Genomic DNA, 53,143 nt, shown 5'->3' with positions numbered 1-53,143 from the left:
GTGGCCGAAGTTGTTCGAATGTATATCTTTGTTGCTCAGGAGGCCAAAATGAACGATCTAACACTGCATCCAGGTGGTCGTGATCCGATACCAAAATTTCAGTTTTGCTATACAATAGTGCTGCAAGCAGTGGACGCTGAGTATGATGTTCGTGGCTATTTACTGAGTCAACTGGTCAAGCTTTGCCTTAAGAATCGCGCTGTGGTACCGCCAGAACAGCGGTCGTATTACGAGTGCTATGTTTCTCAGCGCGCTTTGGCTTACTTGGAACGCTGTACTGCCCAGCTACTGTTCGGTCCAGGAGGGCGATTTTCTCCGCACGAATATCGTTACGTGGTTAGGAAAAAAATTTAGCCGATATTAGTGTGGTGAACGCAGCGTGACATCTTAATGAGCGTAAGCACCAGTGTTGGCATACGTTGACTATAGAGGTGGTCAATTGAGATGCCGCTTTCAGTGCTAAACAACAGTCCGCAGAAAATTTATCGAGATAGGCCTTCACCGATTGTCTCAGTTAACTGGAGAACGAATCTGGTAAAATTCTGTAGTAAAGGGGCCTCACTCGGCGCAGTCATACCACGTGTAAGCGTTTGCAGCGTTGATGAGATTGTCTGGGGTTGAAAGGCCCTGGTGTAATCCGCCAGATCGTAGCGAGCACCAAATTTCACTGGAACCTGCCTCAAGTGGACAGAACGGCACCTTATGCTGACCAATCGATTGAAAAGAAAAATCAGGTGTGGCTCAATGATATCATCCATTTCCATCAAGAGTCTTTACTTTGAGCAAAACACTTCCCTCCGCTGAAGAACTCGAAACCGCATACATAGAGTTTGCATGCTTTTCACTTCAGCTGTTTAAAGAAGCAGCCAATGATCCCAAAAAATTTAAATTCGCTGCGGTTAATTCCCAAATAGCCCTAGAGCTTTTCTTCAAATATTATTTTACGAGCTCGGGCAAAGTGAAGGATATCACGAAGATCAAGAATGGCGTTGCTGCGAACGACTACGTTGATTTTGCACAAATCCTCAATCATTACTTCAATACACATCGTCTGAATCTGGGTGGGAAGACTGAGTTTAAAAATTTGATCCACTGTAGGAATGCATTGGTGCATCGAGGGCAGCTAACTTTGCCGGATGCGGAGCTGGCGAAAATTGTGGTTCGCTCTTTTTTCTTTATGCATGCCATTTCGCGGTTCCATTTCGGCAAAGAGCTATTCAGTCAATTGAAAATGCCTTCGGGACTAGCGCGAATGAAGGCATGGCGCGAGGGTGTGCATGAGTTTGTTCAAGACCTAATTTGTACTGCTGATACTCCCTTATTTACTTGCATACATTGCCAAGCTGATTCCATGGTCAGTGGCGAGGCATTTCAAATAGATGACTGCTTTGATGAGGCCCTTATTTGCTTGACTTGCTTTGGACAAGTGAACATTGAATTTCAAACTAATTTGTTGGATTGTTATAGGTGTGGTGATAGAGCCTATTTGATTGATATTTTAAATCCGCAGGAGTGTCAGACTTATGTGGGGAAGTGCTTGGAGTGCGGTGTCAATACCCGCATGTTTAAATGCAGCTACTGCGAAGAATTTTTCCATCCGAGTGAAACGCCTCCGGTGGAAAGAGATCAGCATATCTACTGTAGTCACGACTGTAGTCATTACTACGAGTGACGCTCTTGGCGTTTTGGGCGGGTTGATTAGGCTATGTACGAAATCCTGAGAAGCCCTACAATCGCTCTCGAATGCTGAGAATTTTGTAGAATCCCCAGCCATCGACGGAAGAACTCTGTGATGGCAAAGCGTTAAGAGTTTTCGGATGAGGCCTGAGCAGAGGTTGATGATCTATTTACCAAAACTCCAGGCCTTCTAAAGCGGGACGCTGTGCTCTGGGGGCTTCGTGACGAGATAAGCGCTGCAAATGGTTGTTTGCTAGCAGATACGACGCCGAAACACGATGCCGCTACTGCGAGCAAGACCGAAAGCAATCCGTCATTCCGCTGGCCACGATGCAGCGCTAACCCAAGCCAGGCTTAATCGGACTGTGCGATCGGTCCAAGTACCGGCAGCGCAACACTACCAAGCACATATTTGGCAGGCTGGAAGAGAACCACCGGATCGTGACGCGCTTCGACAATCTAGCGAGAATTATGTATATACTCCATATTCGATTCGGATCAAGAGTTCATTGACTGCTGAGAATCCGGTTTGCTCGGCTAGTAGAGAGTAAGGTGGATTATGGCCAAGAGCGATCGCAGGCTTGATAAGCCATGACTTCGCAATCTCTGTGCTGCCAAGTACATGGTGAGCCTTGGTTACAATATAGTGTAGTCTTGCCAGGTAACTGTAGTGATCTGCACTCCAACATTCAGTTGGTGTTGAAGTGCAGGGTACAAAGCTTATGTAGGTCATTTACAATCTCCGTGAGTGCACAAGGATAACGTCTGCTGCATCTGATTGCGTCGGAGAAGATAGCGAGCTCAATAGATTGATAGGATTTCAGTTCTGAAGCCGGATGTGAGATCGATTTGATGGCATCGATGATTATCTATTTCGGAATTGAGAGTTAGGTTTCTACGTTCAGCCTTGGCTGTATGGATAATGTCCTCATCACTGACGGCGTGTTCTTCAATGGACTGAGATAGATCAATCAGCATAGTTGGTTCAACTATGTCTGTATTGATAGTAGGAATCAGATCTACTACTGCGTAGTCATCTGGTAGGTCTGAAGCGATCCGATGTGAGAAGCGAAGCAGTGATGGTTCAGCTAGGACATAAAGCCACGCATGGTCATCGAAGGTCCCAGTGCGCCGAAGTACACGGCCAAGCACTTGCCTATAATGGAGTTCAGTTCTGATTCTGCTCAGGTAGCAACAGACTCGGAGTCTCGGGATGTCAGTGCCTTCACTGATCATACCAACCGCGACGATCCAGCGACCTGCGCCGTTTCGAAATGTATCAATAATTGATTGTGCATCTGTAGTGCGATTGGTAACTACCCGGCATTCCTCATTCATGTTTCTGAGTGCCGCGGCCACTTGATAAGCATGATGAACGTTTGATGCAATGACAAGGCCGCCAGCACTTGGATCGCTTGATAGAAGGCTATTCAACCGATGACATCCTAAAGATAAAATTTCTTTTACTACATCATTATGGGAAATCAGATCTTCGAAAGTAACAGGTGAGTCACTCAACAGCTCTGCGATGCTGGAGTAATCGGATATCGACGGAGTGCTTTCGCTGACAGTCTCTACCCGAATACTATTAACTTCCACGAGCGCTATGCGTGGGGTGCGGCATACTCCATCATTAATGGATTCTCGTAATCCATACCGGTAGTCACAAATTAGATATCCATGGGGGGTTGAGTAACGAGCCAGAGCGATAGCTTGCTCATCTGAACGCCAGGGTGTGCCTGAATGCGCAAGTGTGTAAGTTGCCCGATCCTGAATACGTTGAAGCACGGTGTGCCCCCACGAATTTCCAAGAGTGTGCTCATTTCCTGAGCAATGGTGGATCTCGTCAAAAACGGCAAAAACCCGATAATCATCTAAGAGTTGCCAGAACGAATCACTCTGGAACTCCATGGCTTGATACGTAATTGCTTCACCTATGGCTCCTAGACGTCCGTCAAATGGTTTACCCAAGACCTTGGAGAACGTTTTGGCTAACCCATTAACGATTTGGCAGGATGGGCCAAAGCAGAGCACGAAATCTATTGCATTTTGTGAGAACAATTGTTTTGCAGTTTCTGCTGCCATACGGCTTTTGCCAGCCCCTGGAGTTGCTTGACAGAAAAAGTGTGGCGACGCTCTATAAGTGAGAAGGGCAGCGTCAATGCACAGACGTTGCCATGTACGAAGCTTTGTCATTCTTTCACCAACAACTTAAGCGTCTTTTCTACTGCTCTTAAATGGCCTAGTAGGCGTGACGATCTATCTCTGGCTGCAACGTAGTCGTCCTCGACCTGGGCCTTGAGTTGAGGCATTTCGGCTATTAGCTGCTTGAAGCGCTCCGCTTCTCCAACTGAGGAGAGCATGTCAAGACGTATTTCTTTCGCTAGTGCCTGAAGACGCAACACTGGCTTTGAGATTGAGGTAGTGGAGTCAGCGGAAAGCTCTGGCGTCTGCTCGGTAGTGGAAAGCTCTGTACGAGATGAGTGCCCATCCACTAGGTCAACGTTCAACGAGTCTGGGATTGCCTCCACGAAATAGAGTTGATCTCGTCGGCGGCGAGCAGGATCTAGGCGGACCCAGCCCACGCGCTTCAATCGTGTGACCTGGTCGTAAACGTATCGCCAAAGCCCGCTCGTAGAAAATCCTACGCAGCCGCTTTTGCTCGCGTATGCATCCCGCAGCTGTCGGATTGTGAAACGTTGCAGATCTCCATCCTGGAGCAGGGCGTAGAGGCACCTGTCTAGCTTAAATGTCGCGGGTTTCATACAAGCACCCAGGATTAGCAGAGTGGCACAAAATGCGGATTATAATCCGTAGCGCGATGATCAGTAAACGACCGATAGTTTCGCCTTGTGTAAGGCGAGGCGGTTATGCGGCAGGAGATAGCACACTCTCTGGGACAAAATATCCGAGAGCAGAGATTGTTGATTGGGTTATCCCAAGACGCTCTAGCACTCGCCTGTGGGATGGACCGCAGCTACGTAGGTAGGATTGAGAGAGGTGAAGTGAATCTGACTGTAGAAAAACTTTACCGTTTGGCAGAAAATCTGAATTGTCGCCCGCAAATCCTTCTGCCTGAGCTTTCTCGAAAGCGTAGTGATCCAGACTCCCTCGTCTAATATCCTCTAAAGCGGGCGGTCTCGACTGCTCGTTGCTTAACTTTAGTATATTGATAACAGCTTTCTTGGCTTCAAGGGAGTTGTGGGTCAGGTATGTTATTGCACACACGAGTCGATTAAGAAAATAAGATGATTTCTCTCGCAATTGATTGGAACGTTATTGTGACGGGGCTGATTGCGCCTAGCTCTGTGCTTCTTGTTAAAACATTGCTTGACTTTAGCTTATCGCATTATTTTGTAAAGTATTTGCACTGATTGCCAGTCCGAGGATTCTTTAGAGATAAGCCGCCAAAGCTAGCGGGGAAATGGGAGCAAGTGTGGGAGGCGCCAGGTAGTCCAAATTTCACAGCGGTCGTAGATCGTCACAGCTATACGTACATAAAACAATTTGGTCGCTATATATATGCAGAATTTGATGCCAAGGGTAAGAATTACTGTGTGTTTGGTGTGATTAAAAATTCGTATATCACAGGTGAGTGGTATGACCGAGAAGATCATCACGCGTATTTTGGGACGTTGCAGTTAAGAATAATAGACGCTAGCAACCTCGAGGGTCTCTATATCGGGCATTCGCATCGTACCAGTTTGGTTGCGAGTGGAGGTTGGGTATGGCGACGAGTAAATAAGTAAATTTTCATGTGGCGTGTAAAACACGACTGCAGAAGAGTTTGCTATTCTATTGCCTTTCCGTTGTTGCTGTAATTGGTCTGGGGTGTGTTAGTAGAAAAGTTTGATGTAGATGAGGTGTAAAGTAATGCCTCAGCTTGTGTTGAGTTGCACTAGGCTGGCGCCAAGTGCAACGAAATTTGCTCGTTTTGATTGTTTCTACAGTAGCGACTCATCTGCGTAATAATGTCCCTCATCAGTCTCTGTCGCTGCCTCAGCAAGCATTATTCTAGTTTTCTTTTTGTGGCTGAGGTTCAAAAAGCTGTTTCGTGGCCAATTATACTTTACATAGGCATCCACGATGCTGAGTCTCAGTCGCAGGCCAAGGTCCCAACCTTTGAAAAATCCGACGCTCGCCAAGTGCGGTAGAAGAAAGTCTACTGTCTTTTGGTTCAGGTCGGAGTTCATTATTTTTGAGTGCAAGGTATCGAAAAAACGTTCGACAACACTCAGTCCCGACTGTTTTCCTGTGTGTAGGGCGAGGGCTGTGAAGAAGGCTGCAAGATGCTCCTCTTTTTTGCTGAGTAGGCTCGGATTTAATTCAGCAATCGCGTTCGCCCATGGATCACACCCGGCCTTCAGTACCTCGGGTGAAAGCCAGCCCAACGCATTGACGCATTCTAGGATTATGTCTGGGGTTGTTGCTGACTTGAGAACATCACAGTCCAGCAAGAGATTACGACGCCTAAGTAGCTCAGTTATCCAAATACTATTGGATGGCAAGCCAAAATCGGACGCTCTGCTAAGGACTGCGGATGCAGTTTCTTGTGGGGTAAGATCAAATAGAATTGTGGCAAGCTCTTTGCTTTCACGAGACAATAGTATTCCCATAATTGCTGCCAAGGAGTCAGGGCTGTTGGTGATGTATGGTAGAGCATAAATTAAGTCGTCATCGCTCAATCGGTAGAGTGTTTGCTCTGTAATTAAGCTCGGTTTGTTTTTACAGAAAAACTTTGTAATGTTGCTAGTCGAGTTTTCAAGAAGCCAAGTTTGAGAAAAAATAGAAATTTTATTAATCAGTAGGTCCTGGATCGCCAAGCCAATTGGAGCGGTCGATGCTATAGCCCGTTCTGCAATTTCAACCAGTTCAACTGAGCTTCTAGGATCAATGTTGGCAATACGAGCTAGGCCATTTACATTTGGCGTGGGTAGAATGTCAGTTGAATCATTCGCTAATATATGAATTACCAGTCCAGGTTGCGCACTTGGAATCAAGTCACCATTTATAAGGTCTTCCTTAAGCCTTTTAGCATCTTCCACTGAAGGGAAGGATTTTTCGAGTATCAGTAAAACTTTGCCAGATACATCTGTTGTTGACTTATGATCAAGTAGGCTCAGCTGGACTAAAGGTCTGAACGATGCTTTCTGCCTTTTTACATCACTTCCATATTTTCGCAGGAATGATCGTAATGGCCCACGGTGGCCATCATATACATCTTGCTGTGCAGCGCATACCCACTCCGGCCTTTCAGGGGCGACATTGGATACTTCTGCTGAAGAGGCCAGTGTGGTGGTAATGTCCATTCGGACAGAGCTGGTGCTCGCAGCGCTTCTAGTGAGAGCTGTTTGGAATTTAAAATTTCGCCGAAGTCGCGGCCACTGCTGGGACCAGACCGCAAATAGTGGTTCAACTAGTTCACCCGGCACGGCAGTTTTTATAATTGCTTCTTTTTGCCCATAGAGCTTAAGAATTAAATCTGAAATTAGTGCCTCGTCAGAATGATAATGCGATGCGCTGTGGTTTGTTGGCGGGATCTCAATCGTATGCTTATATCGCTCCATATCTAGCATGTTCTTTGGACGGCTTGCCATGCTCTGGAGAATAGAGAGATCTTCGAACAGCTCAAGTATTTTAGGGTCAAGCAGTAATGCATGAGTCCAAACGCACCCAGGTCTCGGCATCTCTGGCGCAGGCCAAGTACGTAATAGTGCATATTTCTTTAGAGAAGGAAGAGGTAGTCCAGTCCAATAACCATCCCCATTGCCAAAAATCGAGCCGGGTACTACGTCACTTAGCTCTGTTAGGAGTGGGGCATCAGGTCCTAGGGGTAACGAACTGGCCAGAAGCCTGTGTCCGCCATCATAGCCAAACAAAGCTTGATCTATTTTCATACTGCCGTCGACATCAGCCAAACTAGGGGTCTAGTCAAGTCGTGTTCGTTGGCATCAATGTCTTTGCCAACAATCTGAATTCGTTTGCTAGGTGTAATATCAGCTATTTCTTCAACTGCGTCATCATCATCAAGTTTAACACCCTGTGCAGAGAGTCCATATACCCTATGCTCGAACAACTCAGGATTTGACCTCAGAAACTGATCAACTAATGGCATGTTTACTGCCAGCCATGCATCTGGCGTTAAGTGTTGATCTCTTGCGAGATCCCAAGCCGAAATCATCAAAGCCAAACGCCTGCGGCGGCTTGTAAAAGGTGCCCTGAGGAAATCGCTCAAGAGTTGCACAATTTTTACTTGTGCTGGAGCATATTTAGGTTGCCATTCAGGTGTTTGAATGGGTTGAGCCGCTTCATGCTGAGCGCCATCGGCATGGTCCGCATCCTGTTCGGCTTCTGGGATCCTAGCGTTTAGCTCATTAATAGTCAGGCCATCTTCCTTAAGGTTGGCATTCACGAAGAATAGAACACCATCATCAGCAATAGCTTGCTCAATGAATTCGGGGCGGCACTTGCGCTCTTCTACTTGAAGCTCAAAGGTCTCGCCTGCTAAATCTGGGAACAAAGCAGTCCCACGGGCGCCACTTTCGCGGTCTTTTAAATAAATTACGACATCAGTATTTCCAACCTGCGAAGTGCGAGGCACTTCCTTGAATGTGCGCCATGCAGTGGAAATTAGCCTCAGATAGACCAAGTCTCCTCTGTAGCCATCCATGGTTAGACGGCAGTCCGTTTCTTGAGACTCGATAAGGTGCCATAGAGCTGCAAGAAAGGTAGTCTTACCAGAGGCAGGTAGACCCATGATGACGAAATTGGCGTTCAATTCGAGGTCCTTCTGAGTGCTAATTTGTCGAACTCGCTTACTAGAGCTGGAATTTTCAGACTGCTACCAGGTGCTGCTACTTTAGGCTGTAGCCAAGATCTAAGCAACTCCGCAACGCCATGTGCAGGTCCCATGCGCCGCTTAGGATCCCTTGCAGCCACGTGATACGTAGAAAGGTGGTATCTATTTTCCAATATCTTTAAAATGGCTTCTTCAAAGTTTACGAGCGCTTCAAGAGCTTTGGGGTAAGTTTCTCCTTTCAGTAAGTCGAATTTTGTCGTGACTAGTTGTATTCGGGCTTCTGGTTGGATGCACTCCGATTCTACAAGTGCTCTTGCGATATTTCGGATTGATGCGAAAACCTCAGCTCTTTCACGAGGGTTGCATACGCGCTCGCCGTCAATTATTAGTGCGATGATTTCAGATTTGGTGATTTCTAGCAGGCTCGCGGCTATCTCAGGCTTGTCTCGGATGTCTTTGTAAGTTTCACCAGCTCGCTCGGATATAAGTAGGTCTTGCTTCTTTAAGTTGGATAGTGGGTCCGCAATCTGTAGGTGGAAGAAACGGAGGCCTTCTTGTGCTGAAGTTCTTGGTGTGTCAGGAACTTCAAGTCCTGACTCGGATCTGGATTGGAAACTTTTTTCTTCAAAGCCCATCAAGCTGAGGCTGTGAGAAAACATCAAGTCTGCAAATTGTCCTTTGAGGAACTGTGCATATATTTCTGAAATTAGTGTTGTTTTTCCACCATTCCTCTCACCTATGATTGCAACAATAGATGCTCGCCGCCAGCGCAATAGTGCGTCTGCATCTTCCACAGATAATAGGGTTGCTTGGGGCAGTTCGCGTAAAGCATTAAGGCTTTGCGAAACCTCCTCTGGAGACTGTTCAAATACATCCAGGTCTTCGTCTAATTCATCTATGTCGTCTAATGGCTCAGTCACAGGTGTTGCCCCAGTAGATGTTCGCAATAGAGCTGCTCAGCCAGATCAAGTGGGTCAAGCGTCACCGTGGCATCTAAGCCTGTTTTTTCTTGGAACAAATTACCCCATGCACCTACTCCTAAAGTCCGAGCCAGCTCAAGAGCTGTTGCGATCGGTGCGATGCGGGCTGGCAGTTTAGAGTGATTTATCTCCAGCCGCTGCAAGTCAGCTTTAGAGAAGCTGTCGAGTACTTTGCTGAGTTCAGTGCTCTGGGCGCCCTTTGGACGTTTAGATAGGCTTAGTACACGTTCTAACATTGCCGAAGCAGCAATTGGCCCATAATTAGAGGTTGTTAGTATCCCTAGGTCAATAGAGCCAACGAATGCAGTCTGATGTGGGGTAAAGGTGCTGAAGCTTGCTTTCAGTGATGAGCTATGGCCTCCGAATATCCACCACAACATCTGAGACTCTTCTCTCAGGTACTCGTTTTCTTCTTTCAGTGCTACTAGGGCATTTGTAGCTTGGGTCGACATGTTAGACATTGACTGCTGGCTTTCCGTACGGATTTTTCCGAGGATTGCAATCAAGGTTGCCCAATCGTTTTCAGCTAGGGCTGCGACTTCTTCTTTAAGTTTTATCGTCTGTGTGCTACTGACTTTCGGTGTGAACTTAATGGGCTTCCTATCTTCGACTGAAAGATTTATTCGCTTTTGTTTCGCGAGTTGAAGCAGCCAGGTACAGTCTACTGGAGTGCGCAGCCCCGCTGCGGAGCAAGATATCAAGGCGAGTATGGCTACAGCCTCTTCATTTTCTACTAAATCACTCAGTACTAGAGCAGAGAGTAGAACGGTCTCGTTCTCGTTGTTGATTAGACTGAAGCTTGGGTCATCTTTTTGAAATTCATCTCTGAACCAAGAAAAATCGAAATCATGTATGCCGTAGTATCTTCCAACCAAACCAAAAATTTGATCATTTGTAATATTTTCCACGATCCGCTTGGCTGGCTCTTGGCGAGACGCAATCAGGGTTGGGTTGGGTGCTAGCCCAGCAGAAGCGTAGCGGTCAGCGAACGTCATGCTAGTCATTTGTTTTCCTCTTATTTATCGTTCTGCTTCAAGCACTGCCTGCTTGAGAAGTTCTAGCTGCCCACGCTCGTGAGCTCTTATGATGACTTGTGTGAAGCGCTCGTGGTCTGGAAGGGTCATGTCTTCGGCTTCGAGAAGTTGAAGTCTTCCCGCAATTTCAGATTTTTTGCTGAACGAAAGCCGGAAGAAACGAAGCGCAACATCACGCATGGTCGTGATGGCTGGTTGTTCCTCTTCTGAAGGAGCGGCTCCATCTGTCATTGAGGAGGCCAATGAAGGATGTGAAACAGTTGTTAGTGGCAGCGGCTGTGTTGGTGAGCTCCAGCTTTCTAGGGGGATAGTCAACTCGAAAGTATCTGAATCGCCTCGATCTCTTTTCGCAATGAAGCCTCCTGGCGCTGTCTGCCATACCCTAACATGCGCTTTTATACGGAGTTCGCGAGATGAGTTTTCACCATTAACAGAAACACGGATAAAATTGTATCCAGGCTCCCATGCAGTTTCGCCACGTTCAGGTTGCGTTGCGCTTGCTGTCAGACGTATATGATCTCGGTACAGATCTATTCGATTGGTGTGCACGTGACCGAATATCTGTATAGGCGCCACATCATTTAGGTGGTCTTCCAGTTCGCGGTCTTGTCTAAGCCAAGACAGATGGTGGTGGGCCATCACGAGATTGGTTACACCTGGTTCGCGAGTGATCTGAAAACTAGCACTATCAACGAACATGTCTCTTTGTTTATCCTGGCTGCTGGATACCAAAGCAGTGTTCAATCCCCAAAGTCTTAATGTTGAGCCATCGTTAAGTGTTAAGTCACGACTTGTTCGAGTTCTATCGGGGGGGAGTAGATTGCAAAAAAACTGTCCTGCAAATTGATTGTAGTTGTCCAAGGCACCATACAAGAGCCTGGCTTCATCGCGATTTGCGAGCTGTTTTGAAATTTGCCAAAGCGGATCCGGAGAGTTTTTTATTTGACTGTGAAGAAGCTGGACCAAGTTTTGGTCGGCATGGGTGCGGAGCACATCGTGGTTCCCTGGGACGACAAAGATTGACTTCATATCGCAGCCTGCGACATCGCAAAGCTTAGCAAGCCAATTCGTAGCGTATTCGTACTCCTCAGGTGCGGCGGCGAATGCGATATCTCCAGAAATAATAACAGCGTCAACTGCGCCAAGTTTGACGCGCTGCTGGCCAACATCCCTTAACAATTCGTTGCGTAGGTGGAAATTTGGATCTTGGACTGTATCGATTTCAGATTTCCTGAAATGGATATCGGAAAGATGAAGCAATAGCATATGGCCACTCCTTGGTTTTTCGTATGCTATCGAATCCTTTCTCCGCTGAGAATCCCGAAATTCTGTTTCTTGGGGTTTCGGTGATGCCTCTTACGTAGCGTGTCACCTTGGGGCTTGAAATCTCGGTCAGAATATCTTCATTGCAGGCCGCTTGATCGATCGCGAACGGAGAAGATGTTGACATCTTCGAGCGTCAACAATGACCTTATCGGATAACTTTCCTATGCGCCGACTTTACCCGTGCAGCATGAATTTTCGGAATGATATCTCGCTTAAAGGTCGTTTGTTAGCGGCGGGTTGGGCAGCTACAACTAAAGCCCAAAAGAATCTTTTATTTGAGTCTAAGGAGTGCCCCATGGTTGCTGCATTACTGGATCGTCTTGGCGTCAACCCTGCGCTGTACCAACACGGCAAGCAGCCGGTTCACACACCGATTGATGGCAGCCAGATAGGTTCGGTGCACTGGGAAGGGGCCGCGCAGGTCGAGCAGCACGTCACCCGTGCGGAGCATGCGTTTGAAGCCTGGCGCAAGGTCCCTGCACCGCGCCGGGGTGAACTGGTGCGCCAGTTCGGTGACTTGTTGCGTGAATATAAAGCTGACCTGGGCGAGTTGGTGTCGTGGGAAGCCGGCAAGATCACCCAGGAAGGCCTGGGGGAAGTGCAGGAGATGATCGACATCTGCGATTTCGCCGTCGGCCTGTCGCGCCAGCTCTACGGTTTGACCATTGCCTCGGAGCGCCCTGGCCACCACATGCGTGAAACCTGGCACCCGCTGGGCGTGGTCGGGGTGATCAGCGCTTTCAACTTCCCGGTTGCCGTGTGGGCGTGGAACACCACGCTGGCGCTGGTGTGCGGCAACGCGGTGATCTGGAAACCTTCCGAAAAAACGCCACTCACTGCGCTGGCCTGCCAGGCACTGTTTGATCGCGTGCTCAGTACCTTCAACGACGCGCCTCAGTACCTGAGCCAAGTGATCATTGGCGGCCGTGACGCGGGCGAAGCGCTGGTCGACGACCCGCGTGTGGCGTTGATCAGTGCCACCGGCAGCACCCGCATGGGCCGTGAGGTAGCGCCTAAAGTGGCTGCCCGTTTTGCCCGCAGCATTCTTGAGTTGGGTGGCAACAACGCGATGATCCTCGGCCCAAGCGCCGATCTCGACATGGCGGTGCGCGCCATTTTGTTCAGCGCCGTGGGCACTGCGGGTCAGCGCTGCACCACTTTGCGCCGTTTGATCGCCCATGAATCGGTCAAAGAAGACATCGTTACCCGACTCAAGGCGGCGTATTCCAAAGTGCGCATTGGCCACCCGCTGGAAGGCAACCTGGTCGGCCCGCTGATCGACCGACACAGCTTTGAAAACATGCAAAACGCCCTGGAACAAGCGTTGAGCGAAGGCGGGCGAGTGTTTGGCGGCGAGCGTCAATTGGCCAGCCAGTACCCAGATGCGTACTACGTGGCCCCGGCGATTGTGGAAATGCCCGAGCAAAGCGAGGTGGTGTGCAGCGAGACGTTTGCGCCGATCTTGTACGTGGTCGGGTATAGCGACTTTGCCGAGGCGTTGCGCTTGAACAACGCCGTGCCGCAAGGCTTGTCGTCGTGCATCTTCACCACTGATGTGCGCGAGGCCGAGCAGTTCATGTCGGCCACGGGCAGTGATTGCGGTATTGCCAACGTCAACATTGGCCCGAGTGGTGCAGAGATTGGCGGAGCTTTTGGTGGCGAGAAGGAAACCGGTGGCGGCCGAGAGTCTGGCTCCGATGCATGGCGCGGTTACATGCGGCGCCAGACCAACACCGTGAACTACTCGTTGGAGTTGCCGTTGGCGCAGGGGATTACTTTCGACTGAAGCCTGCCCTCACCCCAACCCTCTCCCGGAGGGAGAGGGGGCCGATTGGGGGATAGTCCAAGTCTTCTGCGTTCTGACAGTGCTATATGGAATCCATAGTCGACGGGGCTTTTAAGGTCGCAGGAATTTTACAGGCGACCCGGTCGATCCCTACTCCCGGAGGGAGAGGGGGCCGATTGGGGGATAGTCGAGGTCTTCTGCGTTCTGACAGTGCTGTTTGGAATCCATAGTCGACCGGGTTTTTAAGGTCGCAGGAGTTTTACAAGCGACCCGGTCGATCCCTACTCCCGGAGGGAGAGGGGGCCGAACGGGGGATAGTCCAAGTCTTCTACGTTCTGACAGTGCTGTTTGGAATCCATAGTCGACGGGGTTTTTAAGGTTGCAGGAGTTTTACAGCCGACTCGGTCGATCCCCTCTCCCTCCGGGAGAGGGCTAGGGTGAGGGGCTTTTGATTCTGGTTAGGTTTCATCTTTGGAGCTTGGCATGCCATTACAAGAACAATGCTTATGGGAAACCCTGACACCTCAACGTCCTCAAGCGCCTGGCTTTAAAGGCGAATTGAACGCCGATGTGTGCGTTATCGGCGCCGGGATCACCGGCCTGTCTGCCGCCATTCATTTGCTCGAACAGGGCAAAAGCGTGTGCGTACTCGAAGCCCATCGCACCGGCCACGGCGGCTCAGGGCGTAACGTCGGTCTGGTCAACGCCGGCATGTGGATTGCGCCAGATGACATCGAAGCCGGCTTTGGCGAAGCCATCGGCAGTCAGCTCAATCGCATGCTCGGCGCCGCACCGTCGCTGGTGTTCAGCCTGATCGACAAGTACCGCATCGACTGCCAGTTACGCCGCGAGGGCACATTGCACATGGCGCACAACGCCCGCGGTGAAGCAGACTTGCGCAGCCGTGAGCAACAATGGAAACGCCGGGGAGCACCCATAGAACTGCTCACCGGCGCCGCCTGTGAAGCCGCCACCGGCACGTCAAAAATTGCTGCCGCCTTGCTCGACCGACGCGCAGGCACGCTTAATCCCATGGCCTACACCTCGGGGCTGGCGAAAACTGCCAGCAATCTCGGAGGATGGCTGTTTGACCATTCACCCGTCACCGGGCTGGAACGGCAGGGCTCACGCTGGTCGGTGCAAACCGCAGGTGGGGCGGTCAACGCCGAGCAGGTGGTACTCGCCTCTAACGCCTACACCGAAGGCGAATGGACTGACTTGCGGCGTAACTTTTTCCCCGGTTACTACTACCAAGTGGCTTCAAAACCCCTGACCGATGACGCCGCCAAACGCATCTTGCCCGGCGGCCAAGGGTCGTGGGACACGCGCCAAGTGCTCAGCAGCATTCGTCGAGACGTCGACGGTCGTTTATTGCTCGGCAGCCTGGGCAATGGCAATCAAAAGCCAGCCTGGTTTCTGAAAGCATGGGCCGATCGCGTGCAACAGCATTACTTCCCGTATTTGAAAGACGTTGAGTGGGAATGCACCTGGACCGGTTGTATCGCGTTCACCCCCGACCACTTGATGCGTTTATTCGAACCCGCGCCCGGTCTGGTGGCGGTCACCGGCTACAACGGCCGGGGCGTGACCACGGGTACGGTGGTGGGTAAAGCGTTCGCTGATTACTTGTGCAATGGCGACGCCAAAGCGCTGCCGATTCCGTTTTCAACCATGCAAACGGTGCCCCACGCCGGGTTGCGCAGTTGTTTGTACGAGGCGGGCTTTTCGCTTTATCACGCCGGGCAATGCCTGAGAATCGTGATTTGAATGATCGTCTATCCACCCCAGGTGGTGCGGCATGTAGCAAAGACGCACCGTGAGTGTGCAGATCGGTGACGTGATGGGTTACAAGGAGGATGTCCGGCGCAAAGCTGCCCGGTTGCGACATTTGTTGCAGCAGGTAGCACCTTAAACAAAAAAAGGTTTTACCTTCCTCGGTTTAGATGGTTGCACGCCCAATGAAAAAGGGCTCGAAACAGTCGACATAACAATAAAACAACGGCTTTTCCAAGAATAAAAAACCACTGGCACGCGCCTTGCTCAGCGCTTTATGTGAAGTCGCAGTGCCAACTAAAAAAACTCAGGAGCACCACCTCATGTCGCAGACGTTCTACAGGAAAGGTTTTCTGGCTCTCGCGGTAGCAACTGCGTTGGGCGTTTCTTCGTTTGTTCAGGCCGATGTAAAAATTGGCGTAGCAGGCCCGATGACCGGTGCCAATGCGGCATTTGGCGAGCAATACATGACCGGGGCGAAAGCGGCGGCCGAGGTGATCAACGCCAAGGGTGGGATCAACGGCGAGAAAATCGTGCTGGTGGCGGGGGATGATGCCTGTGAACCGAAGCAAGCGGTGGCTGTGGCCAACCGCTTGGTCGACCAGGACAAGGTCGTCGGGGTGATCGGTCACTTCTGTTCCTCCAACACCATTCCGGCGTCTGAGGTGTACGCCGATGCTGGGGTGATCATGATCACTCCAGGCTCCACCAACCCACAGGTCACCGAGCGTAACCTGCCCGCCGTGTTCCGCATGTGCGGGCGTGACGACCAGCAAGGCATTGTGGCCGGGGACTACATTGTCGATGTGCTCAAGGCCAAGAAAGTCGCGGTGATCAACGACAAAGACACTTACGGCAAAGGCCTGGCCGACGCCACCAGTGCGCAATTGACTAAACGTGGCCTCAAGCCGGTACTTGAAGAGGGCCTGACCCGCGGCGAGAAAGACTTCAGCGCACTGGTGACGAAAATCCGCGCTTCCGGCGCTGACGTCGTGTATTTCGGCGGGCTGCACCCGGAGGCCGGCCCGCTGGTTCGTCAACTGCGTGAAGCGGGCCTCAAGGACGTGAAGTTCATGTCCGACGACGGCGTGGTAACTGACGAGCTGGTTTCGACCGCAGGCGGAAAACAGTACGTCGACGGCGTGTACATGACCTTCGGCGCCGACCCGCGCTTGCTGCCAGACAGCAAGGCCGTCGTCGAGGAGTTCCGTAAAGCTGGCAAAGAGCCTGAAGGCTACACCCTGTATGCCTACGCCTCGCTCCAGGCCCTGGCCGATGCCTTTAATGGCGCCAAGTCCAATTCAGGTGAAAAAGCTGCCGAGTGGCTCAAGGCCCACCCTGTCGAAACCGTGATGGGCAAGAAAGAGTGGGACGCCAAGGGCGACCTCAAAGTCTCTGACTACGTGGTTTACCAGTGGGACAAGGACGGCAAATACCACCAGCTGGAACAGCAGAAGTGAGATGAGCTGCTCGCTTGAACGGCGCTGTGCGTCCGTTCAAGCGGGAATCAATCTGCACCACCTGCCTTTTTTCCAGGAGCTGCGTAAACCGCATCACCCAAGGCCGCTTTGTGGCGGTGTGGCGGGTGTGTGTTTGCGCAATCGCTCAACTGCGTGAGATTGCGTTATGGACGGTATTTTCCTGCAGCAACTGCTGAACGGCCTGACCCTCGGGTCTGTCTACGGCCTGATCGCCATCGGCTACACAATGGTCTACGGCATCATCGGCATGATCAACTTCGCCCATGGCGAGGTGTACATGATTTCCGCTTACCTCGCGGCAATCAGTCTGGCTCTGCTGGCGTACTTCGGTATCGAATCCTTCCCATTACTGATGTTGGGCACCCTGATCTTCACCGTGGTGGTCACCGGCGTGTATGGCTGGGTCATTGAACGCGTGGCCTACAAACCGCTGCGCAATTCTACCCGGCTGGCGCCGTTGATCAGCGCCATCGGAATTTCGCTGATTCTGCAAAACTACGTGCAAATCGCCCAAGGCTCACGCCAGCAAGGTGTGCCGACGCTGCTCAGCGGCGCATGGCGCGTCGATATTGGCACCGGCTTTGTGCAACTCACCTACACCAAGGTCTTTATCTTGATTGCCGCGTTCGCCGGCATGGGCCTGCTGACCTACATCATCAAGTACACCAAACTGGGCCGCATGTGCCGGGCTACGCAACAAGACCGCAAAATGGCCTCGATTCTGGGGATCAACACAGATCGCGTGATCTCCTACGTGTTTGTCATCGGGGCGGCCATGGCGGCGTTGGCCGGTGTGCTGATCACCATGAACTACGGCACCTTCGACTTTTATGCCGGCTTCATTATCGGTATCAAAGCATTCACTGCAGCGGTACTTGGCGGGATTGGCTCGCTACCCGGCGCCATGCTCGGGGGGATCATCCTGGGGGTGTCCGAATCGCTGTTTGCCGGGTTGATTAACTCGGACTACAAGGACGTGTTCAGCTTCTCACTGCTGGTGGTGATTCTGATTTTCCGTCCCCAAGGCCTGCTGGGTCGTCCACTCGTGGCGAAGGTGTGAGTATGTCTGCAGCCATTAATAAACCGATTGATATCAAAAAGAGCGTCGTCGATTCGATCCTGGCGGGGTTGATCTCATTGATTGTGTTCGGTCCCATCGTGGGGGTCGTGCTCGACGGCTACAGCTTTAATCTGCAACCAGCGCGGGTCGGCTGGTTGGTGGCGATTGTCATGGTCGGGCGCTTTGCCCTGAGCCTGTTCTTGCAAACGCCCAGAGGCCTGAAGATTCTCCACAGCTTTGAGTCCACCGGTTCGGGCGTGCACGTATTGCCGCCGGACTACAAATCGCGGCTGCGCTGGATCATCCCGCTGTTGATCGTGATTGCCATCGTGTTCCCGTTTTTCGCCAATAAATACATTTTGACCGTGGTCATTCTGGGCCTGATCTACGTATTGCTGGGCCTTGGGCTGAACATCGTGGTGGGCCTGGCGGGGCTGCTCGACTTGGGTTATGTGGCGTTCTACGCCATCGGCGCCTACGGACTGGCGCTGGGCTATCAGTACTTGGGGCTGGGGTTCTGGTCGGTGCTGCCGCTGGCGGCGATTGCGGCGGCGATGGCGGGGTGTATTCTCGGGTTCCCGGTGTTGCGCATGCACGGCGACTACCTGGCCATCGTGACCCTGGGTTTTGGGGAAATCATCCGTCTGGTGCTCAACAACTGGCTGTCGTTTACCGGTGGGCCGAACGGCATGCCGGTGCCGTCACCAACGTTCATGGGCCTGGAATTCGGCCGCGTGGCCAAAGAGGGCGGGGTGCCGTTCCATCAGTTCTTCGGTCTGGACTACAACCCCAACGTCAAATTCCTGTTCATCTACATCGTGCTGTTTCTGGTGGTCTTGCTGGTGCTCTACATCAAGCATCGCCTGACCCGCATGCCGATTGGCCGAGCGTGGGAAGCCCTGCGCGAAGACGAAATCGCCTGCCGCGCCATGGGCCTGAACCACGTGCTGGTCAAGCTTTCGGCGTTCACCCTCGGGGCGTCGACCGCCGGCCTGGCTGGGGTGTTTTTCGCCAGCTACCAAGGTTTCGTCAACCCGTCCTCATTTACCTTTTTTGAGTCGGCGCTGATCCTCGCAATCGTTGTGCTCGGCGGCATGGGCTCGACAGTGGGCGTAGTGATTGCCGCATTCGTCCTGACCGTGGCCCCGGAACTGCTGCGCAGCTTTGCCGAATACCGTGTGTTGCTGTTTGGCGTGCTGATGGTGCTGATGATGATCTGGCGACCGCGCGGCTTGATCCGTATCAGCCGTGTCGGGGTAACACCACGCAAAGGAGTGGCGCCATGAGCAATCTTTCGATGGACAAAGACGTGGTGCTGTCAGTCGACAAACTGATGATGCACTTCGGCGGGATCAAAGCCCTGAGTGACGTCAGCCTCAAGGTCAAACGCAACTCGATCTTTGCTTTGATCGGCCCCAACGGCGCAGGTAAAACCACGGTCTTCAACTGTCTGACCGGGTTTTACAAGGCCACCGGTGGCAAGATCGAAATCACCGCTCGGGGTGCCCACACCAACGTGATCAAACTGCTCGGCGAGCCGTTCAAGCTCACCGACTTCATCTCGCCCAAAACCTTTGCCAGCCGCCTGTTCTACAAAATGTTCGGCGGCACTCACTTGGTCAACCGCGCAGGCTTGGCGCGCACTTTCCAGAACATTCGGCTGTTCAAGGAAATGTCCGTGCTGGAAAACCTGCTGGTGGCGCAGCACATGTGGGTCAACCGCAACCTGCTGGCGGGCATCCTCAACACCAAGGGCTATCGCAAGTCGGAAAGCGACGCCCTCGACCATGCCTTTTACTGGCTCGAAGTGGTCGATCTGGTGGACTGTGCCAACCGCCTGGCTGGTGAATTGTCCTACGGTCAGCAACGGCGCCTGGAAATCGCCCGGGCCATGTGCACCCGCCCGCAAATCATCTGCCTTGATGAGCCTGCGGCGGGGCTCAACCCACAGGAAACCGAAGCCTTGAGCGCCATGATCCGGCTGCTGCGCGATGAGCACGACTTGACGGTGGTGCTGATTGAGCACGACATGGGCATGGTCATGAGTATTTCTGATCACATCGTGGTACTCGACCACGGCAACGTGATCGCCGAGGGTGGGCCGGAAGCGATTCGCAACGACCCTAAAGTGATTGCCGCCTACCTCGGTGCTGACGAAGAGGAGCTGATATGACGAGCCCGATCCTCGAACTCAAGGAACTGGATGTGCATTACGGGCCGATTCAGGCCCTGAAAAAAGTTTCGCTGCACATCGACGAAGGCGAAACCGTGAGCCTGATCGGCTCCAACGGCGCGGGCAAATCTACGCTGCTGATGTCGATCTTCGGTCAGCCCCGCGCCAGCGGTGGGCACATTCTTTACCGGGGCGTGGACATTACCCAAAAGTCCTCGCACTACATTGCCTCCAACGGCATTGCCCAATCCCCGGAAGGGCGGCGGGTGTTTCCCGACATGACGGTGGAAGAAAACCTGATGATGGGCACCATCCCCATCGGCGACAAACACGCCAGCGAAGACATGCAGCGTATGTATGACCTGTTCCCGCGGCTCAAGGAACGGCGCACCCAGCGGGCCATGACCATGTCGGGCGGCGAGCAGCAAATGCTCGCCATCGCCCGTGCATTGATGAGTCGTCCCAAGCTGTTGTTGCTGGATGAACCCAGCCTGGGGCTGGCGCCGATTGTGGTGAAACAGATCTTTGCCACCTTGCGTGAACTGGCCAAGACCGGCATGACCATTTTTCTGGTCGAGCAAAACGCCAACCATGCGTTGCGCTTGTCGGATCGGGCCTATGTGATGGTCAACGGCGAAATCCGTCTGACCGGCTCCGGCAAGGACCTGCTGAGCAACCAAGAAGTGCGCAGCGCCTACCTGGGCGGGCACTAAGCAACCACACCTGTATGCAGGAACGAGCTTGTCTCGCGATCTTTTGAGTTTTTAAAAAGATCGCGAGGCAAGCTCGCTCCTGCAGGGGATGCCGCGCATTGTGGAAAACAATATTGCAACCCTACGAAAGCGCGACATATAGACGCTATAAATCCCTGTTTTGTCATCATTTTGACTTGTCCCCGTTTGCTGTGGAGGTGGCTGTGGGTAACGTGGGAGTAGTTGGCTATAGCCCACGATTTACAAGGCGTCCAGGCTGATGGCTGTTTTTTGATCAGCTATTTTTACGGGGCGTTCTACGTGATTTGTCAACAGGTTTATTGGCCTGTGCGGCCTTTCAAAAACCTGTCGCCTGCCTGTGGATAAGTCTGTGATTAAACTCTGGAAAGAACGCGGTAGGCGGCGTAGTAACTGGCTTCTGGCTATCGATGAGCTGTAACTGTTCTGCACCCTTTTGGGGCGTTTGCATGCCCGGGCTGTTCTGGTCAAGTTAAAAACACTTCAAGTGACGCTGCAGGCCGTGTGCATAAAGGCTTCGACGGCTTTCGAGTTGCCCCCAAAGACTGTGGGCGGGGCTGTGGATAAGATGAGTGTAAACAGCGCTAGCCCGTACAGGGCCTGGCCTACAAAGGTTTGTTCATTTTTCGTACAGCGGGACGGCCTTGATGCGGGGTCGCGAGCCGGGCATTCTGCTCTGGATCTTATTTCAACGGCGGCTCAAGCCCGTCAGCCAAGGAGAACACGATGACTTCCACGCTGTTTATTACCGGCGCGACTTCCGGATTTGGTGAGGCCTGCGCGCGTACGTTTGCGCAAGCTGGTTGGAAACTGGTCCTCACTGGCCGCCGCGAAGAGCGTCTGAACGCGCTTTGTGAAGAATTGTCGCAACACACCGAAGTGCATGGCCTGGTGGTGGATGTGCGTGATCGTGCCGCCATGGAGCACGCTATCGCCAACCTGCCGCCTTCGTTCAACAAGCTGCGTGGACTTATCAACAACGCAGGTTTGGCCCTGGGCACTGACCCGGCGCCCAAGTGCGACCTCGACGATTGGGAAACCATGGTCGACACCAACATCAAGGGCCTGATCTACACCACCCGCCTGCTGCTGCCACGCTTGATTGCCTACGGTCGTGGTGCTGGCATCGTCAACCTCGGTTCGGTTGCCGGCAGTTACCCGTACCCGGGTAGCCACGTGTACGGCGGCACCAAAGCCTTTGTTAAGCAGTTCTCGTTGAACCTGCGCTGCGATTTGCAGGGCACGGGCGTGCGGGTCAGCAACGTCGAGCCGGGCCTGTGTGAAAGCGAGTTCTCGCTGGTGCGTTTTGCCGGTGATCAGGCGCGTTACGACGCGACCTACCAGGGTGCAGAGCCGATCCAACCGCAAGACATCGCCGACACGATTTTCTGGGTGCTCAACACCCCGGCGCACGTCAACATCAACCGCCTTGAGCTGATGCCGGTGACTCAGTCGTGGAGTGGTTTTGCGATTGAGCGCAAGGCCAAAGACTGAGGTAACCCTCTGCGGTGGGGAGAGGGCGGTTTAAAGGCCCAAGTACTGCGCCAGCCCGCTGTAGCAGGTGGCCAGGTGATAGGGCGTGGTTGATGGCATGTCTTCGCGGCTGACCTGGCCTTCGCCGTCGCGGCACTCGTACCAGCCGCCTGTGTATAAAAAGCGCTGCTGCAACGCCTTCAACTGGCGTTGCACGCGCTCTGCGCCATCGGCGCGCAAGGTGAGGGCGCGCAGGTACTCGGCTTGCGCCCAGATACGCTGGGTGCCATCGCGCAAGGTGCCGTCCGGCGCCAACATGCCGCATACCGCGCCGGTCTGTGGATCAACGCCCACCTGCTCGGCAAAGTCGAACGCGCGGTCCAGCGAACCATGCAAGGCGGTTTCGCGCAGCAGCGGCGAGGAGGCCAACAAAAACAGCCATTCAAACTGATGACCCGGCTCAAACCAGTTATCCACAGCGCCGCGTGGCTTCTCCAGCATCACGTTATGCACAGGCTCGATAAAACGCTGCTGCATGCCGTCAGCCAAGGCCAGCAAGGCAGCCTGCACCGGCGCATCGTCGCGTACCGACAGCGTGGCCAAAAAGGCTTCGGCCAGGTGCATCAACGGGTTTTGCAATGGTCCGCTGCCCAGTGACGACCAGTCCTGATCGAGGCTGGCCTCATACAAGCCGTTGCCATCGCTGAACTGCTCGGCCACCACTTGCAGGGCGGCATTGAGCACTGACTCCACCAGCGGCTCTCGCACTTTGGCCCAGTAATGGGCGCAGGCGAAGATGATAAACGCGTGGGTGTACAGGTCTTTGCGTTTATCCAGAGGCGCGCCGTGCGGGTCGATGCTGTAGAACCAGCCGCCATGTTCGGCGTCGTGGAAGTGGCGCTGCAATGAACGAAACAGCGCGCCCGCGCGCTCGTCGGCGTCAGGGAAGGCCGGCTCGTCGATCAGGCTGGCAAACACATACAACTGACGTGCACAGGCCATGGCGCGATAGCGCTGGGGCGGCAAGGGTTGATGGTCGGGGCTGAGTGCCTCGTAAGGCAGCGCCAGTTCGGCGTTCCAGCCGGGCCCTTGCCACAGTGGCACGATGACCTGGCGGAAATGCGCTTGCACGGCCGCAAAAGTGGCGGTCAGTTCAGGCGAAAAAGCGGAGTTGGCTACATCAGGCATCGGCGGGTGTCGTCACGGCTGGGGCGTTTGTGCGACATGATACACCGTGAGCCTAAACTCTGTAGGCGCGAGCTTGCCTCGCGATCTTTTGATCGTTTAAAGCGATCGCGAGGCTAGCCCGACAAAGGGTTCAAGGCACCAGCAGGCCCTGTTTTTCGATAAACGCCACGATGGTGTCCAGGCCTTGACCGATCTTTTGGTTGCTGAACACAAACGGCTTGCCGTTACGCATGCGCCGGGTGTCGCTGTCCATCAGCTCCAGCGAAGCACCGACCTGCGGTGCGAGGTCGATTTTGTTGATTACCAGCAAGTCCGACTTGCAGATCCCTGGCCCGCCCTTGCGGGGCAATTTATCCCCAGCCGACACGTCGATCACGTAGATGGTCAGGTCCGACAGCTCCGGGCTGAAGGTGGCAGACAAGTTATCCCCACCCGATTCGACCAGAATCAGGTCCAGCCCCGGAAAGCGTCGATTCAGTTGATCCACAGCCTCCAGGTTGATCGAGGCATCTTCGCGGATTGCCGTGTGCGGGCAGCCACCGGTTTCCACGCCGATGATGCGCTCAGGCGCCAGCGCCTCGTTGCGCACCAGAAAATCGGCGTCTTCGCGGGTGTAAATGTCGTTGGTGACCACCGCCAGGTTGTATTTGTCGCGCAGCGCCAGGCACAGGGCCAGGGTCAGTGCGGTTTTGCCGGAGCCCACCGGGCCACCGATGCCGACACGCAAAGGTTGTGTGTTCATTACATTCTCCTAGGAACGAAACAGGCGGCTGTACTGGCGCTCGTGGGCCATGCTTGCCAAAGACAGTCCGAAAGCGGCACTGCCAATGTGGGATAAGTCGATAGAACCAGCGTGCTGTTGAGCTTGCTGCAGCACGGGCGACAACTCGCTGGTCATGCGCTGCGCCGCTTGTTGGCCCAGCGGCAGGGTTTTCATCAGCACCGCCAATTGGTTTTCCAGCCAGCTCCACAGCCAGGCGGCGAGAGCATCCTGTGGGCTGATACCCCAGGCGCGGGCGGCCAAAGCCCAGCCCAGCGCCAGATGCGCCTCGCTTTGTTGCGCGAGAAACTGGCGGGCCGGGTCATCCAGTTCGGGTAGGCCGTTGAGCAATTGCTGCAAGGAGTAGCCCATCTGCCGGCTTTCTTGATGCAACTCGCGGGTTTCACGGCTGGCGCGGTGTTCGTCGCACAAGCGCTGCAAGGTGCTCCAGTTCTGTTCTGCGGCGGCCTGGCAGTGGGCGAGCAGCAGCGGCGCTTCAAAGCGTGCGAGGTTGAGCAACAGCTGATCGCGGATCCAGCGTGCAGCCGTGATCGGGTCATTGACGCGACCTTGGTCCACGGCCATTTCCAGCCCTTGGGAATAGCTGTAGCCGCCTATCGGCAACTGCGGGCTGGCCAGGCGCAACAGCGCCCATGCCGGATTCACAAACGCACACCAAACTGATGCAGGCGCGGGGCGTAATTGAAGTCTTCTTCGCCTGCACGGGAGTGATGATGCCCGCCGCCATAAGCACCGTGTTCAGGCTGGAACGGGGCTTCAATGGATTCGGTGGTGGCGCCCAACTGTTCCAGCATCGCCTTGAGCACATAGTCGTCCAGCAGGCGCAGCCAGCCATCACCGACCTGCAAGGCCACGTGGCGGTTGCCCAGGTGGTAAGCGGCGCGGGTCAGCTCAAAGGCGTTGATGCAGGTGACGTGCAGCAGCTTTTCGGGGCTGGCGCATACGCGCACGATGCGCCCGTCCTGCGCTTGCAGAAAATCGCCGTCACGCAGCGGCGGCTGACCGCGCTCCAGAAACAGGCCCACGTCTTCGCCTTCACTGCTGAAGCAACGCAGGCGGCTTTTACTGCGGGCTTCAAAATTGAGGTGGAGTTCGGCGCTCCACACGGGGTGGGTGTCGACTTTGCGATGAATCACCAACATTGGAAGGCTTCCTGCAATTAACAATATGACAGGCACAGCAAGGTGCTTGCCAACGTGGGGCAGACAGCGAACTGTAGGCCCAAACACGGTGCGCAAAGATGAAGATGTACTAAAAAAGTGCGTGATGGCTATTTGAATGCACCAAACGAGTGCGTTCGGTTATTCCGTGCTGCCCAGCCCTTGCCAGTGCTTGAGCCCGATGAAGATAAAGCGCAACTGCTGGCTGATCTTCGCTTGTGGTTGCAAGTACTCAGGCAGCCCCTCGGCGGGCGGGTCGATGATGTCAGGCAGGGCGGCGAATACGCTTTTCACCACCAGATCGGCAATGACCGTCAGCGCCGCCGGGTTCAAATGCTGCAGCTTGGGTTTGGAACCGAGGTCGGTCGCCAGGTCCGACGTGATGTCTTCTCGCAGTGCTGCAATGGCCTGGCGAACCGGCTGGGAGCCGCCGTACTGCTCGCGGGCCAGAAACAAAAACTGAGAGCGATTGGCTTCGACGACATCCAGGAAGATGCGCACCGAGGCGTTGATCACGCCGCCCATAAACAGCTCGTTATGCCGCACCAGGCGAATGGTTTCGCGAAAGGTCTGGCCCACTTCACTGACCAGCGCCAGGCCCAGTTGGTCCATGTCGCTGAAGTGGCGATAAAAGCCGGTCGGCACGATACCCGCGGTTTTAGCGACTTCTCGCAGGCTCAAGCTGCCAAAGCCGCGACCCGATTCCATCAAGGTGCGGGCAGCATCCATCAGCGCTAGGCGGGTTTGTTGCTTCTGTTCGGCGCGAGGCAGCATTGGGGCGGGTGTTCCAGACAAGTACAGCGGGGCACTCTAGCAAATCGGCTTTGATGACGTCGAACGGTGTGTCATCTCAACCCCTTGTAGTCGCTGCCGAAGGCTGCGATGGGGTGCGTGACAGCCTCAGGATCTTGAAGGTCCTGCGACCCTTAACGCAGCCTGGCGGCAGCGGCTACACGTGCTGAATCAGCTCGCACGTTGATTGCGCTCGGCCAGGCGATCCGCGCCGCCTTCAGCGACAAAGGTGCTGCTCTTGGTGCGATCGTAGCCGTCTTCAGCCACACGTTTTTGTTGATCCAGCGTGCGCTGTGCGCCGTCTTCGGCCAGTGAATCCAGGGGCTGGCTCAAGGTGCTTGCCGCCGGTTGAGCCATTGGCGTTGGTTCGTCGTCTGCGGGCATGGCGAATGCGTTGAACGCCAGCAGTGAGAGAGAAAGGCTGAATAAAACAGGGCGTTTCATGGTGTGTGCTCCGTAGCAGTGCAACTCAGTAGTGATGGCGGCAATGCTACGCTGGGAATATCGATATCCAAGTTCATACGGCCAATGGTGATAATCGACACAATTGATATTTCGACACGAATAGCTCTAGCCTGCGCATCTCAGGCCGTTGATGGGTGAGGTTTCATTGAGGGTCGTAGCTTTTTTCTTATGAAAACCACCCTCGGATTAAACCTTGGGTCGTCTTTATCAGTCGTACTTTCATAGTCACCAGGACGTTCAGTTGCCTTAAAAGGAGCCGCACCATGACGCGCACCCGTAAAACCCTTGCCTGGATTGGCGGTATCTTTGTCCTGCTGGTGGTCGTGTTGGTGGTGATCATTTCTACCTTCGACTGGAACCGCCTCAAGCCAACCATCAACGCCAAAGTCTCCGATGCACTGCATCGCCCGTTTGCCATTAACGGCAATTTGGCCGTGCGCTGGCTGCGTGAAGAAGGCGAGGGCGGTTGGCGTGCGTGGGTGCCGTGGCCGCACGTGATTGCCGAAGACCTGACCCTGGGCAACCCCGATTGGTCCAAAAAGCCTGAAATGGCCAGCCTCAAACAGGTTGAACTGCGGATTTCACCGTTGGCGCTGTTGGGCCAGACCGTGGCCATCCCGCGTATCGACCTGACCGAGCCGCAAGCCCACCTCGAGCGCCTGGCCGATGGTCGGGCGAACTGGACGTTCACCTTCGACTCTGCTGATCCGGACGCGGAGCCTTCCAGTTGGAAGGTGGACATCGGCTCCATCGGTTTCGACAAAGGCCATGTGACGTTGAACGACCAGCCCCTGAAAACCCGGCTCGATGTGCTGATTGATTCACTGGGCAAACCGATCCCGTTCAGTGACATCGTTGGCGAAAAAGAAGCGAAAAAGGCCCAGGAAAAGGGCGCTGTGCCGCAAGACTATGCCTTCGCCTTGAAGGTGAATGGCGAGTATCACGGCCAGAAACTCAACGGCACCGGCAAAATTGGCGGCCTGCTGGCGTTGCGTGACGCGAACCAGCCGTTCCCGCTGGAAGCCCAAGTGAGCATTGCCGACACTAAAGTTGCACTGGCCGGTACCCTGACCGACCCGCTGGACCTGGGTGCGCTGGACTTGCGTCTGAAACTGTCGGGCAGCAGCTTGAGCAACTTGTATCCGCTCACCGGCGTGACCTTGCCTGACTCGCCGGCGTACGCCACCGACGGCCACCTGACCGCCAAGCTGCGCGAGGCCAGCGGCGCCACCTTCACCTACGAGGGCTTCAACGGCAAGATTGGCAGCAGCGACATTCACGGCGACCTGAATTTTGCGGCGAGCAAGCCGCGTCCCAAATTGTCCGGCAAGCTGGTGTCCAACCAACTGCTGATGGTCGACCTGGCCCCGCTGATTGGTGCGGATTCCAACGCTAAACAAAAGGCCCGGGGCGGCGAGAGTAAGCAACCGGCGGAGAAAGTGCTGCCGGTCGAAGAGTTCCGCACTGAGCGCTGGCGCGACATGGACGCCGATGTTGAATTCACCGGCAAGCGGATCGTCCAGAGTGCCGAGTTGCCGTTCACCGACCTGTACACCCATGTGGTGCTCGACGACGGCGTGCTGAAGCTTGAGCCGCTGCGTTTTGGCGTCGCCGGGGGCAAGCTGGACGCGCAAATCAATCTCAATGGCCGTAACACACCGTTGCAGGGCCAGGCCAAACTCACGGCGCGCAACTTCAAGCTCAAGCAACTGTTCCCGACCTTTGAGCCGATGAAAACCAGTTTCGGTGAACTCAATGGCGATGCCTCGATCTCCGGGACGGGCAACTCGGTGGCCAGCTTATTGGGCACGGCGAATGGCAATTTGAAGATGCTCATCAATGACGGCGCGATCAGCCGCAGCTTGATGGAAATTGCCGGTTTGAACGTCGGCAATTATGTCGTGGGCAAAATCTTTGGCGACGAAGAGGTGAAGATCAACTGCGCGGCGGCTGATTTCGGGATCAAGAATGGTTTGGCCACGTCCCGGTTGTTTGTCTTCGATACCCAGAACGCAATTATCTACATCGACGGCACTGCCAACTTCGCCACTGAGCGCCTTGACTTGAAAATCACCCCTGAGTCCAAGGGTTTTCGAGTGTTCTCGCTGCGTTCGCCGTTGTACGTGCGTGGCACCTTTGCCCACCCCGATGCGGGGGTAGAGGCAGTGCCTTTACTGCTGCGTGGTGCAGGCATGGTCGCACTCGGCGTGATCGCCGGCCCGGCTGCCGGGCTGCTGGCGCTTGTTGCCCCAAGTGGCGACGTGCCAAACCAATGCGCGCCGCTGCTGCAGCAAATGCAGCAGGGTAAAGTGCCTAAAACTGTGAAATAGAGCTGCCCTCACCCCAACCCTCTCCCGAAGGGAGAGGGGGCTGATTGGGGGATGCTGTAGAAGTGCGGCGTTCTGAACGTGCCGTTTTTTCAGGTATTGAGCATCACCCAACCTGTGTCACTGGGAGTCGGCTGATCGGACCCAGATATCAAGCACCCCCCAATCAGTCCCTTTTCTTATTAGGAGAGAGTGAGGGGGGTGTACTGAACGTGCCGTTTTTTCAGGTATTGAGCATCACCCAACCCGTGTCACTGGGAGTCGGCTGATCGGACCCAGATATCAAGCCCCCCCCCCCAATCAGTCCCTTTTATTATTAGGAGAGAGTGGGGGGGGGACTGAACGTGCCGTTTTTCAGGTATTGAGCATCACCCAACCCGTGTCACTGGGAGTCGGCTGATCGGACCCAGATATCAAGCCCCCCCCCAATCAGTCCCCTCTCCCTCTGGGAGAGGGTTAGGGTGAGGGGCTTTTTGCGAGGTATGCAGCCTTACAGGTCTTGCAGAATATCCGCCATGTCGTCGGCGTGTTCTTCCTCTTGCGCCAGGATGTCTTCAAAGATCCGGCGTGTGGTCGGGTCTTTGTCGCCGATGTACTGGATGATTTCGCGGTAGCTGTCGACTGCAATCCGTTCCGCCACCAAGTCCTCGTAGACCATTTCTTTCAGGGTCTTGCCCGCCACGTATTGTGCATGGGCGTTTTTGGACAGGTGATCGGGGTTGAACTCCGGCTCGCCACCCAACTGCACAATGCGCTCTGCGAGCTTGTCGGCGTGTTCCATTTCCTGGTTGGCGTGCTCCAGGAACTCGTCGGCAGCCACGCTGGCCTTGAGCCCGTTGGCCATGAAGTAGTGGCGCTTGTAACGCAGCACGCACACCAGTTCAGTGGCCAGGGATTCGTTGAGCAGCCGCAGGATTTCTTCGCGGTTGGCGTGATAGCCCTCGGTGACGGCACCGTCTTCGACATTCTTGCGAGCGCGGTCACGCAGGGTGTTTTTATCGGTCAGATGGATCTCGGTCATGTCTTTCTCCTCACTAATCCGGTGGCCGCTCCGCTCTCTTGGCGGGGTCGGTTCGTTAGTTGTGAGTTCAGCGCGCCGAGAAAGTTTTATCTAATTTCAACCGGCTTGGCTTTTCCCAGCGGAGTCGTCCAGCGCTCGGACAAAATCACCCCGCCCAACGTCAGCGCGCCGCCAATCAGGTGGTACAGGTGCAATTGCTCCTTGAGCACCACCGCCGCAATCAGCGCCGTAATCAGCGGCAACAGGTTGAAAAACAGCGTGGTGCGGCTCGGCCCCAGCACCGCTACGGCTTTCATCCAGGCCAGGGGCGCGAGCATCGACGCGAGGATGCAGGCATACAGCACCAGGCCAATGTTATGCACGCCAAGCCCGGCCTTGGGGGACAGCAAGTACAGCGGGAACAACACCACAATCGCCACCAGTACTTGCAGGTAGAGCATCTGCAACGGCGGCAGGCGCAACTGCCATTTCTTCAGCAGGGTGCTGTAGATCGCATAGGCCAGCGTAGCGATCAGCATCATCGCGTCGCCCAGGTTCAGGCCGTGGGCGAGCAGCACGCTCAAGCTGCCGCTCGACACCACCACCAGCACCCCGATAAACGACAGCACGGCGCCGATCAGCGCGCCGGCGGTCAGGCGCTGCCCCAGGCTGATGATCGACATGGTCAGCACCATCAACGGCATCAACGACAAGATGATGCCCATGTTGGTGGCGCTGGTGAGCGCAGCGGCGAAGTACGCCAGGCTCTGGTACACCGCCATGCCAAGCACGCCGAGGATGAAAATTTTGCCCACATTAGGGCGGATCACCGACCAGTTGGCGATTACCGGCTTGAGCAGGAACGGCGTAAACAGCAGGCCGGCCAGCAGCCAGCGGTAAAAGCCGATCTCGGCCGGAAAGATCGCACCAACGGCCAGTTTGTTGACGACGGTGTTGCCAGCCCAGATAAAAATGGCCAGCAGAGGGAAAGCGTATTGCATCAGAAACGACCACAAGGTTAATGAGCGGCGATTATCTTCCTGTCTGTCTGCAAGCCTATACTGCGATCCAGACAACCTAGACTTGAATCCAGACAGCATGCGCAAAAAACTGATCAGCGTACCCGAGTTCGACCGTTTACCCGCGCCGGTGTACTTCCGGTATGCCGAGTTTGATGCCGACAGCCATTCGCCCTCCCATCTGCACAGTTGGGGCTCGTTGAGTTATGTGTCCAACGGCGTCATACGCTATGAAGTCGGTGGGCGGCGCTTTATGTCACCGCCGCAGTACGCACTGTGGGTGCCGCCAAATACTGAGCACAGTTCCTACAACTCCCATGCGATTGTTTACCGCTCCGTGTATCTGGATGCCGCGCTGTGTGAGCAATTGCCCCGTGAGCCGGTGACGCTGGTCATCAGCGATATTCTCAAAAGCATCCTCAGCGACTTTGCCCGCCGGGACATTCATATCCCGCAGACCGAAGCGGATATCCGCCTGGCGCAGGTGCTGGTTGACCAACTGCAACAAGCTGCGGTGCACCAGTGCTATTTGCCGTATGCCAGCCATCCGGGGTTACAGCGGGTGCTTGAAGAGTTGCAGGCTCAGCCCGGCGATAACCGGCCACTGGGTGTGTGGGCAGAGCAGGCGCATGTCAGTGAACGCACCCTGGCGCGCTTGTTTGTACGTGAACTGGGCATGAGCTTTGGTGAGTGGCGCCAGCGTTTGCGCTTCCTGGCGGCGATTGAGGCGTTGGAGTCTACCCGTAGCGTGCAGGATGTGGGTTTTGACCTGGGTTACAGCACCTCGTCGGCGTTTATCGCCATGTTCCAGCGCCAGGCCGGGTGCACGCCAGAGCAATATCGACGCCAGTTACGGCCACATTAACGACCCGGACGGTAGCTGTAACAGAGTTTGTCTACACTGGAATACATGTCGCTGCCACTCGGTGCGGCCATCCAGGAGAAAACTCCATGAAAATGCTGCGTGTCCCTCTGCTGCTGATGGGTTTAGTGCTGTGTTCACACAGTTTTGCCGACACCGCCCAACAAAACAAAATGACCACCTGCAACGCTGACGCCAGCGCCAAAGCTCTTAAGGGCGATGAGCGCAAGGCGTTCATGAGCAATTGCCTCAAAGCGGCACCGGCAGCGGCCACGACCCCGCAAGAGCGCATGAAAAACTGTAACGCCACCGCCACCACCCAGGCCCTCAAGGGCGATGCGCGCAAAACCTTTATGAGTGATTGCCTGAAGAAAAAATAATGGTTCATCGTGTGGGAGCGGGCTTGTTCGCGAAGGCTGCGACGCGGTTTTACTGAAGCAACGCAGGGTGTGTATCGCGAGCATGGCCGCTTCCACGGGGTTCCGTCAGTCACATTTTGTAGTGATCCCCGCTGAAGGCTGGCAGACTGCCCTTCCTTTTGTGCTGCTAGTTTTGAGGCTGTATGCCATCGTTTTCCCAGCGTCACATTTTGTTCGCCAGCTACCTCATCATGGCTGGCAGTCTGTTACTGGTCTTTCCGTTGCGCCTGTTACCCAGCCTGCTGGCGGGCCTACTGGTTTTTGAGCTAGTCAACATGCTGACCCCGCAACTGCAACGGCTGATAGCCGGGCGGCGTGCGCGCTGGCTGGCCGTGGCCTTGTTGGGCACGCTGGTGGTCAGTTTCCTGGCCTTGATCTTTGCGGGGGCCATCAGCTTTTTGCTGCATGAAGCCGAAAATCCCGGCGCTTCGCTGAACAAGTTCATGGTGGTAGTGGACCGGGCGCGCGGGCAATTGCCGCCGTTTCTGGACGGCTATCTGCCCGCCAGCGCAGCGGAATTTCGCATCGCCATTGGCGAGTGGATGAACAAACACCTGAGCGAACTGCAACTGGTGGGCAAGGACGCGGCGCACATGTTCGTGACGTTGCTGATCGGCATGGTGCTGGGGGCCATCATGGCCTTGCAGCGCATCCCTGATGTCAGCCGCCGCAAGCCACTGTCGGCGGCCTTGTTCGACCGCTTGCACCTGCTGGTGCAGGCGTTTCGCAACATCGTTTTTGCCCAGATCAAAATCGCCCTGCTCAATACGCTGTTTACCGGGATCTTTCTGGCGCTGATCTTGCCGATGTTGGGCGTACACCTGCCGTTGACCAAAACCCTGATCGTGTTGACCTTCTTGCTGGGCTTGTTGCCGGTGATCGGCAACCTGATCTCCAACACCCTGATCACCATCGTCGGCTTGTCGCTGTCGATCTGGGTGGCGGTGGGCGCGTTGGCGTACCTGATCGTTATCCACAAGTTGGAATACTTTTTAAACGCCAAGATCGTGGGCGGGCAGATCAGTGCCAAATCGTGGGAATTGTTGCTGGCGATGCTGGTGTTTGAAGCCGCCTTCGGCCTGCCCGGCGTGGTAGCCGGGCCGATTTACTACGCGTATCTGAAGAGCGAATTGAAGCAGCTGGAGCTCGTCTGAATCTCTGTAGGAGCGAGCTTGTCTCGCGATCTTTTGATCTTTGAACAGATCGCGAGGCAAGCTCCTACAGGTTGAAGGCCCCGTCACCCATACCGCTTTTTAGCTTCAATCGCCAAACCACTGCCGATGCTGCCGAAGATGTTGCCTTCAACATGGCGTGCATTGGGCAACATGGCCGAGACGCTCTGGCGCAAGGCTGGAATGCCGCTCGAACCCCCGGTGAAGAACACGGTGTTGACCTGTTCAACGCCGACCCCGGCATTGGCCAGCAATTGCGTCACGCTGTTGCGGATACGCTCTAACTGGCCGTCGATGGCGGCCTCGAACAGGGCGCGGCTCAGGTCGACGTTCAGGCCTGCTTCGATGCGGTCCAGCGGCACATGGCGGCTGTCGCTGTGGGTCAGTTCGATTTTGGTTTCTTCGATTTCCATCGCCAACCAGTGACCGGCACGCTGTTCGATCAACTTGAACAGGCGGTCGATGCCGCCGGTGTCTTCGATGTCGTAGCGCATGCTGCCCAGCGCCAACTGGGATTTTTGCGAGTACACCGAGTTGATGGTGTGCCAGGTCGCCAGGTTCATGTGGTGGCTGGTGGGCATGTATGCGCCGCTTTTCATGCGGCTGCCGTAGCCGAACAGCGGCATCACGCCTTGCAGGCTCAGTTGTTTGTCGAAGTCAGTCCCGCCCACGTGCACACCGCCGGTGGCCAGGATGTCGTCCTGGCGGTTGTCCAGGCCACGACGCTCAGGTGACAGACGCACCAGCGAGAAGTCGGACGTACCGCCGCCGATGTCGACAATCAGTACCAGCTCTTCGCGCTCGATGGTCGACTCGTAGTCGAAAGCGGCAGCGATCGGCTCGTACTGGAACGAGACTTCCTTGAAGCCCACAGCGCGGGCCACTTCGGCCAGGGTGTTTTCGGCGTCCTGGTCGGCCAGCGGGTCTTCGTCGACGAAGTACACTGGGCGGCCCAGCACCACTTCTTCGAATTCACGACCGGCGGTTGCCTCGGCGCGCTTTTTAAGCTGGCCGATAAACAGCCCCAGCAAGTCCTTGAACGGCATGGCCGTGCCCAACACGCTGGTGTCGTGCTTGATCAGCTTGGAACCCAGCAGGCTCTTGAGCGAGCGCATCAGGCGGCCTTCGTAGCCTTCCAGGTACTCGTGCAGCGCCAGACGGCCATACACCGGGCGGCGTTCTTCCATATTGAAGAACACCACCGAAGGCAGGGTGATCTTGTCGTCCTCCAGCGCAATGAGGGTTTCCACGCCGGGGCGCAACCAGCCGACGGTGGAGTTGGAGGTGCCGAAGTCGATGCCGCAGGCACGGGCTGGAGAGGCGCTTTTCATGTCTTTCGAGTTCCGGTTAAAAAACGGCCGCGCAGTGTATGTCAGACGCTGACAGAATCGAAGTACGTGGATTCTTTAATTCGCAGGTTTTAATCCACTTGAAAGACTATCCTTCATCCCCAAACTTTCAGACATTGGCGTGGCAGCGTGTAGGCTGCCGATAAACTTTCGCTGCGCTGTTCAGTCACAAGGTTGAGACGGGTCAATAGACAGGCCGGTTGACCAGAGGATTCTGGAGCATTGTGCGGCGCGATTTTGATAACGGATGGTGAGCCTTACATGGACTTCAAAGACTATTACAAGATCCTGGGTGTCGAGCCCACGGCTGACGATAAGGCGATCAAGACCGCCTACCGCAAGCTGGCGCGCAAATATCACCCGGATGTCAGCAAGGAAAAGGATGCCGAAGAGAAATTCAAGGACGTCAACGAGGCATATGAAGCGCTGAAAAGCGCCGATAAACGTGCCGAATACGATGAAATTCGTAAATACGGCCAGCATGGCCAGCCGTTCCAGGGCCCACCGGGCTGGCAGGGCCATGCCGGTGGTGGCTTCGAGGATCAGGGCGATTTCTCGGACTTCTTCAGTTCGATCTTCGGGTCGCGCGGAGCCGGTTTTGGTGGCCAGTCCGGCCGCAGTGCAGGCCGTCGCGGGCAGGATGTCGAGATGGAATTGCCGATCTTCCTTGAAGAAACCCTGTCTGGCGAGTCCAAGCCGATCAGCTTCCAGATTGGCGGCGTGAGCAAGAACCTGAACGTGAAGATCCCGGCGGGCGTGACCGACGGCGAGCGTATTCGCCTTAAAGGTCAGGGCGGCCCTGGCATGGGCGGCGGGGCCAATGGTGATCTATACCTGATCATTCGTTTTGCGCCGCACCCCAAGTTCGACGTGGAAGGTCACGACCTGGTCATCACCGTGCCGGTGGCACCGTGGGAAGCTGTTTTGGGTACCAAGGTCGCCGTGCCGACCCTGACCAGCAAGCTGAACCTGACCATTCGTCCGGACAGCCAGAACGGTCAGCGTATGCGTATTAAGGGCCACGGTCTGGCGGACAAGAAAGGCCAGCGTGGTGATTTGTATGCCCAATTGAAAGTGGTCATGCCTAAAGAGAGCGACGAGGCGGCTAAAGCCCTGTGGCAGCAACTCGCCGACAAAGCAGCATTCGACCCGAGAGCCCAATGGAGTAAGTGATCATGAGCAGCACCCTGATCGTTCAGCTGGACATGGAAAGGTTCTGCGAAGAGGCCAATATCCCGGCCACTTACGTGATAGAGATTGTCGAACACGGAATTATCGAACCTCAGGGCCGCACGCCGGACGTGTGGCGTTTTGAAGACTATGAACTGGTCGTGGCAAAACGCGCGGCCAAGTTGCACAAGGATCTGGAGATGGAGTGGGAAGGCGTCGCCCTGGCGCTGGAACTGCTGGAAGAGGTGCAGCAACTGCGCTCGGAAAACCGTCGCTTGAAGCAGCAACTGGGCCGGTTTGTAGCGGAGTAAGTGCCTCTAACCCTGTAAGAGCACACTCGCTCCTACAGGGTGTATTGCCCACCACGCCTACGGGTGTGGGGGCACATGGCGATTAAAACAGGAAATAGCGTTGTGCCATCGGCAGAACATCGGCCGGCTCGCACCACAGCAACACGCCGTCGGCCTTGACCTGATAAGTCTGCGGGTCGACGTCGATGTGGGGCAGGTAGCCGTTGTGAATCAGGTGGGTTTTCTGGACATCGCGGCAGCCTTTGACCACGCCAATCTGCTTTTTCAGCCCCAGCTTTTCGGGCACCCCGGCCTCGGCGGCGGCTTGGCTGATAAAGGTCAGGCTGGTGGCGTGGCGGGAGCCGCCGTAGCTGGCGAACATGGGGCGATAGTGGACCGGTTGCGGCGTTGGAATCGAGCCGTTGGCGTCGCCCATCAGGCTCGACGCAATGGCCCCGCCTTTTAGGATCAACGTTGGTTTGACCCCAAAAAACGCCGGGCGCCATAGCACCAGATCAGCCCATTTGCCCACTTCAATCGACCCCACTTCATGGCTGATGCCGTGGGTGATGGCCGGGTTGATGGTGTATTTGGCGATGTAGCGCTTGGCGCGGAAGTTGTCGTTGCCAGGAGCGTCTTCCGGCAGCGGGCCGCGCTGTTTCTTCATCTTGTCGGCGGTTTGCCAGGTGCGCGTGATCACTTCGCCCACACGGCCCATGGCCTGGCTGTCGGAGCTGATCATCGAGAACGCGCCAAGGTCGTGCAGGATGTCTTCGGCGGCAATGGTTTCGCGGCGGATGCGGCTTTCAGCGAAGGCCACGTCCTCGGCAATGCTCGGGTCCAGGTGATGGCAGACCATCAGCATGTCGAGGTGTTCGTCGATGGTGTTGCGGGTAAATGGCCGGGTCGGGTTGGTTGAACTCGGCAGCACGTTGGTCAGGCCGCAAGCCTTGATAATGTCGGGTGCATGCCCGCCGCCCGCGCCTTCGGTGTGATAGGTGTGGATGGTGCGGCCCTTGAACGCCGCCAGGGTGGTCTCGACAAAGCCGGACTCGTTCAGCGTGTCGCTGTGAATCGCCACTTGCACGTCATACTGGTCCGCAACGCTGAGGCAGGTATCGATGGACGCGGGCGTGGTGCCCCAGTCTTCGTGCAGTTTGAGACCGATGGCTCCGGCTTCGACCTGCTCGATCAGCGGTTGCGCCAGGCTGGCGTTGCCTTTGCCGGTAAAACCCATGTTGATCGGGAACGCGTCGGCGGCCTGGAGCATGCGCGCCATGTGCCACGGGCCGGAGGTGCAGGTGGTGGCGTTGGAGCCTGTAGCAGGGCCGGTGCCGCCACCGATCATGGTGGTCACGCCGCTGTTCAGCGCTTCATCGATCTGTTGCGGGCAGATGAAGTGGATGTGGGTGTCGATGCCACCGGCGGTAAGGATCATGCCTTCACCGGCGATCACTTCGGTGCTGGCGCCAATGGCGATGGTCACGTTGGGCTGGACGTCCGGGTTACCGGCTTTGCCAATGCTGTGGATACGGCCGTCTTTAAGGCCTACATCGGCTTTGACGATACCCCAGTGGTCGATGATCAGCGCGTTGGTGATCAGCGTGTCGACCACTTCAGCGGCGAGCAATTGGCTCTGGCCCATGCCATCACGAATCACCTTGCCGCCGCCGAACTTCACTTCTTCACCGTAAGTGGTGAAGTCCTGTTCGACCTCGATCCACAGTTCGGTGTCGGCCAATCGAACCTTGTCACCCACAGTAGGACCGAACATGTCGGCATAAGCCTGGCGGGAAATTTTCATTGCACGTTCCTAAGACAGTTAGACCGAACCTGTAGGAGCCTCGCGATCTTTTGGAAGATCAAAAGATCGCGAGGCAAGCTCGCTCCTACAGGGGTGAAGAGCGGTTAATCCAGATTTCCCATCACTCGTCCGGCAAAGCCGAACACGCGACGCAGCCCGGCCAGTTCCACCAGTTCCACTTCGCGGGTTTGCCCGGGCTCGAAGCGCACCGCTGTGCCTGCCGGAATGTTGAGGCGCATGCCACGGCTCTCGCCACGCTCAAACATCAGCGCGTCATTGGTCTCGAAAAAGTGATAGTGCGAGCCGACCTGAATCGGTCGGTCGCCTCGGTTGGACACGCTCAGGGTGTGGGTGCGACGACCGACGTTGAGTTCGATCTCGCCCGCTTCAATCCGGTATTCGCCTGGAATCATTGCGGTTCACTCAAGGTTTTGTAGTAGATGGCCGTGGGGGTGTACGCGCCATTTGGGCTTTGACAGTAGTTGGGCAGTTCCCCGACGCGGGTGTAGCCCAGCGCGCTGTAGAAGTTCTCGGCGGGTGAGCCCGCCTCGGTGTCGAGGTGCAGCAGGCCGCGTTTTTGCTCGCGTGCGCCTTGTTCCAGCGCATGGATCAGCACCTGGCCCAGGCCACGACGCCGCGCTTCGTTGAGCACCAGCAGCTTTTGCACTTCGGCCCGGTTCAGGCCGTTGGCCCGCTGGCACAACGCCAATTGCACACTGGCCAGCACGCGTTGGTTTTCAACCAGCACCCATAGCAGCAAGGTGCCTTGGGCCAGTTGTGCGTGAACCTCGTCGAAGTAGCGATTGGCTTGGGCCTGATCCACATCGTCCATGAAACCGACCGAAGCGCCATGCTTCACGGCATCGAGCAACAGCACGATCAAACCTTCACGGTACTGCGCCAGGGTGTGCGCGGTGACTTGAATCACCTGTTCAGCGTTCATTGGGTGCATTCCTTGGGTGGCAGCGCGCCGGGGTTGAGCATCAGTTGCATAAAGGTCAAATCGAGCCAGTTGCCAAACTTGATACCCACTTGCGGCATGCGTCCGCTGGTGACGAAGCCCAGCTGTTTATGCACATGAATTGACGCCGCATTGCCGCTTTCGATGGCCGCGACCATCACGTGCTTATTGCAGGCGCGGGCGCGCTTGATCAGTTCGGCCAGCAGTAGCGGGCCGAGGCGTTTACCGCGTTGTTCGGGGTGGATGTACACCGAGTGTTCGACGGTATGGCGAAAGCCCTCGAAGGGCCGCCAGTCACCAAACGAGGCATAGCCCAGGGCCACATCGGCGTCGTCAACGATCACCAGGATCGGGTAGCCCTGCGCCTGGCGAGCGTTGAACCATTGCTGGCGGTTATCGAGGTCGACGGTGTGTTCGTTCCAGATCGCCAGCGTGTTGAGCACCGCGTCGTTGTAGATTTCGCGAATCGCCGGCAGATCGGCCGGGACAGCATCACGAATGACGTAAGACATGATGCGGCCTCAGGCGATGGGTTGGTGGACAGTGACCAGCTTGGTGCCGTCCGGGAAGGTGGCTTCGATCTGGATGTCGGGGATCATTTCCGGGATGCCTTCCATCACCTGATCGCGAGAGAGCAGGGTGGTGCCGTAGTGCATCAACTCCGCGACTGTACGGCCATCGCGGGCGCCTTCGAGCAGGGCTGCCGAGATATACGCGATGGTTTCCGGGTAATTGAGTTTCACGCCGCGGGCCAAGCGACGCTCGGCCAGCAGACCGGCGGTGAAGATCATCATCTTGTCTTTTTCGCGTGGTGTCAGGTCCATGGTGGGTCCGTGTTCGGCAGTTAAAAATGGTGTTGGGTTTTCAAGATCCAAAGCCCCTCACCCTAACCCTCTCCCGGAGGGAGAGGGGACTAAAAGCAAAAGCAGATCTGCGCCATAACACAAATCAGCTCCCTCTCCCTCCGGGAGAGGGTTGGGGTGAGGGCTCTTCAGGTACTCCAAATCCTCGGTGCGAGCGCCTCGCGGCCCAGCAGTGCCGGGCGCAGCAAGCGCCATAATTCAATCAACCAGCCCCGCGCCTGCAAGGCTTCAGCGGCCAGGCAACGGGCCACCAGCAAACCCGGCAATTGGGTCAAATCCCCGCGCACCGGGTTCGGCAAGCTGCGGCAGGTGTCCAGCAGTTCAGCGCTGATCTCACCGGTCACCAAGAACGTGGCAAAGACCGGGTTACCGTCCAGACCAATCGGCGAGTCCAGCAGACCATCGTCGCCGACAATGCGCTGACGCTCATGCCAGAGCAATTGGCCGTCGCGGCGAATATCCAGGTGTGATTGAAAATGCCCGCGCTCAAACCGCTCGCCACTGGCCATGCGGCCCAACGCCACCATATCCCAGTAAAACAGCCGCGCATCGCCTTCAAGTTCAATACGCGTGCTGATTTCGGCCTGGGCTGCGCTGAAGACGATGGTTTCTTGGGGCAGCCATTCGAGGGTCGCCCCGGCAGCGACTTTGAGTTCGACGGTCTGGTAGGCCGGGCCCGCCGCGCGATACCACTTGGCCGCGCCGGGGCTGGTCAGTTGCGCCCAGGCGTCAGGGCCGACGCTGGCGCTGATGTCGAGCCGGTCGCCACCTGCAATGCCGCCGGGCGGGTGGACGATGATGTGCTGGCACACTTCGGGGCCTTCAGCGTACAGGTGCTTTTGCACCCGCAATGGGCCAAGGTGGCGGCGCAGGGTCGGGCGCGTGCTGTCGCCAAAACGCCCATAACCCAGCGCCAGCTCAGCATGCCAGCTGGGGGTGAACAGCGCGGTGTTGGCAGGCAAGTTCATATGTAGGACTTTTTACCCAGAAAGAGTGACAGATTAAATCGTCACCAGCCCGCGCACACCTTCTGTTTGCATATTTTCACCTTGGCCTTGCTGAATGATTTCCCCCCGAGACATCACCAGGTATTGATCGGCCAGTTCTTCGGCGAAATCGTAGAACTGTTCCACCAGCAAAATCGCCATGTCGCCGCGTGCCGCGAGCATTTTGATCACCGCGCCGATCTCTTTGATGACCGAGGGCTGAATGCCTTCGGTGGGCTCATCGAGGATCAGCAGGCGCGGGCGGCTGGCCAATGCGCGACCAATGGCCAGTTGTTGTTGCTGACCACCGGACAAATCGCCGCCGCGCCGGTGCTTCATTTGCAGCAATACCGGGAACAATTCGTAGATAAAGGCCGGGACTTCGCGGGCTTCGGAGCCGGGGAAGCGCGACAGGCCCATCAGCAGGTTTTCTTCCACTGTCAGGCGTCCGAAAATCTCCCGGCCCTGAGGCACGTAGGCAATGCCTGCATGCACTCGCTGGTGCGGTTTGAGCGTGGTGATGGGTTTGCCTTCCCATTTCACCTCGCCTTCCTTGACGGGCAGCAAGCCCATCAGGCACTTGAGCAGTGTGGTTTTGCCCACGCCGTTTCGCCCCAGCAGGCAGGTGACTTCGCCCACTTTGACCTCAAACGACAGGCCGCGCAGGATGTGACTGCCGCCGTAGAACTGGTGCAGCTTTTCGACTTGAAGCATGTTCAGATTCCTTCATTCCTTTGTAGGAGCGAGCTTGTCTCGCGATCTTTTGACCTTCTAAAAGATCGCGAGGCAGCTGGCTCCTACAGGGGGATTTGATCTAGCGGCCCAGATACACTTCGATCACCCGTTCATCCGCCTGCACCTGCTCCAGCGAGCCTTCGGCCAGTACGCTGCCCTGGTGCAAGACGGTGACGTGGTCGGCAATCGAGCCGACAAAGCCCATGTCGTGCTCCACCACCATCAGCGAGTGTTTGCCCGCGAGGCTTTTGAACAGCTCGGCGGTGAACTCGGTTTCGGCGTCGGTCATCCCCGCCACCGGCTCGTCCAGCAACAGCAGTTGCGGGTCTTGCATCAGCAGCATGCCGATTTCCAGAAACTGTTTCTGGCCGTGGGACAGCAAACCCGCCGGGCGCTGCGCCGAGCTGCTCAGGCGGATGGTCTCGAGCACTTCGCTGATACGGTCTTTCTGCTCGCCTGTGAGCTTGGCGCGCAAGCTGGCCCACACTGATTTGTCGGTTTTTTGCGCCAGCTCCAGGTTTTCAAACACGCTCAAGGCTTCGAAAACCGTGGGTTTTTGAAACTTGCGGCCAATCCCGGCCTGGGCGATTTGCACTTCGCTCATGTGCCGCAGGTCCAGGGTTTCACCAAACCATGCCTGGCCTTCGGTGGGCCGGGTCTTGCCGGTGATGACGTCCATCATCGTGGTTTTACCGGCGCCATTCGGGCCGATGATGCAGCGCAATTCGCCCACGCCGATGTACAGGTTGAGGTTGTTCAGCGCCTTGAATCCGTCGAAGCTGACGCTGATGTCTTCCAGGGTCAGAATCGTGCCGTGGCGGGTATTCAGGCCTTTGCCTGCAGCATTGCCCAGGCCGATGGCCTCGCGGCTGCTGCCGGCGTCCATGTTAGGGTCGAGTACAGGTTCGAGCATGACGTTCCTCATTGTTCATCCCGTTTCTTCAACAGGCCGATGATGCCCTTGGGCAGGTACAGCGTGACGACGATGAACAGCGCACCGAGGAAGAACAGCCAGTATTCCGGGAAGGCCACGGTGAACCAGCTTTTCATGCCGTTGACCACGCCTGCGCCGAGCAACGGCCCGATCAAGGTGCCGCGCCCGCCCAGAGCGACCCACACGGCGGCTTCGATGGAGTTGGTCGGGGACATTTCACCGGGGTTGATGATGCCCACTTGCGGCACATACAGCGCCCCGGCCAAGCCGCACAGCACGGCGCTCAACACCCAGACAAATAGCTTGAAGCCGCGTGGGTCATAGCCGCAGAACATCAGGCGGTTCTCTGCGTCGCGCAGCGCGGTCAGCACACGGCCGAACTTGCTGCGCGCCAGGCGCCAGCCCACAAACAGGCTGGCGACCAGCAACAGCACGGTGGCCAGGAACAACACTGCACGGGTGCCGGGTTCGGTGATGCCAAAGCCCAGAATGCTGCGGAAGTTGGTGAAGCCGTTATTGCCGCCAAAACCGGTTTCGTTGCGGAAAAACAGCAGCATCCCGGCGAAGGTCAGGGCCTGGGTCATGATCGAGAAATACACGCCCTTGATCCGCGAGCGAAAGGCGAAGAAGCCGAACACCAGCGCCAGCACTCCGGGCGCCAGCACCACCAGGCACATCGCCCACCAGAAGTGCTCGGTGCCAACCCAGTACCACGGCAATTCAGTCCACGACAAAAAGGTCATGAAATCCGGCAGCGCATCCCCCGAGGCCTGGCGCATCAGGTACATGCCCATGGCATAGCCGCCCAGCGCGAAGAACAAACCATGGCCCAGTGACAGCAATCCGGCGTAACCCCACACCAGGTCCAGCGCTAGGGCGACGATGGCGTAACAGAGAATTTTGCCCACCAGCGTCAGGGTGTAGGCCGACACCTGGAACGGGCTGTCGGCGGGTAATAGTGAAAGCAGCGGCATGGCCAGCAGCACCAGCAGGATCAGGCCGCCGACCACTGCGGTCACGGTAGGCCCGGCTTTTTGTGTGGCGGTAAGCATCAGAGGCTGATTCATCAGTCGATCACCCGTCCTTTAAGCGCGAAGAGACCTTGCGGGCGCTTCTGGATAAACAGAATGATCAGCCCCAGGATCAGGATTTTGCCGAGCACGGCGCCGATCTGTGGTTCAAGAATCTTGTTCGCGATGCCCAGGCCTAAAGCCGCATACACCGTACCTGCCAGTTGGCCGACACCGCCCAGCACCACCACCAGGAACGAGTCGATGATGTAGCCCTGGCCCAGGTCCGGGCCGACGTTGCCGATCTGGCTCAAGGCCACGCCGCCCAACCCGGCAATCCCCGAGCCCAGGCCAAAGGCGAGCATGTCTACGCGCCCGGTGGGCACGCCGCAGCAGGCGGCCATGTTGCGGTTCTGGGTGACCGCACGCACGTTAAGGCCCAGGCGGGTTTTGTTCAGCAGCAGCCAGGTCAGGAACACCACGGCCAGGGCGAACACGATGATCACCAGGCGGTTGTATGGCAGCACCAGATTGGGCAGCACCTGAATCCCGCCCGAGAGCCAGGCCGGGTTGGCCACTTCGACGTTCTGCGCGCCGAACAGCACGCGTACCAGTTGGATCAGGATCAGGCTGATGCCCCACGTGGCCAGCAGGGTTTCCAGCGGGCGGCCGTAGAGGTGGCGAATGATGGTGCGTTCCAGAACCATGCCGATGGCGGCGGTGACGAAAAACGCCACCGGCAAGGCCAGCAACGGGTAGAACTCGATGGCCCCGGGCGCGAAGCGCTGAAACAGCAGTTGCACGCAATACGTGGAGTAGGCGCCGAGCATCAGCATTTCACCGTGGGCCATGTTGATCACGCCCAACAGGCCGAAGGTGATGGCCAGGCCGAGTGCCGCCAGCAGCAGGATCGAGCCCAGCGACAAGCCGCTAAAGGCTTGGCCGAGCAGGTCGCCGATCAGCAGTTTGCGTTTGACTTGCGCCAGGCTGGTTTCGGCGGCAGTGCGCACAGTCTGGTCGGCTTCGACGTCCGGTTGCAGCAGATTTTCCAGACGGGTGCGGGCCAGCGGTTCGCCGGTTTCACCGAGCAGACGCACGGCTCTCAAGCGCACGGCCGGGTCTGGGTCGACCAGTTGCAGATTGGCCAGCGCCAGGCTCAAGGCTGTGTGTACATCGCTGTCGGTTTCTTCGGCCAGTCGCTGGTCGAGGAATGTAAGTTGCGCCGGTTTGGCGGATTTTTGCAGTTGTTGGGCGGCACTCAGCCGCAGCTTCGGATCGGCAGCCAGCAGTTGGTGGCTGGCCAGGGCGGTTTCGACCAGACCGCGCAGGCGGTTGTTCAGGCGCAAGGTTTTGACTTGGCCGTCGACGGTGATCTGACCTTGTTGCAGGCTGTTGATCAGCTCAACACGAGCCGGTGTGGGTTGCGCGGCCCAGCTTTCGAGAAGCTGTGCTTGCGCGGAATTGTTGGCAGCTGCGAAGTCGCTGGCGTCATCGGCATAAGCGGCCAATGGCAATAACACCAAGAGTGCGCAGATAAAACGAAAAAGGGCAGTGGGCATAGTTTTAGCCTTGCGCAATCTGTAGGAGCGAGCTTGCCTCGCGATCTTTCAGGCAGATCAAAAGATCGCGAGGCAAGCTCGCGCCTACAGGGAATTACGGGGGTTAGTTACTTTTCACCGGGTAATCCGGTTTTTTGTCATTGCCAGGAATGAACGGGCTCCATGGCTGGGCGCGGATCGGCTCTTGGGTCTGCCACACAACGTTGAACTGACCGTCATCCTGAATCTCGCCGATCATCACTGGCTTGTGCAGGTGGTGGTTGGTCTTGTCCATGGTCAGGGTGTAGCCCGACGGCGCAGCGAAGGTCTGGCCGGCCATGGCTTCGCGGACTTTATCGACATCGGTGGACTTGGCTTTTTCCGCCGCCTGCGCCCACATGTGGATGCCCACGTAGGTGGCTTCCATCGGGTCGTTGGTCACGGCTTTGTCCGCGCCCGGCAAGTTGTGCGCCTTGGCGTAGGCTTTCCAGTCGTCGACAAATTTCTTGTTGACCGGGTTATCCACAGACTCGAAGTAGTTCCAGGCGGCCAGGTTGCCCACCAGCGGTTTGGTGTCGATGCCGCGCAGCTCTTCTTCGCCCACCGAGAAGGCCACCACTGGCACGTCGGTAGCTTTCAGGCCCTGGTTGGCCAGCTCTTTATAGAACGGCACGTTGGAGTCGCCGTTCACAGTCGAGATCACCGCGGTTTTGCCTTCGGCCGAGAACTTTTTGATGTTGGAAACGATGGTCTGGTAATCGCTATGACCAAACGGGGTGTACACCTCTTGGATGTCCTTGTCGGCCACGCCTTTGGAATGCAGGAACGCACGCAGGATCTTGTTGGTGGTACGCGGGTACACATAGTCGGTGCCCAGCAGCACGAAGCGCTTGGCGCCGCCGCCATCTTCGCTCATCAGATACTCAACCGCCGGGATCGCTTGCTGGTTAGGCGCTGCACCGGTGTAGAACACGTTGGGCGACATTTCTTCGCCTTCGTATTGCACCGGGTAGAACAGCAAGCCGTTGAGCTCTTCAAACACCGGCAGTACCGACTTGCGCGACACCGAAGTCCAGCAGCCGAACACCACCGCGACTTTGTCCTGGGTCAGCAACTGGCGGGCTTTCTCAGCGAACAGTGGCCAGTTGGACGCCGGGTCGACGACCACCGGCTCAAGCATCTTGCCGTTGACTCCGCCCTTGGCGTTGATCTCGTCGATGGTCATCAAGGCCATGTCTTTGAGCGAGGTTTCAGAGATCGCCATGGTCCCGGACAACGAATGCAGGATGCCGACCTTGATGGTTTCGGCAGCTTGCACCGTCCAGCTCAGGCCCATGGCAGCAATGGATGCCGAGAGGGTGAACGCTTTGATCAAACTACGACGCTTCATGGGCCGATCTCCAGATGTCTCGTTGTTTTAAGGGGTCGATACGAACACTGAGAGGGTTTTTGCAAGGTCTGTGCCGAAATGGTGCAAAGCGTCTAGTGCAGGGTTTTGGGGCGTCAGGCGGGGGGTGTGCGCATCAAGATGGGGCGGTTGGCGCCAGGTGTGCCCGGGTATGCCCGGTCTTGGTGCTGGCTCGGTAACTAAATACCACCAGCAGGTTTGGGGCGTTGCTGAAAATGAGGGGACGCAGCGTGGCTGTGTTGGCCGTGACCTCGTTGCCACGGTCCAGGGTTTGAACAGGAAAATCGAAATGATCGACTTTATAAGCAAACGAGTAGCGCGCAGCGTGCAGGCCGCTTCTGTGCCATTACCTGAACTGAGCCCCGCCTTTCTGACGGCCGATGATGCGGCCCGTTACGCCCATGACTTGATCGGTGATCAACGTGACGTTGAATACGGTGGCGTGATTTTACGCAGTACCAAAGGCAAGTATTACGCTACCAAGCCCATTAAGGGGCAGAGCCGCTTTTTCGAGCCTGAGAAGGTGTTGTCCACCGATGCGCGCGGGCATTTCATTACGCCTGCGGGATTTACGTGCTTGGGGTTCTACCATTCGCACCCGCTTAACTTTGCAGAGATCAAGGACTACTTCACCGGCTGGAGCAAAGAAGATGCAGTGACCGCGCTGAGCTTTTTTTCACCGGGTGATATCGCTTTTACGATCCAGCACAGCTTCTTCACGAGAACCCATTATTTGTCGGGTCTTAACGGTTCGCTGATCAAGTATGTCAGTAGCGGCTCTAAGGAAGAGTCTGACTATTACCCGAAACTCACGAACTTGACCGACCCCAATACGCCTTACCCGGTCACGAATATGCAGGACTATATTTTGAAGGTGGCCAGCATCGGTCAATTGACGGTGTTGCAAACCAGCGAAATATGGGGCGGCAAAATCGGCAAGGTAGATCAAGGCTTCAAGATTTATTCGACGGCAGCGAGGTTGGACCTGCCTGAGAAAGTGCTCAGCATTCCCGCCTACAGCTCAGTGTTTTCAAGCCTTAATGGGGTGTTGCGGTACATGCGTCAACGTGTGCTTTCTATTACTGAGCATCAATACGGGCTGATACTCAAACACCTGACCAAAAACGAATATGTGATCACCGAACCCGTGGTGGGCAAAGACTTCAAGTCGCCCATGGACCATATTTTCCAGAAGCACAGTGCCGGTGCTTTCTCTTATTACATAGACCCTGAGTTCAGCATTTTCGGCATCTATTACGGCTGCGCCACCTACTATGACCCCAGCCAGGTGCCGGCGGATGAACAGAGGATTTTCAAGAGCTTTATTCCTCCTGAACCAATGGCGGGCGCCTTGAGCATGGCGAGGATGGCCCGATCGAGCCCGCAGGCTGCGGCATTACCGATTTTTATTGCAACCCGCGACGGTGCGCTGGTGCAGTACAACTCGCTGTTATCAATCGAGGAGACCAAGTACCTCGACTTAGCGGTCGGCAGCCAAGATCTGCAGATGACACGCGATGTCCTGGCCGGGCATGTGAGCCCTGCCGAATACATTCGTGGGCTGGCCCGTGCCGGGCAAATGAAGGTGGTGTACGGCAGTGATCTGTGGGGCCCGCCTGGCCCGGTGACCGGCCAGTGGAAAGCTTATCGAAAATTCCAGCGCCGAACGCACAGCCCGCTGTTTAACTCGGCCGATGATGCCGCTCGATATGCCCATAAAAAAATTAAAAGGCGACACGTCGTCGTGTCAGGCGGGCTGATTTACAAGCGTGCGGATCAACGTTTTTTTATCACTGAGCCAGTGAGGGCCGAAACCGAGTTCTTTGATGCCGATCTTGTACTGCCCCGGCCCATGGCAGCGCTTGCCCCGTGGGGATGCGCGGTGGCCGGGGTCTATTTCACGCACCGTGCCAGTACGCTTCAAAGCACCTGGACCGATAGCGAAAATCTGCTCTATCGCGCCATGTTTACGCCGCACGAACTGAGCATTGCCATTGAAAATCGGGCGCAGTATCCCGTCCGCTATCTGTCGTGCGAGGACGGCTCACTGATTAAGTATTCGCCCAGTGGCTCAGAGGCAGAGCGTCTTCTGTTAGCGCAGGTAAAACCGCCTGCAAACAGCCCCGAAAAAGTCCATCGCAGTGCCACAGAGTTGTCGTTGTTCTCTGGCGATCTCAAGGTTAATGCCTTTATCACCGAGGTCGCGCGCTCTGGAGATTTGCAGGTGGTTGAGCCCAGCAAGGTGTGGGGCCCCAAAGGCGTGATCAAGGGCGACACGAAGTTTCCACGACCTGCTCCGGCATCGTCCGATGCCATGGTGCAACCGGCGTGCGGTCCGATTTTTACCCAAGAGCGGGATGCCGTTCGGTTTGCCCACCGCCAAATGGGGGAGCGCGACAAAGTGCAGTACGGCTTTGTGCTCAAAAGTGACGTGGGCGAAGAGTATGTTGCGACCCTGCCGGTGACAAATGGGTACATCAGCCTGCAGCGAATATTCCCTTACTTGAGCTCGACTTCATCCTACGTTTTGCCTGAGGGGTTCCATCTGTGTGCGATGTACCTTGGCGCGGCTAAAAAAGAGCGGGTGCTGGAAACGGACGCGGTGTATCAGGACTTCCTCTCGCCTGGCGATATTGCCACTGCGCTGGTGACGCTATCGACGATCAAGGACCTGCGATACCCGCTGGCGCTCAATCCGCCGGTCTACTTCTCAACGGCCTCCGGTGCCCTGTTGAGTTATGTGCCGAGCAGTATCCCAAAAGTACTGGGGCTGGATATCTTTCGCGACGGTGGCCAGGGGATGCTCGACAAGCTGGCCAAGCTGGACCTCACCGCTGTGAGCTACATACGCAAAGTCGCGGCAAGCGGTGACTTGAGCGTGTTAAATGTCAGTGATGTGTGGCGTAACGTGGGCCCGGTGTCTGTGACGTGGCAACCGTATGTGCAGGAGCAGATGCTCATTAATCCCATCCAGTACGCATTGTCCCCGGTGTTTGCGTTTGCTGACGATGCGGCGCGTTATGTCCATCGCCAACTCAAGACCCCACATACCTTCAACGTCATGAGCGGTGTGCTGAGCCACTCGACCACGGACTCCCATGTGGCACTGGAGCCGGAGGTGAGCAGCAGCCTGTTTGCCAATGTCGCGGAGCAGGTGTTGAGGACTCACCGCAACAGGCCGCAGGAGCGCTGGCACGGCCCGACGTTTCCGTCCGGCTATCAAGTGCGGCGCTTGCATTTCTCCCGTGATATGAGGGCCGTCAAGGCGAGCAGCGTGGGGGAAACGGCGCGGCTGAAAAATACGCCTTGGCCCACCGATCTCTGTTATGCCGAACGTGTGCAGGATGAGATGTCGGCCAATTTGCCCCGAACCATCACCTACGCTAATGCGTATGTGTCCACCGATGATGGCGCGTTGTTGTTGTACCAAGGTGTGGGTAACACCGAAGCGACAGACACGCTGTGTGGTCGTTCGTATGGGCTTTTGAGTACATCGCAGGCTTATTTTGAAGAGCGGTCGCATGCCACCAGCACCAGCAAGAGGACCGAGCAAATGCTCAAGGAGATCTCGGCCTCGGGCAATCTGTATGTGCTCATTACCAGTAAAACCTGGCCGGAATCCGGGCGCCTCTTTGATCCGGTGTTTGAGCCGATACCTGACGATGCCTTCGATTGGGCCGGTGCGCTGCCCCCGTGGCGCTCAGGCCCGGAACGTGACGAGCTGTGATGTTTTCAGGGCCACTTGATAACTCAATAGCTACGTCAGCAGACCTTCAGGCAGGGACGTTGCGCGATGTTTAGCGTTTGCGCATCAAGCCAATGAAGAACAAGCCACCGATGGCCGCCGTCGCCACGCCGATGGGCAGGTCTTCGGGGGCGATCAGGGTGCGGGCGGCCACGTCGACCCACACCAGAAACACGCTGCCCAACAGGGCCGACACCGGCAACAGGCGCCGATGTTCTGCGCCCACCAGGCGGCGGGCGATGTGCGGGATCATGAGGCCGACAAAGCCGATGGAACCGCTGATGGCCACCAGTACGCCGGTCATCAGTGAGGCGATCAAAAACACCTTGAGGCGCACATTGCGTGCGTTCAGGCCCAGGGTCACGGCGGTTTGTTCGCCCGCCATCAAGGCGTTCAACGGGCGCGCCATGCCCAGTAGCAGTAACAACCCCAGCATCACCACGGCGCTGGGAACCGCCAGCAGTTCCCAACGCGCCAGGCCAAGGCCGCCGAGCATCCAGAACAGCACGGCGGAGCTGGCGCGATGGTCGCCCATGAACAGCAAGGTATTGGCCACGGCCATCATCACGAACGACACCGCCACGCCGCACAGCAGCAGGCGGTCACTGTCCAGGCGCCCTTGGCGGCTGGCGATGATCAGCACCAGCAGCATGCTCAGCAGGGCGCCGATAAAGGCGGCAATCGGTAAGGTCAGCAGGCCGACGATTTCGCCCACGTGCAGCACCACAATCACCGCACCCAAGGTGGCGCCGCTGGTGACGCCGAGCAAATGCGGGTCGGCCAGCGGGTTGCGGGTCACGGCTTGCAACACGGCACCGATCAACGCCAGGCCCGCTCCCACCAGCGCTCCGAGCAACATGCGCGGCACGCGGATCAGCCACACGATATGTTCCTGACCGGCGCTCCAGCTCACCTCGCCGATGCCGAACACCTTGTTCAGCAGAATGTGCCACACCACGTCCACCGGCACCCGCGCCGGGCCAAAGCCCAGCGACACCACGCACGACACCAGCAGCAGGGCGCCAAGGGCCATCAAGAGCAGGGCGTAGCGGCGAGCCATCATTGTGGGTGGAACCCTTTGGCCAGGGTTTCAATGGCCAGCACGTTGTCGATGCCTGGTGTGGCTTGCACGTAGGGGATGACGATAAAGCGTTTATTTTTGATGGCGTCCACCGATTGCAGCGCAGGGTTAGTTTCGAGGAAGCGCTGCTTTTGCTCGGCGGTGACTTCGCTGTAGTCGACGATCACGATGACCTCGGGGTTGCGCTCGACCACGGTTTCCCAGTTGACGCGGGTCCAGCTGGCCTCGATGTCGCTGAGGATGTCATCGCCGCCTGCTGCTTCAATCAGTGCGTGGGGGATGCCCAGCTTGCCTGATGTCATGGCCCGGTCTTCGCCGCTGTCATACAGGAACACCCGGGGCTTGGTGGCGGGCAGGGTCTTTTGCACGTCGGCGATTTTTTGCTGTATCTGGGCGATCAGCGCGTTGGCGCGCTCTTGCACATCGAAGATTTTGCCGAGATTGCGCAGGTCGTTGTAGGTGTCTTCCATGCTCGCCGCAGGGCGCTTCATCACAAACGCGCAGGACTCGGTCAGCTCATACACGTTGATGCCCAGCGGGGTCAGGGTCTGCGGCGTGAGGTCACCGCCCACGCGCATGCCGTAATCCCAACCGGCGAAGAAGAAATCGACGTTGGCGTTGAGCAGGGTCTCAACCGACGGGTACTTGCTGGCCAGCTCGGGCAGGCCGTCGAGAATGGCCTTCATTTCAGGCGTTACCGACTTCCAGCCACTGATCCCGCTGTACCCGGCCATGTGCGGCTTGAGGCCCAGGGCGAGCATCATTTGGGTCATGTTGATGTCATGGCTGACGGCATGCTTGGGCGCTTCGTTGAAGGTCACGTCGCGGTTGCAGCTTTTAATTGTCAGCGGGTATCGGGTGGCGTCGGCGTGGGCCAGTTGCACACCCAGGACAGCACTCAGGCACAGGGCAAGACGGATCAGCTTCATGGTTGGGTTATCCAGGTAATGCGGGGGTAGCCGGACAGTGGATGGTCGTCGACCAGCGCGTCTACGCCGAATACGTTGCGTAATAATTCAACAGTTAGCACCTCCCGTGGCGTGCCGCTGGCGATGATCTTGCCGTGATTGATCACGTACAGCCGGTCGCAGAAGGCCGCCGCCAGGTTGAGGTCGTGGATACTGGCCAGGGTGCCGATCTGTAGACGCTTGACCAGTTGCAGCAACTCCAGTTGATAGCGCGGGTCGAGGTGGTTGGTCGGTTCGTCGAGGATCAGCAGGTCCGGTTGCTGGGTCAGGGCGCGGGCCAGGATCACGCGTTGTTTTTCACCGCCGGACAGGGTGGCGAAGGCATGGTCTTCAAAGCCGTGCAGACCCACGGATTCGAGTGCTTTTTTCGCCAGATCGCGGTCGGTTTCGGTATCGCCGTCGAACAGGCCTTTGTGCGGGGTACGGCCCATGGCGACCACTTCATCAACGGTCAGGCCAAAGGCGTCGGGGAATTCTTGCAGGACCACCGCGATGCGCTGGGCGCACCAGCGTGGTGACTGTTGCCACAGGTTGTGCGGGCCGAGGTGAACCTCACCTGATTCGGGTTTGCTGAAGCGATAAGCGCAGCGCAACAGGCTGGTTTTACCGCTACCGTTTGGCCCGATCAACCCCACAAATTCACCGGCTGCAACGTGCAGATTGGCATCACGCAGCTCGAACTGGTGATGACAATGGCCGTGGCCCAGAGGCGTCCAGGCGAGTTTGGTGAGGGTGAGCTGAGTCATGCATTTACCGGTCAATCCTTTAGGAGCGCGGGGGGGGGGGGGGGGTTTTTTTTTTTTTTTTTTTGGGGGGGGGGGGG

The 53,143-nt window shown here is 56.4% G+C and carries 48 protein-coding genes; 18 read left to right on the top strand and 30 right to left on the bottom strand.

All coding sequences use genetic code 11. The features are described from left to right. Both NTD86_RS00235 and NTD86_RS00230 read left to right on the top strand, forming a co-directional pair. Positions 1-354: hypothetical protein (locus NTD86_RS00235; RefSeq protein ID WP_315974716.1), on the top strand; the 354-nt coding region annotated here is incomplete at its 5' end. Between the two features lie 424 nt (positions 355-778). After that, positions 779-1,672 carry a hypothetical protein gene (locus NTD86_RS00230; RefSeq protein ID WP_262200096.1) on the top strand — a complete coding sequence of 298 codons (894 nt, stop codon included), beginning with the start codon at positions 779-781 and terminating at the stop codon, positions 1,670-1,672. A gap of 474 nt (positions 1,673-2,146) precedes the next feature. Here the strand turns inward: NTD86_RS00230 and NTD86_RS24280 are convergent, their stop codons facing one another. Beyond that, positions 2,147-2,410, bottom strand: coding sequence for an antitoxin Xre/MbcA/ParS toxin-binding domain-containing protein (locus NTD86_RS24280; protein ID WP_410016928.1), 264 nt, complete (start codon positions 2,408-2,410; stop codon positions 2,147-2,149). A gap of 68 nt (positions 2,411-2,478) precedes the next feature. Next, complete coding sequence (locus tag NTD86_RS00225; protein WP_262200094.1) at positions 2,479-3,873, bottom strand: DEAD/DEAH box helicase; 1,395 nt, start codon at positions 3,871-3,873, stop codon at positions 2,479-2,481. A 674-nt stretch (positions 3,874-4,547) separates the two neighbouring features. Here NTD86_RS00225 and NTD86_RS00220 point away from each other — a divergent pair. Further along, positions 4,548-4,796: a helix-turn-helix domain-containing protein gene (locus NTD86_RS00220; protein WP_262200092.1), complete on the top strand. Its 249-nt coding sequence runs from the start codon at positions 4,548-4,550 to the stop codon at positions 4,794-4,796. A gap of 825 nt (positions 4,797-5,621) precedes the next feature. Here NTD86_RS00220 and NTD86_RS00215 read toward each other — a convergent pair. From NTD86_RS00215 to NTD86_RS00195, 5 genes are read right to left on the bottom strand one after another with little or no spacing between them, the layout of a single operon-like run. After that, positions 5,622-7,595, bottom strand: coding sequence for a hypothetical protein (locus NTD86_RS00215; RefSeq protein WP_262200090.1), 1,974 nt, complete (start codon positions 7,593-7,595; stop codon positions 5,622-5,624). Next, entirely contained in the window at positions 7,571-8,455 is an 885-nt protein-coding gene (locus NTD86_RS00210; protein WP_262200088.1) for a TRAFAC clade GTPase domain-containing protein, read from the bottom strand. The genes NTD86_RS00215 and NTD86_RS00210 overlap by 25 nt, the downstream gene beginning before the upstream one ends. After that, the gene (locus NTD86_RS00205; protein WP_262200086.1) at positions 8,452-9,396 is read right to left on the bottom strand and encodes a TRAFAC clade GTPase domain-containing protein; all 945 of its coding nucleotides are present in this window, start codon (positions 9,394-9,396) and stop codon (positions 8,452-8,454) included. Before NTD86_RS00205 ends, NTD86_RS00210 begins: the two co-directional genes overlap by 4 nt. Then, entirely contained in the window at positions 9,393-10,460 is a 1,068-nt protein-coding gene (locus tag NTD86_RS00200) for a GTPase-associated system all-helical protein GASH (RefSeq protein ID WP_262200084.1), read from the bottom strand. The genes NTD86_RS00205 and NTD86_RS00200 overlap by 4 nt, the downstream gene beginning before the upstream one ends. 15 nt (positions 10,461-10,475) lie before the next feature. Further along, a complete protein-coding gene (locus NTD86_RS00195; protein WP_262200083.1) occupies positions 10,476-11,756 on the bottom strand; it encodes a metallophosphoesterase in 1,281 nt (426 codons plus the stop codon). A 355-nt stretch (positions 11,757-12,111) separates the two neighbouring features. Here NTD86_RS00195 and NTD86_RS00190 point away from each other — a divergent pair, with 355 nt between their 5' ends. The 8 genes from NTD86_RS00190 to NTD86_RS00155 all read left to right on the top strand — a co-directional run bounded on the left by NTD86_RS00190 (position 12,112) and on the right by NTD86_RS00155 (position 22,314). Beyond that, on the top strand, positions 12,112-13,602 hold the full coding sequence (locus NTD86_RS00190; RefSeq protein ID WP_315974715.1) for an aldehyde dehydrogenase family protein: 1,491 nt from the start codon (positions 12,112-12,114) through the stop codon (positions 13,600-13,602). A gap of 483 nt (positions 13,603-14,085) precedes the next feature. Further along, positions 14,086-15,369: an NAD(P)/FAD-dependent oxidoreductase gene (locus NTD86_RS00185; protein WP_262200081.1), complete on the top strand. Its 1,284-nt coding sequence runs from the start codon at positions 14,086-14,088 to the stop codon at positions 15,367-15,369. Positions 15,370-15,698: 329 nt separating this feature from the next. Further along, positions 15,699-16,835 carry a branched-chain amino acid ABC transporter substrate-binding protein gene (locus NTD86_RS00180; RefSeq protein WP_262200080.1) on the top strand — a complete coding sequence of 379 codons (1,137 nt, stop codon included), beginning with the start codon at positions 15,699-15,701 and terminating at the stop codon, positions 16,833-16,835. Between the two features lie 166 nt (positions 16,836-17,001). After that, positions 17,002-17,916, top strand: coding sequence for an ABC transporter permease subunit (locus NTD86_RS00175; RefSeq protein ID WP_262200079.1), 915 nt, complete (start codon positions 17,002-17,004; stop codon positions 17,914-17,916). Between the two features lie 2 nt (positions 17,917-17,918). Further along, complete coding sequence (gene livM / locus NTD86_RS00170; RefSeq protein WP_262200078.1) at positions 17,919-19,202, top strand: high-affinity branched-chain amino acid ABC transporter permease LivM; 1,284 nt, start codon at positions 17,919-17,921, stop codon at positions 19,200-19,202. Between the two features lie 11 nt (positions 19,203-19,213). Then, positions 19,214-20,089, top strand: coding sequence for an ATP-binding cassette domain-containing protein (locus tag NTD86_RS00165; RefSeq protein ID WP_262200097.1), 876 nt, complete (start codon positions 19,214-19,216; stop codon positions 20,087-20,089). Then, positions 20,086-20,802: an ABC transporter ATP-binding protein gene (locus tag NTD86_RS00160; RefSeq protein ID WP_262200076.1), complete on the top strand. Its 717-nt coding sequence runs from the start codon at positions 20,086-20,088 to the stop codon at positions 20,800-20,802. The genes NTD86_RS00165 and NTD86_RS00160 overlap by 4 nt, the downstream gene beginning before the upstream one ends. 744 nt (positions 20,803-21,546) lie before the next feature. Then, positions 21,547-22,314 (top strand): SDR family oxidoreductase, encoded by a 768-nt coding sequence (locus tag NTD86_RS00155; RefSeq protein WP_262200074.1) that lies wholly within the window; start codon positions 21,547-21,549, stop codon positions 22,312-22,314. 30 nt (positions 22,315-22,344) lie between these two features. Here the strand turns inward: NTD86_RS00155 and NTD86_RS00150 are convergent, their stop codons facing one another. The 6 genes from NTD86_RS00150 to NTD86_RS00125 all read right to left on the bottom strand — a co-directional run bounded on the left by NTD86_RS00150 (position 22,345) and on the right by NTD86_RS00125 (position 26,658). Then, positions 22,345-23,481, bottom strand: a complete 1,137-nt coding sequence (locus tag NTD86_RS00150; RefSeq protein WP_262200071.1) for an AGE family epimerase/isomerase — start codon at positions 23,479-23,481, stop codon at positions 22,345-22,347. A gap of 130 nt (positions 23,482-23,611) precedes the next feature. Beyond that, a complete protein-coding gene (gene ureG, locus NTD86_RS00145) occupies positions 23,612-24,223 on the bottom strand; it encodes an urease accessory protein UreG (RefSeq protein WP_262200069.1) in 612 nt (203 codons plus the stop codon). A 9-nt stretch (positions 24,224-24,232) separates the two neighbouring features. Continuing rightward, on the bottom strand, positions 24,233-24,907 hold the full coding sequence (locus NTD86_RS00140; RefSeq protein WP_262200067.1) for an urease accessory protein UreF: 675 nt from the start codon (positions 24,905-24,907) through the stop codon (positions 24,233-24,235). Continuing rightward, entirely contained in the window at positions 24,904-25,404 is a 501-nt protein-coding gene (gene ureE / locus NTD86_RS00135) for an urease accessory protein UreE (RefSeq protein WP_262200065.1), read from the bottom strand. The genes NTD86_RS00140 and ureE overlap by 4 nt, the downstream gene beginning before the upstream one ends. Before the next feature lie 159 nt (positions 25,405-25,563). Beyond that, complete coding sequence (locus tag NTD86_RS00130) at positions 25,564-26,196, bottom strand: TetR family transcriptional regulator (RefSeq protein ID WP_262200063.1); 633 nt, start codon at positions 26,194-26,196, stop codon at positions 25,564-25,566. Between the two features lie 189 nt (positions 26,197-26,385). Beyond that, on the bottom strand, positions 26,386-26,658 hold the full coding sequence (locus NTD86_RS00125; protein WP_262200061.1) for a hypothetical protein: 273 nt from the start codon (positions 26,656-26,658) through the stop codon (positions 26,386-26,388). A 284-nt stretch (positions 26,659-26,942) separates the two neighbouring features. Between NTD86_RS00125 and NTD86_RS00120 the strand changes: the two genes are divergently transcribed. After that, entirely contained in the window at positions 26,943-29,009 is a 2,067-nt protein-coding gene (locus NTD86_RS00120) for an AsmA family protein (RefSeq protein ID WP_262200059.1), read from the top strand. Positions 29,010-29,496: 487 nt separating this feature from the next. Here the strand turns inward: NTD86_RS00120 and NTD86_RS00115 are convergent, their stop codons facing one another. Together NTD86_RS00115 and NTD86_RS00110 are read right to left on the bottom strand one after the other, a co-directional pair. Further along, positions 29,497-30,027 (bottom strand): bacterioferritin, encoded by a 531-nt coding sequence (locus NTD86_RS00115; RefSeq protein ID WP_262200056.1) that lies wholly within the window; start codon positions 30,025-30,027, stop codon positions 29,497-29,499. An 86-nt stretch (positions 30,028-30,113) separates the two neighbouring features. Further along, complete coding sequence (locus tag NTD86_RS00110; protein ID WP_262200054.1) at positions 30,114-31,007, bottom strand: DMT family transporter; 894 nt, start codon at positions 31,005-31,007, stop codon at positions 30,114-30,116. 97 nt (positions 31,008-31,104) lie between these two features. Between NTD86_RS00110 and NTD86_RS00105 the strand changes: the two genes are divergently transcribed. From NTD86_RS00105 to NTD86_RS00095, 3 genes are all read left to right on the top strand, one after another. Continuing rightward, on the top strand, positions 31,105-31,890 hold the full coding sequence (locus tag NTD86_RS00105) for an AraC family transcriptional regulator (RefSeq protein WP_262200052.1): 786 nt from the start codon (positions 31,105-31,107) through the stop codon (positions 31,888-31,890). An 86-nt stretch (positions 31,891-31,976) separates the two neighbouring features. Continuing rightward, a complete protein-coding gene (locus tag NTD86_RS00100; RefSeq protein ID WP_262200050.1) occupies positions 31,977-32,267 on the top strand; it encodes a PsiF family protein in 291 nt (96 codons plus the stop codon). Between the two features lie 182 nt (positions 32,268-32,449). Further along, positions 32,450-33,460, top strand: coding sequence for an AI-2E family transporter (locus tag NTD86_RS00095; protein ID WP_262200048.1), 1,011 nt, complete (start codon positions 32,450-32,452; stop codon positions 33,458-33,460). An 83-nt stretch (positions 33,461-33,543) separates the two neighbouring features. On the opposite strand, the gene NTD86_RS00090 is transcribed toward NTD86_RS00095, so the two are convergent. Beyond that, on the bottom strand, positions 33,544-34,809 hold the full coding sequence (locus tag NTD86_RS00090; protein ID WP_262200046.1) for an Hsp70 family protein: 1,266 nt from the start codon (positions 34,807-34,809) through the stop codon (positions 33,544-33,546). A 279-nt stretch (positions 34,810-35,088) separates the two neighbouring features. On the opposite strand from NTD86_RS00090, the gene cbpA reads away from it, so the two are divergent. Further along, a complete protein-coding gene (cbpA, locus tag NTD86_RS00085) occupies positions 35,089-36,000 on the top strand; it encodes a curved DNA-binding protein (RefSeq protein ID WP_262200044.1) in 912 nt (303 codons plus the stop codon). A 2-nt stretch (positions 36,001-36,002) separates the two neighbouring features. After that, a complete protein-coding gene (locus NTD86_RS00080; protein ID WP_262200042.1) occupies positions 36,003-36,308 on the top strand; it encodes a chaperone modulator CbpM in 306 nt (101 codons plus the stop codon). 82 nt (positions 36,309-36,390) lie between these two features. Here NTD86_RS00080 and ureC read toward each other — a convergent pair whose 3' ends face one another. From ureC to urtA, 11 genes are all read right to left on the bottom strand, one after another. Continuing rightward, a complete protein-coding gene (ureC, locus tag NTD86_RS00075; protein ID WP_262200040.1) occupies positions 36,391-38,091 on the bottom strand; it encodes an urease subunit alpha in 1,701 nt (566 codons plus the stop codon). A 104-nt stretch (positions 38,092-38,195) separates the two neighbouring features. Continuing rightward, a complete protein-coding gene (locus NTD86_RS00070) occupies positions 38,196-38,504 on the bottom strand; it encodes an urease subunit beta (RefSeq protein ID WP_262200037.1) in 309 nt (102 codons plus the stop codon). After that, positions 38,501-39,034, bottom strand: a complete 534-nt coding sequence (locus NTD86_RS00065; protein WP_262200035.1) for a GNAT family N-acetyltransferase — start codon at positions 39,032-39,034, stop codon at positions 38,501-38,503. Before NTD86_RS00065 ends, NTD86_RS00070 begins: the two co-directional genes overlap by 4 nt. Further along, a complete protein-coding gene (locus tag NTD86_RS00060; RefSeq protein WP_262200033.1) occupies positions 39,031-39,564 on the bottom strand; it encodes a GNAT family N-acetyltransferase in 534 nt (177 codons plus the stop codon). Before NTD86_RS00060 ends, NTD86_RS00065 begins: the two co-directional genes overlap by 4 nt. Before the next feature lie 9 nt (positions 39,565-39,573). Continuing rightward, positions 39,574-39,876, bottom strand: a complete 303-nt coding sequence (gene ureA, locus NTD86_RS00055) for an urease subunit gamma (protein WP_262200031.1) — start codon at positions 39,874-39,876, stop codon at positions 39,574-39,576. 167 nt (positions 39,877-40,043) lie between these two features. After that, positions 40,044-40,883, bottom strand: coding sequence for an urease accessory protein UreD (locus tag NTD86_RS00050; protein WP_262200030.1), 840 nt, complete (start codon positions 40,881-40,883; stop codon positions 40,044-40,046). 33 nt (positions 40,884-40,916) lie between these two features. Further along, positions 40,917-41,615, bottom strand: a complete 699-nt coding sequence (gene urtE / locus NTD86_RS00045; RefSeq protein WP_262200029.1) for an urea ABC transporter ATP-binding subunit UrtE — start codon at positions 41,613-41,615, stop codon at positions 40,917-40,919. A gap of 100 nt (positions 41,616-41,715) precedes the next feature. Then, complete coding sequence (urtD, locus tag NTD86_RS00040) at positions 41,716-42,561, bottom strand: urea ABC transporter ATP-binding protein UrtD (RefSeq protein ID WP_262200028.1); 846 nt, start codon at positions 42,559-42,561, stop codon at positions 41,716-41,718. Beyond that, a complete protein-coding gene (gene urtC / locus NTD86_RS00035; protein ID WP_262200027.1) occupies positions 42,558-43,637 on the bottom strand; it encodes an urea ABC transporter permease subunit UrtC in 1,080 nt (359 codons plus the stop codon). The genes urtD and urtC overlap by 4 nt, the downstream gene beginning before the upstream one ends. Continuing rightward, positions 43,637-45,139, bottom strand: coding sequence for an urea ABC transporter permease subunit UrtB (gene urtB, locus NTD86_RS00030; protein WP_262200025.1), 1,503 nt, complete (start codon positions 45,137-45,139; stop codon positions 43,637-43,639). The genes urtC and urtB overlap by 1 nt, the downstream gene beginning before the upstream one ends. Before the next feature lie 103 nt (positions 45,140-45,242). Beyond that, on the bottom strand, positions 45,243-46,508 hold the full coding sequence (gene urtA, locus NTD86_RS00025; RefSeq protein WP_262200023.1) for an urea ABC transporter substrate-binding protein: 1,266 nt from the start codon (positions 46,506-46,508) through the stop codon (positions 45,243-45,245). Positions 46,509-46,578: 70 nt separating this feature from the next. Here urtA and NTD86_RS00020 point away from each other — a divergent pair, with 70 nt between their 5' ends. Further along, entirely contained in the window at positions 46,579-50,253 is a 3,675-nt protein-coding gene (locus tag NTD86_RS00020; protein ID WP_262200022.1) for a DUF4329 domain-containing protein, read from the top strand. A 70-nt stretch (positions 50,254-50,323) separates the two neighbouring features. Here the strand turns inward: NTD86_RS00020 and NTD86_RS00015 are convergent, their stop codons facing one another. The 3 genes from NTD86_RS00015 to NTD86_RS00005 are packed head-to-tail and all read right to left on the bottom strand — an operon-like array spanning position 50,324 to position 53,066. Next, positions 50,324-51,334: a FecCD family ABC transporter permease gene (locus NTD86_RS00015; RefSeq protein WP_262200021.1), complete on the bottom strand. Its 1,011-nt coding sequence runs from the start codon at positions 51,332-51,334 to the stop codon at positions 50,324-50,326. Next, on the bottom strand, positions 51,331-52,281 hold the full coding sequence (locus NTD86_RS00010; protein ID WP_262200020.1) for an ABC transporter substrate-binding protein: 951 nt from the start codon (positions 52,279-52,281) through the stop codon (positions 51,331-51,333). Before NTD86_RS00010 ends, NTD86_RS00015 begins: the two co-directional genes overlap by 4 nt. After that, positions 52,278-53,066 carry an ABC transporter ATP-binding protein gene (locus tag NTD86_RS00005; protein ID WP_262200018.1) on the bottom strand — a complete coding sequence of 263 codons (789 nt, stop codon included), beginning with the start codon at positions 53,064-53,066 and terminating at the stop codon, positions 52,278-52,280. Before NTD86_RS00005 ends, NTD86_RS00010 begins: the two co-directional genes overlap by 4 nt. Positions 53,067-53,143: the final 77 nt, after the last annotated feature.

Origin of the sequence: Pseudomonas sp. 7P_10.2_Bac1 (assembly GCF_025465935.1) — a bacterium.
Taxonomy (GTDB): Bacteria; Pseudomonadota; Gammaproteobacteria; order Pseudomonadales; family Pseudomonadaceae; genus Aquipseudomonas.
The sequence above is the reverse complement of the archived record's forward strand: the minus strand, read 5'-3'. Positions and strand labels throughout refer to the sequence as shown.

Coding starts and splice junctions, on each gene's coding strand:
- NTD86_RS00010 (WP_262200020.1), bottom strand. CDS start 52,281: ATGAAGCTGATCCGTCTTGCCCTGTGCCTGAGTGCTGTCCTGGGTGTG.
- urtA (WP_262200023.1), bottom strand. CDS start 46,508: ATGAAGCGTCGTAGTTTGATCAAAGCGTTCACCCTCTCGGCATCCATT.
- NTD86_RS24280 (WP_410016928.1), bottom strand. CDS start 2,410: ATGACCTACATAAGCTTTGTACCCTGCACTTCAACACCAACTGAATGT.
- ureG (WP_262200069.1), bottom strand. CDS start 24,223: ATGAACACACAACCTTTGCGTGTCGGCATCGGTGGCCCGGTGGGCTCC.
- NTD86_RS00015 (WP_262200021.1), bottom strand. CDS start 51,334: ATGATGGCTCGCCGCTACGCCCTGCTCTTGATGGCCCTTGGCGCCCTG.
- urtC (WP_262200027.1), bottom strand. CDS start 43,637: ATGAATCAGCCTCTGATGCTTACCGCCACACAAAAAGCCGGGCCTACC.
- NTD86_RS00220 (WP_262200092.1), top strand. CDS start 4,548: ATGCGGCAGGAGATAGCACACTCTCTGGGACAAAATATCCGAGAGCAG.
- ureE (WP_262200065.1), bottom strand. CDS start 25,404: ATGTTGGTGATTCATCGCAAAGTCGACACCCACCCCGTGTGGAGCGCC.
- NTD86_RS00005 (WP_262200018.1), bottom strand. CDS start 53,066: ATGACTCAGCTCACCCTCACCAAACTCGCCTGGACGCCTCTGGGCCAC.
- cbpA (WP_262200044.1), top strand. CDS start 35,089: ATGGACTTCAAAGACTATTACAAGATCCTGGGTGTCGAGCCCACGGCT.
- NTD86_RS00120 (WP_262200059.1), top strand. CDS start 26,943: ATGACGCGCACCCGTAAAACCCTTGCCTGGATTGGCGGTATCTTTGTC.
- NTD86_RS00195 (WP_262200083.1), bottom strand. CDS start 11,756: ATGCTATTGCTTCATCTTTCCGATATCCATTTCAGGAAATCTGAAATC.
- NTD86_RS00225 (WP_262200094.1), bottom strand. CDS start 3,873: ATGACAAAGCTTCGTACATGGCAACGTCTGTGCATTGACGCTGCCCTT.
- NTD86_RS00155 (WP_262200074.1), top strand. CDS start 21,547: ATGACTTCCACGCTGTTTATTACCGGCGCGACTTCCGGATTTGGTGAG.
- NTD86_RS00095 (WP_262200048.1), top strand. CDS start 32,450: ATGCCATCGTTTTCCCAGCGTCACATTTTGTTCGCCAGCTACCTCATC.
- urtB (WP_262200025.1), bottom strand. CDS start 45,139: ATGCCCACTGCCCTTTTTCGTTTTATCTGCGCACTCTTGGTGTTATTG.
- NTD86_RS00175 (WP_262200079.1), top strand. CDS start 17,002: ATGGACGGTATTTTCCTGCAGCAACTGCTGAACGGCCTGACCCTCGGG.
- NTD86_RS00160 (WP_262200076.1), top strand. CDS start 20,086: ATGACGAGCCCGATCCTCGAACTCAAGGAACTGGATGTGCATTACGGG.
- NTD86_RS00065 (WP_262200035.1), bottom strand. CDS start 39,034: ATGAACGCTGAACAGGTGATTCAAGTCACCGCGCACACCCTGGCGCAG.
- NTD86_RS00050 (WP_262200030.1), bottom strand. CDS start 40,883: ATGAACTTGCCTGCCAACACCGCGCTGTTCACCCCCAGCTGGCATGCT.
- livM (WP_262200078.1), top strand. CDS start 17,919: ATGTCTGCAGCCATTAATAAACCGATTGATATCAAAAAGAGCGTCGTC.
- NTD86_RS00130 (WP_262200063.1), bottom strand. CDS start 26,196: ATGCTGCCTCGCGCCGAACAGAAGCAACAAACCCGCCTAGCGCTGATG.
- NTD86_RS00150 (WP_262200071.1), bottom strand. CDS start 23,481: ATGCCTGATGTAGCCAACTCCGCTTTTTCGCCTGAACTGACCGCCACT.
- NTD86_RS00200 (WP_262200084.1), bottom strand. CDS start 10,460: ATGACTAGCATGACGTTCGCTGACCGCTACGCTTCTGCTGGGCTAGCA.
- NTD86_RS00125 (WP_262200061.1), bottom strand. CDS start 26,658: ATGAAACGCCCTGTTTTATTCAGCCTTTCTCTCTCACTGCTGGCGTTC.
- urtE (WP_262200029.1), bottom strand. CDS start 41,615: ATGCTTCAAGTCGAAAAGCTGCACCAGTTCTACGGCGGCAGTCACATC.
- urtD (WP_262200028.1), bottom strand. CDS start 42,561: ATGAGGAACGTCATGCTCGAACCTGTACTCGACCCTAACATGGACGCC.
- NTD86_RS00070 (WP_262200037.1), bottom strand. CDS start 38,504: ATGATTCCAGGCGAATACCGGATTGAAGCGGGCGAGATCGAACTCAAC.
- NTD86_RS00185 (WP_262200081.1), top strand. CDS start 14,086: ATGCCATTACAAGAACAATGCTTATGGGAAACCCTGACACCTCAACGT.
- NTD86_RS00190 (WP_315974715.1), top strand. CDS start 12,112: ATGGTTGCTGCATTACTGGATCGTCTTGGCGTCAACCCTGCGCTGTAC.
- NTD86_RS00165 (WP_262200097.1), top strand. CDS start 19,214: ATGGACAAAGACGTGGTGCTGTCAGTCGACAAACTGATGATGCACTTC.
- NTD86_RS00180 (WP_262200080.1), top strand. CDS start 15,699: ATGTCGCAGACGTTCTACAGGAAAGGTTTTCTGGCTCTCGCGGTAGCA.
- NTD86_RS00110 (WP_262200054.1), bottom strand. CDS start 31,007: ATGCAATACGCTTTCCCTCTGCTGGCCATTTTTATCTGGGCTGGCAAC.
- ureC (WP_262200040.1), bottom strand. CDS start 38,091: ATGAAAATTTCCCGCCAGGCTTATGCCGACATGTTCGGTCCTACTGTG.
- NTD86_RS00105 (WP_262200052.1), top strand. CDS start 31,105: ATGCGCAAAAAACTGATCAGCGTACCCGAGTTCGACCGTTTACCCGCG.
- NTD86_RS00090 (WP_262200046.1), bottom strand. CDS start 34,809: ATGAAAAGCGCCTCTCCAGCCCGTGCCTGCGGCATCGACTTCGGCACC.
- NTD86_RS00100 (WP_262200050.1), top strand. CDS start 31,977: ATGAAAATGCTGCGTGTCCCTCTGCTGCTGATGGGTTTAGTGCTGTGT.
- ureA (WP_262200031.1), bottom strand. CDS start 39,876: ATGGACCTGACACCACGCGAAAAAGACAAGATGATGATCTTCACCGCC.
- NTD86_RS00060 (WP_262200033.1), bottom strand. CDS start 39,564: ATGTCTTACGTCATTCGTGATGCTGTCCCGGCCGATCTGCCGGCGATT.
- NTD86_RS00115 (WP_262200056.1), bottom strand. CDS start 30,027: ATGACCGAGATCCATCTGACCGATAAAAACACCCTGCGTGACCGCGCT.
- NTD86_RS00080 (WP_262200042.1), top strand. CDS start 36,003: ATGAGCAGCACCCTGATCGTTCAGCTGGACATGGAAAGGTTCTGCGAA.